The organism is Mycobacterium sp. MMS18-G62 (assembly GCF_053877835.1).
Genome location: NZ_CM132662.1, coordinates 3,287,573 through 3,342,401 on the forward strand (window position 1 = coordinate 3,287,573; position 54,829 = coordinate 3,342,401).

Annotated in this window: 63 protein-coding genes and 1 pseudogene (2 of these 64 cut by a window edge); 41 read left to right on the plus strand and 23 right to left on the minus strand. The window is 66.1% G+C overall.

The genetic code is table 11. From position 1 onward, the window contains the following. Both ACWW36_RS16375 and manA read left to right on the plus strand, forming a co-directional pair. Nucleotides 1-818, plus strand: the 3' portion of a protein-coding gene (locus ACWW36_RS16375) for a TobH protein (protein WP_456137056.1). Its footprint begins 277 nt before the window's first position; only the last 818 of its 1,095 coding nucleotides appear in the window; the start codon falls outside the window, past its left edge; its stop codon occupies nucleotides 816-818. Between the two features lie 3 nt (nucleotides 819-821). Further along, nucleotides 822-2,048: a mannose-6-phosphate isomerase, class I gene (gene manA / locus ACWW36_RS16380; protein ID WP_456137057.1), complete on the plus strand. Its 1,227-nt coding sequence runs from the start codon at nucleotides 822-824 to the stop codon at nucleotides 2,046-2,048. Here manA and ACWW36_RS16385 read toward each other — a convergent pair. Together ACWW36_RS16385 and ACWW36_RS16390 are read right to left on the minus strand one after the other, a co-directional pair. Beyond that, nucleotides 2,049-2,980: pseudogene (locus ACWW36_RS16385) on the minus strand (DUF808 domain-containing protein); the annotation flags it as partial. Between the two features lie 25 nt (nucleotides 2,981-3,005). Continuing rightward, the gene (locus ACWW36_RS16390; RefSeq protein ID WP_456137058.1) at nucleotides 3,006-3,320 is read right to left on the minus strand and encodes a hypothetical protein; all 315 of its coding nucleotides are present in this window, start codon (nucleotides 3,318-3,320) and stop codon (nucleotides 3,006-3,008) included. Nucleotides 3,321-3,392: 72 nt separating this feature from the next. Here ACWW36_RS16390 and ACWW36_RS16395 point away from each other — a divergent pair, with 72 nt between their 5' ends. Further along, nucleotides 3,393-4,508: a hypothetical protein gene (locus ACWW36_RS16395; protein WP_456137059.1), complete on the plus strand. Its 1,116-nt coding sequence runs from the start codon at nucleotides 3,393-3,395 to the stop codon at nucleotides 4,506-4,508. On the opposite strand, the gene ACWW36_RS16400 is transcribed toward ACWW36_RS16395, so the two are convergent. After that, on the minus strand, nucleotides 4,476-5,846 hold the full coding sequence (locus ACWW36_RS16400; RefSeq protein WP_456137060.1) for an FAD-dependent oxidoreductase: 1,371 nt from the start codon (nucleotides 5,844-5,846) through the stop codon (nucleotides 4,476-4,478). The two genes, ACWW36_RS16395 and ACWW36_RS16400, sit on opposite strands and share 33 nt — an antisense overlap. Nucleotides 5,847-5,891: 45 nt before the next feature. Between ACWW36_RS16400 and ACWW36_RS16405 the strand changes: the two genes are divergently transcribed. Then, nucleotides 5,892-7,370, plus strand: a complete 1,479-nt coding sequence (locus ACWW36_RS16405) for an amino acid permease (RefSeq protein ID WP_456137061.1) — start codon at nucleotides 5,892-5,894, stop codon at nucleotides 7,368-7,370. A 6-nt stretch (nucleotides 7,371-7,376) separates the two neighbouring features. Here ACWW36_RS16405 and ACWW36_RS16410 read toward each other — a convergent pair whose 3' ends face one another. Next, nucleotides 7,377-7,973, minus strand: coding sequence for a TetR/AcrR family transcriptional regulator (locus tag ACWW36_RS16410; protein WP_456137062.1), 597 nt, complete (start codon nucleotides 7,971-7,973; stop codon nucleotides 7,377-7,379). Between the two features lie 95 nt (nucleotides 7,974-8,068). On the opposite strand from ACWW36_RS16410, the gene ACWW36_RS16415 reads away from it, so the two are divergent. The 6 genes from ACWW36_RS16415 (at nucleotide 8,069) to ahcY (ending at nucleotide 12,234) form a co-directional block, all read left to right on the plus strand. Then, nucleotides 8,069-8,365: a hypothetical protein gene (locus tag ACWW36_RS16415; RefSeq protein WP_456137063.1), complete on the plus strand. Its 297-nt coding sequence runs from the start codon at nucleotides 8,069-8,071 to the stop codon at nucleotides 8,363-8,365. A gap of 175 nt (nucleotides 8,366-8,540) precedes the next feature. Further along, nucleotides 8,541-9,689 (plus strand): alkane 1-monooxygenase, encoded by a 1,149-nt coding sequence (locus ACWW36_RS16420; RefSeq protein WP_456142515.1) that lies wholly within the window; start codon nucleotides 8,541-8,543, stop codon nucleotides 9,687-9,689. Then, the gene (locus ACWW36_RS16425) at nucleotides 9,686-9,859 is read left to right on the plus strand and encodes a rubredoxin (RefSeq protein ID WP_456137064.1); all 174 of its coding nucleotides are present in this window, start codon (nucleotides 9,686-9,688) and stop codon (nucleotides 9,857-9,859) included. The genes ACWW36_RS16420 and ACWW36_RS16425 overlap by 4 nt, the downstream gene beginning before the upstream one ends. Further along, complete coding sequence (locus ACWW36_RS16430; RefSeq protein WP_456137065.1) at nucleotides 9,856-10,038, plus strand: rubredoxin; 183 nt, start codon at nucleotides 9,856-9,858, stop codon at nucleotides 10,036-10,038. The genes ACWW36_RS16425 and ACWW36_RS16430 overlap by 4 nt, the downstream gene beginning before the upstream one ends. A 17-nt stretch (nucleotides 10,039-10,055) precedes the next feature. Beyond that, a complete protein-coding gene (gene alkX, locus ACWW36_RS16435) occupies nucleotides 10,056-10,688 on the plus strand; it encodes a TetR family transcriptional regulator AlkX (protein WP_456137066.1) in 633 nt (210 codons plus the stop codon). A 67-nt stretch (nucleotides 10,689-10,755) separates the two neighbouring features. Continuing rightward, on the plus strand, nucleotides 10,756-12,234 hold the full coding sequence (gene ahcY, locus ACWW36_RS16440; RefSeq protein WP_456137067.1) for an adenosylhomocysteinase: 1,479 nt from the start codon (nucleotides 10,756-10,758) through the stop codon (nucleotides 12,232-12,234). A gap of 77 nt (nucleotides 12,235-12,311) precedes the next feature. On the opposite strand, the gene ACWW36_RS16445 is transcribed toward ahcY, so the two are convergent. After that, nucleotides 12,312-12,668, minus strand: coding sequence for a heme-binding protein (locus ACWW36_RS16445; protein ID WP_456137068.1), 357 nt, complete (start codon nucleotides 12,666-12,668; stop codon nucleotides 12,312-12,314). 96 nt (nucleotides 12,669-12,764) lie between these two features. Here ACWW36_RS16445 and ACWW36_RS16450 point away from each other — a divergent pair, with 96 nt between their 5' ends. The 8 genes from ACWW36_RS16450 to ACWW36_RS16485 all read left to right on the plus strand — a co-directional run bounded on the left by ACWW36_RS16450 (nucleotide 12,765) and on the right by ACWW36_RS16485 (nucleotide 19,634). Continuing rightward, nucleotides 12,765-13,394, plus strand: coding sequence for a dTMP kinase (locus tag ACWW36_RS16450; RefSeq protein ID WP_456137069.1), 630 nt, complete (start codon nucleotides 12,765-12,767; stop codon nucleotides 13,392-13,394). 48 nt (nucleotides 13,395-13,442) lie between these two features. Continuing rightward, the gene (mtrA, locus tag ACWW36_RS16455; protein WP_011895547.1) at nucleotides 13,443-14,129 is read left to right on the plus strand and encodes a two-component system response regulator MtrA; all 687 of its coding nucleotides are present in this window, start codon (nucleotides 13,443-13,445) and stop codon (nucleotides 14,127-14,129) included. After that, nucleotides 14,126-15,787: an MtrAB system histidine kinase MtrB gene (mtrB, locus tag ACWW36_RS16460; protein ID WP_456137070.1), complete on the plus strand. Its 1,662-nt coding sequence runs from the start codon at nucleotides 14,126-14,128 to the stop codon at nucleotides 15,785-15,787. The genes mtrA and mtrB overlap by 4 nt, the downstream gene beginning before the upstream one ends. Next, nucleotides 15,784-17,541, plus strand: coding sequence for an MtrAB system accessory lipoprotein LpqB (lpqB, locus tag ACWW36_RS16465; RefSeq protein ID WP_456137071.1), 1,758 nt, complete (start codon nucleotides 15,784-15,786; stop codon nucleotides 17,539-17,541). The genes mtrB and lpqB overlap by 4 nt, the downstream gene beginning before the upstream one ends. 101 nt (nucleotides 17,542-17,642) lie before the next feature. Next, complete coding sequence (locus tag ACWW36_RS16470) at nucleotides 17,643-18,305, plus strand: hypothetical protein (RefSeq protein WP_456137072.1); 663 nt, start codon at nucleotides 17,643-17,645, stop codon at nucleotides 18,303-18,305. Then, a complete protein-coding gene (locus ACWW36_RS16475) occupies nucleotides 18,298-18,873 on the plus strand; it encodes a DUF6529 family protein (RefSeq protein ID WP_456137073.1) in 576 nt (191 codons plus the stop codon). Before ACWW36_RS16470 ends, ACWW36_RS16475 begins: the two co-directional genes overlap by 8 nt. Before the next feature lie 14 nt (nucleotides 18,874-18,887). After that, the gene (locus tag ACWW36_RS16480; RefSeq protein WP_456137074.1) at nucleotides 18,888-19,343 is read left to right on the plus strand and encodes a QcrA and Rieske domain-containing protein; all 456 of its coding nucleotides are present in this window, start codon (nucleotides 18,888-18,890) and stop codon (nucleotides 19,341-19,343) included. 21 nt (nucleotides 19,344-19,364) lie between these two features. After that, nucleotides 19,365-19,634 carry a hypothetical protein gene (locus ACWW36_RS16485; protein ID WP_456137075.1) on the plus strand — a complete coding sequence of 90 codons (270 nt, stop codon included), beginning with the start codon at nucleotides 19,365-19,367 and terminating at the stop codon, nucleotides 19,632-19,634. 16 nt (nucleotides 19,635-19,650) lie between these two features. Here the strand turns inward: ACWW36_RS16485 and ACWW36_RS16490 are convergent, their stop codons facing one another. Beyond that, entirely contained in the window at nucleotides 19,651-21,141 is a 1,491-nt protein-coding gene (locus ACWW36_RS16490; RefSeq protein WP_456137076.1) for a diacylglycerol kinase family protein, read from the minus strand. Nucleotides 21,142-21,485: 344 nt separating this feature from the next. Here ACWW36_RS16490 and ACWW36_RS16495 point away from each other — a divergent pair, with 344 nt between their 5' ends. The 5 genes from ACWW36_RS16495 (at nucleotide 21,486) to secA (ending at nucleotide 27,060) form a co-directional block, all read left to right on the plus strand. Further along, nucleotides 21,486-21,911, plus strand: a complete 426-nt coding sequence (locus tag ACWW36_RS16495) for a hypothetical protein (protein ID WP_456137077.1) — start codon at nucleotides 21,486-21,488, stop codon at nucleotides 21,909-21,911. Nucleotides 21,912-21,916: 5 nt separating this feature from the next. Then, complete coding sequence (locus tag ACWW36_RS16500; RefSeq protein ID WP_456137078.1) at nucleotides 21,917-22,516, plus strand: HdeD family acid-resistance protein; 600 nt, start codon at nucleotides 21,917-21,919, stop codon at nucleotides 22,514-22,516. Nucleotides 22,517-22,561: 45 nt separating this feature from the next. Continuing rightward, a complete protein-coding gene (locus ACWW36_RS16505) occupies nucleotides 22,562-23,185 on the plus strand; it encodes a ComF family protein (RefSeq protein WP_456137079.1) in 624 nt (207 codons plus the stop codon). 331 nt (nucleotides 23,186-23,516) lie between these two features. Further along, the gene (hpf, locus tag ACWW36_RS16510) at nucleotides 23,517-24,161 is read left to right on the plus strand and encodes a ribosome hibernation-promoting factor, HPF/YfiA family (protein WP_456142516.1); all 645 of its coding nucleotides are present in this window, start codon (nucleotides 23,517-23,519) and stop codon (nucleotides 24,159-24,161) included. Nucleotides 24,162-24,237: 76 nt separating this feature from the next. After that, on the plus strand, nucleotides 24,238-27,060 hold the full coding sequence (secA, locus tag ACWW36_RS16515) for a preprotein translocase subunit SecA (RefSeq protein ID WP_456137080.1): 2,823 nt from the start codon (nucleotides 24,238-24,240) through the stop codon (nucleotides 27,058-27,060). A 1-nt stretch (nucleotide 27,061) separates the two neighbouring features. On the opposite strand, the gene ACWW36_RS16520 is transcribed toward secA, so the two are convergent. Beyond that, the gene (locus ACWW36_RS16520) at nucleotides 27,062-27,526 is read right to left on the minus strand and encodes an SRPBCC family protein (protein ID WP_456137081.1); all 465 of its coding nucleotides are present in this window, start codon (nucleotides 27,524-27,526) and stop codon (nucleotides 27,062-27,064) included. Between the two features lie 19 nt (nucleotides 27,527-27,545). Next, a complete protein-coding gene (locus tag ACWW36_RS16525) occupies nucleotides 27,546-28,028 on the minus strand; it encodes an Rv3235 family protein (RefSeq protein WP_456137082.1) in 483 nt (160 codons plus the stop codon). Nucleotides 28,029-28,210: 182 nt separating this feature from the next. Here ACWW36_RS16525 and ACWW36_RS16530 point away from each other — a divergent pair, with 182 nt between their 5' ends. The 4 genes from ACWW36_RS16530 to ACWW36_RS16545 all read left to right on the plus strand — a co-directional run bounded on the left by ACWW36_RS16530 (nucleotide 28,211) and on the right by ACWW36_RS16545 (nucleotide 32,649). Beyond that, nucleotides 28,211-29,620 carry a WS/DGAT/MGAT family O-acyltransferase gene (locus ACWW36_RS16530; protein WP_456137083.1) on the plus strand — a complete coding sequence of 470 codons (1,410 nt, stop codon included), beginning with the start codon at nucleotides 28,211-28,213 and terminating at the stop codon, nucleotides 29,618-29,620. Nucleotides 29,621-29,659: 39 nt separating this feature from the next. After that, nucleotides 29,660-30,157, plus strand: coding sequence for a DUF6912 family protein (locus ACWW36_RS16535; RefSeq protein WP_456137084.1), 498 nt, complete (start codon nucleotides 29,660-29,662; stop codon nucleotides 30,155-30,157). 41 nt (nucleotides 30,158-30,198) lie between these two features. Further along, a complete protein-coding gene (locus tag ACWW36_RS16540; protein ID WP_456137085.1) occupies nucleotides 30,199-31,335 on the plus strand; it encodes a ferredoxin reductase in 1,137 nt (378 codons plus the stop codon). A 69-nt stretch (nucleotides 31,336-31,404) separates the two neighbouring features. Beyond that, entirely contained in the window at nucleotides 31,405-32,649 is a 1,245-nt protein-coding gene (locus ACWW36_RS16545; protein ID WP_456137086.1) for a fatty acid desaturase family protein, read from the plus strand. A gap of 51 nt (nucleotides 32,650-32,700) precedes the next feature. On the opposite strand, the gene ACWW36_RS16550 is transcribed toward ACWW36_RS16545, so the two are convergent. Together ACWW36_RS16550 and ACWW36_RS16555 are read right to left on the minus strand one after the other, a co-directional pair. Beyond that, entirely contained in the window at nucleotides 32,701-33,345 is a 645-nt protein-coding gene (locus ACWW36_RS16550) for a class I SAM-dependent methyltransferase (RefSeq protein WP_456137087.1), read from the minus strand. Nucleotides 33,346-33,400: 55 nt separating this feature from the next. Continuing rightward, a complete protein-coding gene (locus ACWW36_RS16555; RefSeq protein WP_456137088.1) occupies nucleotides 33,401-34,249 on the minus strand; it encodes an aldo/keto reductase in 849 nt (282 codons plus the stop codon). A gap of 162 nt (nucleotides 34,250-34,411) precedes the next feature. On the opposite strand from ACWW36_RS16555, the gene ACWW36_RS16560 reads away from it, so the two are divergent. After that, nucleotides 34,412-34,660 (plus strand): hypothetical protein, encoded by a 249-nt coding sequence (locus ACWW36_RS16560; protein WP_456137089.1) that lies wholly within the window; start codon nucleotides 34,412-34,414, stop codon nucleotides 34,658-34,660. A gap of 46 nt (nucleotides 34,661-34,706) precedes the next feature. Here the strand turns inward: ACWW36_RS16560 and rsgA are convergent, their stop codons facing one another. Both rsgA and aroA read right to left on the minus strand, forming a co-directional pair. Continuing rightward, the gene (rsgA, locus tag ACWW36_RS16565; protein ID WP_456137090.1) at nucleotides 34,707-35,693 is read right to left on the minus strand and encodes a ribosome small subunit-dependent GTPase A; all 987 of its coding nucleotides are present in this window, start codon (nucleotides 35,691-35,693) and stop codon (nucleotides 34,707-34,709) included. Beyond that, nucleotides 35,690-36,973 (minus strand): 3-phosphoshikimate 1-carboxyvinyltransferase, encoded by a 1,284-nt coding sequence (gene aroA / locus ACWW36_RS16570; RefSeq protein ID WP_456137091.1) that lies wholly within the window; start codon nucleotides 36,971-36,973, stop codon nucleotides 35,690-35,692. Before aroA ends, rsgA begins: the two co-directional genes overlap by 4 nt. Before the next feature lie 45 nt (nucleotides 36,974-37,018). On the opposite strand from aroA, the gene ACWW36_RS16575 reads away from it, so the two are divergent. Genes ACWW36_RS16575 through ACWW36_RS16590 form a run of 4 tightly spaced genes read left to right on the plus strand, consistent with a single transcriptional unit; the run spans nucleotide 37,019 to nucleotide 39,150 of the window. Then, nucleotides 37,019-37,798 (plus strand): SOS response-associated peptidase, encoded by a 780-nt coding sequence (locus ACWW36_RS16575; RefSeq protein ID WP_456142517.1) that lies wholly within the window; start codon nucleotides 37,019-37,021, stop codon nucleotides 37,796-37,798. Nucleotides 37,799-37,853: 55 nt separating this feature from the next. Then, complete coding sequence (locus ACWW36_RS16580) at nucleotides 37,854-38,039, plus strand: hypothetical protein (RefSeq protein ID WP_456137092.1); 186 nt, start codon at nucleotides 37,854-37,856, stop codon at nucleotides 38,037-38,039. After that, entirely contained in the window at nucleotides 38,000-38,902 is a 903-nt protein-coding gene (locus ACWW36_RS16585; protein ID WP_456137093.1) for an oxygenase MpaB family protein, read from the plus strand. Before ACWW36_RS16580 ends, ACWW36_RS16585 begins: the two co-directional genes overlap by 40 nt. A 5-nt stretch (nucleotides 38,903-38,907) precedes the next feature. Next, nucleotides 38,908-39,150 (plus strand): hypothetical protein, encoded by a 243-nt coding sequence (locus tag ACWW36_RS16590; protein WP_456142518.1) that lies wholly within the window; start codon nucleotides 38,908-38,910, stop codon nucleotides 39,148-39,150. A 2-nt stretch (nucleotides 39,151-39,152) separates the two neighbouring features. On the opposite strand, the gene ACWW36_RS16595 is transcribed toward ACWW36_RS16590, so the two are convergent. Together ACWW36_RS16595 and ybaK are read right to left on the minus strand one after the other, a co-directional pair. Continuing rightward, nucleotides 39,153-40,001 carry an SDR family oxidoreductase gene (locus ACWW36_RS16595; protein WP_456137094.1) on the minus strand — a complete coding sequence of 283 codons (849 nt, stop codon included), beginning with the start codon at nucleotides 39,999-40,001 and terminating at the stop codon, nucleotides 39,153-39,155. Nucleotides 40,002-40,098: 97 nt separating this feature from the next. Then, the gene (ybaK, locus tag ACWW36_RS16600; protein WP_456137095.1) at nucleotides 40,099-40,587 is read right to left on the minus strand and encodes a Cys-tRNA(Pro) deacylase; all 489 of its coding nucleotides are present in this window, start codon (nucleotides 40,585-40,587) and stop codon (nucleotides 40,099-40,101) included. Nucleotides 40,588-40,786: 199 nt separating this feature from the next. Here ybaK and ACWW36_RS16605 point away from each other — a divergent pair, with 199 nt between their 5' ends. Further along, entirely contained in the window at nucleotides 40,787-41,452 is a 666-nt protein-coding gene (locus ACWW36_RS16605) for a sigma-70 family RNA polymerase sigma factor (protein ID WP_456142519.1), read from the plus strand. Next, complete coding sequence (gene rsrA / locus ACWW36_RS16610) at nucleotides 41,449-41,745, plus strand: mycothiol system anti-sigma-R factor (RefSeq protein ID WP_456137096.1); 297 nt, start codon at nucleotides 41,449-41,451, stop codon at nucleotides 41,743-41,745. The genes ACWW36_RS16605 and rsrA overlap by 4 nt, the downstream gene beginning before the upstream one ends. Here the strand turns inward: rsrA and ACWW36_RS16615 are convergent. After that, nucleotides 41,742-41,834: a 50S ribosomal protein bL37 gene (locus ACWW36_RS16615; protein WP_003882799.1), complete on the minus strand. Its 93-nt coding sequence runs from the start codon at nucleotides 41,832-41,834 to the stop codon at nucleotides 41,742-41,744. The two genes, rsrA and ACWW36_RS16615, sit on opposite strands and share 4 nt — an antisense overlap. Before the next feature lie 115 nt (nucleotides 41,835-41,949). On the opposite strand from ACWW36_RS16615, the gene ACWW36_RS16620 reads away from it, so the two are divergent. After that, nucleotides 41,950-42,165 carry a biotin/lipoyl-binding carrier protein gene (locus tag ACWW36_RS16620; protein ID WP_014208824.1) on the plus strand — a complete coding sequence of 72 codons (216 nt, stop codon included), beginning with the start codon at nucleotides 41,950-41,952 and terminating at the stop codon, nucleotides 42,163-42,165. A 36-nt stretch (nucleotides 42,166-42,201) separates the two neighbouring features. After that, entirely contained in the window at nucleotides 42,202-43,689 is a 1,488-nt protein-coding gene (locus ACWW36_RS16625) for a sensor histidine kinase (RefSeq protein WP_456137097.1), read from the plus strand. Between the two features lie 128 nt (nucleotides 43,690-43,817). Here ACWW36_RS16625 and whiB1 read toward each other — a convergent pair whose 3' ends face one another. Beyond that, nucleotides 43,818-44,072 carry a transcriptional regulator WhiB1 gene (gene whiB1, locus ACWW36_RS16630; protein WP_015305418.1) on the minus strand — a complete coding sequence of 85 codons (255 nt, stop codon included), beginning with the start codon at nucleotides 44,070-44,072 and terminating at the stop codon, nucleotides 43,818-43,820. A gap of 237 nt (nucleotides 44,073-44,309) precedes the next feature. Then, on the minus strand, nucleotides 44,310-45,275 hold the full coding sequence (locus ACWW36_RS16635; RefSeq protein WP_456137098.1) for a diacylglycerol/lipid kinase family protein: 966 nt from the start codon (nucleotides 45,273-45,275) through the stop codon (nucleotides 44,310-44,312). Nucleotides 45,276-45,465: 190 nt separating this feature from the next. On the opposite strand from ACWW36_RS16635, the gene ACWW36_RS16640 reads away from it, so the two are divergent. Then, complete coding sequence (locus ACWW36_RS16640; protein WP_456137099.1) at nucleotides 45,466-46,890, plus strand: RNA-guided endonuclease TnpB family protein; 1,425 nt, start codon at nucleotides 45,466-45,468, stop codon at nucleotides 46,888-46,890. 82 nt (nucleotides 46,891-46,972) lie between these two features. Beyond that, a complete protein-coding gene (locus ACWW36_RS16645; RefSeq protein WP_456137100.1) occupies nucleotides 46,973-47,404 on the plus strand; it encodes a hypothetical protein in 432 nt (143 codons plus the stop codon). On the opposite strand, the gene ACWW36_RS16650 is transcribed toward ACWW36_RS16645, so the two are convergent. From ACWW36_RS16650 to ACWW36_RS16660, 3 genes are read right to left on the minus strand one after another with little or no spacing between them, the layout of a single operon-like run. Then, a complete protein-coding gene (locus ACWW36_RS16650; RefSeq protein WP_456137101.1) occupies nucleotides 47,350-47,838 on the minus strand; it encodes an N-acetyltransferase family protein in 489 nt (162 codons plus the stop codon). The two genes, ACWW36_RS16645 and ACWW36_RS16650, sit on opposite strands and share 55 nt — an antisense overlap. Then, entirely contained in the window at nucleotides 47,835-48,944 is a 1,110-nt protein-coding gene (locus ACWW36_RS16655) for an isochorismate synthase (protein WP_456137102.1), read from the minus strand. Before ACWW36_RS16655 ends, ACWW36_RS16650 begins: the two co-directional genes overlap by 4 nt. After that, nucleotides 48,941-49,552: an acid phosphatase gene (locus tag ACWW36_RS16660; protein ID WP_456137103.1), complete on the minus strand. Its 612-nt coding sequence runs from the start codon at nucleotides 49,550-49,552 to the stop codon at nucleotides 48,941-48,943. The genes ACWW36_RS16655 and ACWW36_RS16660 overlap by 4 nt, the downstream gene beginning before the upstream one ends. A gap of 51 nt (nucleotides 49,553-49,603) precedes the next feature. Here ACWW36_RS16660 and ACWW36_RS16665 point away from each other — a divergent pair, with 51 nt between their 5' ends. Continuing rightward, nucleotides 49,604-50,407 (plus strand): ParA family protein, encoded by an 804-nt coding sequence (locus ACWW36_RS16665; protein WP_456137104.1) that lies wholly within the window; start codon nucleotides 49,604-49,606, stop codon nucleotides 50,405-50,407. Here the strand turns inward: ACWW36_RS16665 and ACWW36_RS16670 are convergent. Beyond that, nucleotides 50,404-51,072, minus strand: coding sequence for an MBL fold metallo-hydrolase (locus tag ACWW36_RS16670; RefSeq protein WP_456137105.1), 669 nt, complete (start codon nucleotides 51,070-51,072; stop codon nucleotides 50,404-50,406). The two genes, ACWW36_RS16665 and ACWW36_RS16670, sit on opposite strands and share 4 nt — an antisense overlap. A 302-nt stretch (nucleotides 51,073-51,374) precedes the next feature. Between ACWW36_RS16670 and ACWW36_RS16675 the strand changes: the two genes are divergently transcribed. Next, nucleotides 51,375-51,779, plus strand: coding sequence for a MerR family transcriptional regulator (locus tag ACWW36_RS16675; RefSeq protein WP_456137106.1), 405 nt, complete (start codon nucleotides 51,375-51,377; stop codon nucleotides 51,777-51,779). On the opposite strand, the gene ACWW36_RS16680 is transcribed toward ACWW36_RS16675, so the two are convergent. After that, a complete protein-coding gene (locus tag ACWW36_RS16680) occupies nucleotides 51,776-52,987 on the minus strand; it encodes an Rv3212 family protein (protein ID WP_456137107.1) in 1,212 nt (403 codons plus the stop codon). The two genes, ACWW36_RS16675 and ACWW36_RS16680, sit on opposite strands and share 4 nt — an antisense overlap. A gap of 14 nt (nucleotides 52,988-53,001) precedes the next feature. After that, nucleotides 53,002-54,468, minus strand: coding sequence for a DEAD/DEAH box helicase (locus ACWW36_RS16685; RefSeq protein ID WP_456137108.1), 1,467 nt, complete (start codon nucleotides 54,466-54,468; stop codon nucleotides 53,002-53,004). Nucleotides 54,469-54,681: 213 nt separating this feature from the next. On the opposite strand from ACWW36_RS16685, the gene ACWW36_RS16690 reads away from it, so the two are divergent. Beyond that, nucleotides 54,682-54,829, plus strand: partial view of a ferritin-like fold-containing protein gene (locus ACWW36_RS16690; protein ID WP_456137109.1) — the beginning only. 545 nt of this gene lie beyond the right edge of the window; only the first 148 of its 693 coding nucleotides appear in the window; its start codon is at nucleotides 54,682-54,684; its stop codon lies beyond the right edge, outside the window.

Here is a 54,829-nt window from a genome sequence, read left to right on the forward strand (position 1 = left end):
CGCCGCCGTGGATCGGCGCGCTGGACGTACTCGTCGTCGCCGGCGACGATCCCGGAGATCCGGCTCTGGTGGCGGCCGCCGCGACGGGTGTGCGCCGCGGGGCGCGTGTGGTCATCGTCGCGCCGTACGAAGGCCCGCTGCGCGACGCGACCGCCGGCCGGTCCGTCTCCCTCGCGCCGCGGGTATGGGTGCCCGACGACTACGGGCTGAGCCGGTATCTGGCGGCCGGCCTTGCCACCCTGGGTGCCGTGGATCCGGGGATGCGCGTGGACCTGGCCGCGCTGGCCGATGAACTCGACGCCGAGGCGTTTCGCAACAGCGCCCGCCACGAGCTATTCACCAACCCCGCCAAGACGCTGGCTGAACGCATGACAGGCCGCGACGTCGTGCTGGCTGCCGACAACGCTGCCACCCTCGCGCTGGCCCGCCACGGTGCGTCGGTGCTGCTGCGGGTGGCCCACCAGGCGGTGGCCGCGGTCGGACTTTCCGACGCCCTTGTGGCGCTGCGGGGCGGCATGGCCGGCGGATCGGGAGCCGATGCGCAGACTTCGGTATTCCATGACGAGCAGATCGACGGCCCGCTGCCCCGGCGGGTGCGGACTTTCGTGCTGACCACCGACGCCGAGCGCCAAGTCGTGCTCTCCCGAGTCGCCGGGCTCGACGACGTCGACGTGATCACCGCCGAGGATGTGCCGGAGGCATCCGAAACCCCCTCGGCCGCGGTGACATCCGCTGCCGGCCGTCCGGAACGACAACTGGCTATGCTCGCCGTCAGATTGGAAATGACCGCCACCTACCTGCGACTGGTTCGAGGTTAACGAGTGCACCTGCTACGCGGAGCGGTGCGAACCTATGCATGGGGTTCGCGGACCGCGATTGCCGATTTCACTGGACGGCCTTCTCCCACGGCGCATCCCGAGGCCGAGCTGTGGTTCGGTGCGCATCCAGGGGATCCGGCCTGGCTGGAGACCGACGAGGGTGAGGTGTCGCTGCTCGATACGCTGCGCGACGACCCGGAGGGTCAACTCGGCGCGGCCGTGCGCGGGCGATTCGGCGACACGCTGCCGTTCCTGCTGAAGGTATTGGCCGCCGATGAGCCGCTGTCGCTGCAGGCGCATCCGAGCGCGGAACAGGCGGTCGAGGGTTTCGCTCGTGAGGAGAAACTCGGGATTGGTGTCTTGGCACCGACGCGTAACTATCGCGACCGAAGCCACAAGCCCGAATTACTGGTCGCCCTAAGCCAATTCGAGGCATTGGCCGGTTTCCGGCCCGCGGCCAGCAGCGTCGAGTTGATGCGGGCGCTTGCGGTCAGCGATCTCGACCCGTTCGTCAACCTGCTGTCCGGACAGTCCGACGCCGACGGACTGCGGGCGCTGTTCACCACGTGGATCACGGCGCCGCAGCCCGACCTCGACGTGCTGGTGCCCGCCGTGATCGAGGGCGCGATCCAGTATCTGCGTTCGGGGAAGAAGAAATTCACGGCTGAGGCCAAGACGGTGCTGGAGCTCGGCGAGCGGTATCCGGGTGACGCCGGTGTGTTGGCCTCGCTGCTGCTGAACCGCATCAGCCTCAAGCCTGGCGAAGGCATCTATCTGCCAGCGGGCAACTTGCACGCGTACTTGCACGGGGTGGGCGTCGAAGTGATGGCCAACTCCGACAACGTGTTACGCGGCGGATTGACCCCCAAGCACGTCGATGTGCCGGAGCTGTTGCGAGTCCTTGACTTTCACCCCGCGACCGACGTGGTGATCCGTCCGGAAATCAGCAGGGAGGGGTCGGAACTCGTCTACAACACACCGGCCCCGGAGTTCGCGGTGTCGGTGCTGTGCGTCGACGGTGAGGCGCTCGGCCACGAGATCGACGCGCCGACGCGCCACGACGGACCCCAAATCCTGCTCTGCACAGAGGGTTCGACGGTGGTGCACGCGAAAACCACTGCGGTGACGCTGGAACGCGGAATGGCGGCATGGGTCGCTGCCGACGACGGCCCGATCCGGCTGGTCGCGCAGGATCCGACGAAGTTGTTCCGGGCTACCGTCGGCATCTAGTGATCGCGGCGGCCGAACGGCAGCACGTGCATGATCGCGACGACGACGGTTCCGACGACCAATCCGATCAACGCTGATGCCGCGGTGTTGACCAGCCAGGCCAGCAGCGCGCCGACGCCCTGGACGGCGTGATGGACGAAGTCTTCGGCGTGGTGCACGAGGCCGTACGGTGCATGCCAGCCGACCGTGTCTGTGCCGACGAGCAGTATGTGGCCGCCGACCCACAGCATCGCCACGGTGCCGATGGCCGACAGTGCCGCCAGCAGTTTGGGCATGCCGGCGACTAGGCCGCGGCCGACCCGCTGCGCGAATCGGGAGGTGCGTTGTGTGAGGCTCAGGCCGATGTCGTCCATCTTCACGATGGCTCCGACCACGCCGTATACCGCGATGGTGATGACCACGGCAACGATCGACAAAATGATGAGCCGCGGCCAGAACGACTGGTCGGCGACCTCGTTGAGGGCGATGACCATGATTTCCGCGGACAGGATGAAGTCGGTGCGGATCGCTCCCGCCGCCATCTGCTTCTCGGCGTCCTCGCCGATCGTCGCTGTGGGTGCGGCGTGGTCGGCGTGACCGAAAATTCGGCCCCAAACCTTCTCGGCGCCCTCGTAGCAGAGATAGGTGGCACCGAGCATCAGGATCGGCGTCAGCATCCACGGCGCGAACTGGCTGAGCAGCAACGCGGCGGGAAGGATGAACAGCAGCTTGTTGCGCAGCGACCCGATCGCGATCCGCTTGATGATCGGCAGCTCGCGTTCGGCGGCGATGCCGTGCACGTACTGCGGCGTCACCGCCGTGTCGTCGACGACGACTCCGGCCGCTTTGGCGGTCGCGCGTCCGGTGGCTGCGCCGATGTCGTCGACCGATGCGGCCGCAAGCCGGGCCAGCGCGGCAATGTCGTCGAGGAGTCCGAACAGACCGGCGCTCATCGCGTCGTCCCCATGGCACCGAAGGCTACCTGCAGGACGTCCGGTCGCGCATGAAGTGGATCAGGACATCCTCGGCCAGGCCGTATTGCATCGCGTCCACCCACAAGCGGTGGCGGACTGGCCCTTTCGCGCGCGCCCTCTGCCCGCCGGGGATCGCGGCATAGCCGCCGACGTCGGCTCTGGCCAATCGGTCCAGGACTTCGATGACCGCGTCGGGTTCGAGATCGGCAATCTGTGTCCACGTGTCGGCCCACACGCCGTTGTCCGTACCACCGGGCGCGAACCAGTATGCGATGTCGCGCGCCGCGACGTCTTCGATGGACCACATGGACGAGCTCATGGCAGCCTCCGCTCCCTGGCCAACATTATCTCGCGGCGAAATTGAGTTGGGGGTCCCTGGAAGACTGTGAATGTGACGGATCTCGACCTCAGAAACAAGGCGGGTGGGTGGCTGCGCACCGTCGCCGGTCCCCAGGACCGGCCGCGACCACGGGCCTCGCAGCGCGACAACGTCGTGATGACCGTGCTGTCGGGCTGGCTACTCGCCGGGTTGACGCTGGATGCGTGGGCGCACTCGAACCTCACCGACCTCGAAACGTTCTTCACCCCGTGGCACGCCGTCTTCTACAGCGGGTTCACCGCAACCGCGGCATGGGTGTGCGTGATGGTCCTGCGAAACGTCCGGCAGGGCCGTTCCGGCATCGCGGCGATTCCGATCGGCTACGGGTGGACTGTGATAGCCCTGGCGGTGTTCGGGTTGTCTGGCATCGCGGACGGTGTCTGGCACACGTTGTGGGGTATCGAAACGACGATCAATATCCTCTTCAGCCCGAGCCATCTTGGCCTCGGCGCTTCGATGGTGATCATCGTGACGTCACCGTTGCGCGCCATGTGGTCGGATCCCGATATCCCCGCCGCACCGACCTTGCGGCAGTTCTGGCCTGCAGCGCTGAGCATCGGGATGGCCGTCGCGCAGGTGCTTTTGTTTCTGGGCTACGGTGACGCGCTGAAGTATCGAGCCGAATGGATCGTGGATGGGTTCTCGGCGTCCCAGCAGTCCGCGGCCGTGCTGGCATCCCGGCTGATCATCTCCAACATCGTGCTGCTCGCCCCGGTTCTGTTCCTGGCGCGGCGTTGGCGGCTGCCGTTCTGGACGACGACTCTGGTGTGGCTGCCCGCCATTGCGCTTGCCGGTGCGGAGACAGAGGCACGTAACTCGAGCATATTGCTGACATTCGCGTTCACCGCGGTGCTCGTCGACCTGCTCGCGCGGTGGCTTAGGCCGGCCGCCGGCCGGCGCGGCGCGTTTTGGTTGTTCGGCGCGAGTGCCGCATTCGTCACGTGGGCCCTCTACCTCGCGGTTGCGTCCATCACCGTCGGCCGCACGCCCTCGGTGATCGAAATGTGGACGGGGGCACCGATTGTCGCAGGCTTGGCCGGCTGGCTGCTCGCCGTGCTGATGCTGCCGGACGCGCGCCAAGCCGTTTCGGATCCATCACAGCCGCGCAGCGGCACCGGCTTTCGCTGACTGGCCAGCGGCCTTTTTCTCGGCCAGCCACAGCCGCATGTTGTGGCGGATGGTGCGGCCAACCAGGCGGGCCGACGGGACCATGTACAGACTGTCGAGCAGGCTGAAGCGGCGCAGAAACCATTCTGCGAGAACGGGATCCGTCTCGGCCGCACCGAGAAATTGATCGAACAGGTGGCCGACGGGCCGGTACCACCACGGCATCGGGCCGCTGGCCCGGTGCAGCACGAGGTCGCCGATCGCGTTCATCGTCCACACCGGATATGTCGTCTTGGCAGTCGCGCGGTTGAACTCCGCGATCACGTCGCCGCTCTGCAGTGCCCGCTGTAGATGCCCGGCTTGTAGCGACGTCATCGTCATGCCCTGGCCGAAGGTCGGGTTGAAGCTCGCGACGGCGTCGCCGAACGGCAGGATGCCGGCGGGGAAGCGATCGAGTTTGTCGTAGCGGCGCCAGCGGCTGGTCGGGTATTTGTGGAACGCCACATCGCCGATGGGTTCGCCCTGCCGGATCGCGGCGGCAACATGGGCGGGAAGGATCTCATCGGCCAGCGCGCACATGCCTGCGAAGTCGTGCGGCGGCTCCACCTTGGCGACACCAAACGTCGTCAGTCCCCAGGTGCCGTCTTCGTAATAGAGCATGCCGAGTCCGAGCGGTTGCTCACGGCAGGCGCCGGCGACGATCACCTTCTCGGCGATCAAGCCTTCGGGTATGCGCAGTTGGTGCGTGGCGTAGCCGATTCCGACGTCGATGGTCTCTTCGTACGGTCGCTCAAAACCCCACTGCGCCAACCACACTGGAAGGCGCGTGCCGCGGCCCGCCGCATCGACGACGAGGTCGGTCGCGACGTCCTCACCGGTCTCGAGCAGAACACCCGTCACTGACTGCTTGCTGGGGTCGTAGCGGGGTTCGGCGACGGCGGTATGCACGATGTCGACGTTGTCGAGCGCAGCGACGCGGCGGCGGATCTGCCACTCCAGGTGCGGCCTGCTGGGCACATACGCGGTGAACTCGTCCTGCAACCGGTGATGGGTGCCCAAGACGTGGCCGGCGGCACCGAAGTGGATGCAGTCGGGGCGATTCTCCAGAATCGGCACACCGGCTTCCACCATGTCGTCGAGCAGACCCGGGAAGTGGCTTTCGAACTCCTGAGCGCCGCGCGCCATCAGCAGGTGCACGTGCCTGCCCTGTGGGACCGCGGACCGGTTCGCCGGACGGTCAGGCAGGTCGTCGCGCTCGAAGACCGTCACCCGGTCGTAGAAATCTGACAACACCCGTGCCGCGCACAAGCCCCCGAGGCTGGCCCCGATGACGACGGCGTGGTTTCCGCTCCGCCCCATGGGGGGACAGTACTAGGTACGTTCCCGCGGAGGGGAGGACCTTGAATGGCCAGCAGGTGGCGGACCAAGTCGGTGGAGCAGTCGATCGCCGACACCGACGAGCCCGAGACCCGACTGCGTAAAGATCTGAACTGGTGGGATCTCACCGTGTTCGGGGTGTCGGTGGTGATCGGGGCGGGCATCTTCACCATCACGGCCTCGACGGCCGGCAACATCACCGGGCCCGCCATCTCCATCTCGTTCGTCATCGCGGCGGTCGCCTGCGGTCTGGCCGCGCTCTGCTACGCGGAGTTCGCGTCGACGGTTCCGGTGGCCGGCAGCGCTTACACCTTTTCGTATGCGTCCTTCGGGGAGTTCATCGCCTGGGTCATCGGGTGGGACCTGATTCTGGAGTTCGCGGTTGCGGCGGCGGTGGTCGCCAAGGGCTGGTCCAGTTACCTCGGTGAAGTCTTCGGATTCGGCGGCGGCACAGCGAATTTCGGCGGCCTTCAATTGGATTGGGGGGCGCTGCTGATCATCGCGTTCGTCACCGCGATCCTGGCGTGGGGCACCAAGCTCTCGGCCGAGGTCAGCCTGGCCATCACGGTGGTCAAGGTGTCTGTGGTGCTGCTGGTGATCGTCGTCGGGGCGTTCTATATCAAGACGGCGAACTACTCACCGTTCGTCCCGCCCGCCGAAGCCGGCGAAGGCGGAAAGGGCGCCGAGCAATCAGTTTTCTCCTTGTTGACGGGTGGCGAAGGCAGCCACTACGGCTGGTACGGGGTGCTGGCGGGTGCGTCGATCGTGTTCTTCGCGTTCATCGGCTTCGACATCGTCGCGACCACGGCCGAGGAGACCAAGAATCCGCAGCGCGACGTGTCCCGCGGCATCCTCGCCTCGCTGGCCATCGTCACGGTGCTCTACGTCGCGGTCTCCGTAGTGCTGTCCGGCATGGTGCGCTATACCGAGCTGCGCAAGGCCGGGGACGACGCCAACCTCGCAACGGCGTTCTCCGTCAACGGCATTGACTGGGCCGCCAAGGTGATCTCGATCGGGGCGCTGGCCGGGCTGACGACTGTGGTGATCGTGCTGGTGCTGGGGCAGACCCGGGTGTTGTTCGCGATGTGCCGAGACGGGTTGCTGCCCCGTCCGCTGGCCAAGACGGGGAAGCACGGCACGCCGGTACGGATCACGGTTCTGGTCGGTGTGCTGGTGGCGATCACCGCGTCGGTGTTCCCGATGGACAAGCTGGAGGAGATGGTGAACATCGGCACGCTGTTCGCCTTCGTCCTGGTTTCTGCGGGTGTCATCGTGCTGCGACGCACCCGGCCCGACTTGGAGCGCGGCTTCAGGGCGCCGGGGGTACCGCTGTTGCCGATCGCGGCGATCGTGGCGTGCGTGTGGCTGATGCTCAACCTCACAGCACTGACGTGGATCAGATTCGTCGTCTGGATGGCCGTCGGCGTGGTCGTTTACTTCGCGTACGGCCGCCGGCATTCGGTGCTGGGCGGCAGGGAAGCAGCCGAGGCCGTCCCTTCGGCGTGATTTCGCCTAGCCGCGTTGGCTGGGGAATACGGCCTTGAGCCCCTTCCGGAGTGTGTCGAGGTCGACGTCGTCGAGGATTGCCCGTCGAAGAATTACCCCGTGCAGGGTCGACAGCAGGACGTCCGCGACCGCGTCTGCTGGAGCGCTCCGGTCGATATCGCCTCTTTCTTGATAGGCGACGACGAGCTCGGTGAACACCTCACGAACGCCCTGAAATATCGGGACGACCTTGGCGCTCAGCGTTGGCGAGCGCAGCGACTCGGCCCACACCTGCACAAGCAGCTTGGCGGATTCGCGTTGCGCGTCCATCGGTGCCCGGTGTGAGAACACCGCGGTCAATGCTGCATCCAACGGTGGCAGCTCTTGCTCACGCATCTGCTCGAAGGAGGCCGCGACTTCGGCGAGCGCCTGCTGTGAGATCGCCACGATCAGGTCTTCCTTGGAAGGGAAGTAGTTGTAAACCGCGCCGGCCGACAACTGCGCGGCGCTGAGGACATCGGTCATCGAAGTGGCCTGAAAGCCGTCATGCAGAAAACAGCGCCGCGCCGCGTCAAGGATTTGCTGACGTCGGGCGGACCGGCGTTCGGGAGTCAACCTGGGCACCTTCGCATAATAAAACGAACGATCCTTCTTGTTGTTGAGGACCCAGCGGGCTAGATTACAAAAAGAAGGAACGTTCGATTTAGGAGGTCATGATCATGGGCGTGATGGTTGTCAAGCAGCGCGTCGTCGACGTAGACCGCTGGGCGAAGTGGTTCTGGGAACCCGAACTCGACGCGGCGCGACGCGCTCATGGGCTGGTCGTCACGGGGACGTACCAAGCGGTCGACGAGCCGCACACCGTCGTCGTCGTGATGGACATGGACACCGCGGAATCCGCGAGGGCATATGAAGCTTCGGCGACGCTGGCCGACGCCCGCGAACGGTGCGGTGCGGTGGGATTTCCTGACGGAGTCTGGATAGCGCCGACGCCGATCGAGAATCCGTACCGCTAGGCCGCCGCAGGGATCGGTTTACAAAATAACCTTTGGTGTCTAGACAGACGACAAAATCACTCGTATAGTCAACCTGAGAACGTGATGGCACTCACTCAGGAGGCTTGCAGTGACAACGCAACTGTCCGACGCCGACATCGCCCAGTGGCGCGATCGCAAGCGGCATCTGTGGCTGATGGGACTGATCGCCCCGACGGCGCTGTTCGTGATGCTGCCGCTGGTGTGGGCGTTCAATCAGTGGGGATGGCATGTGGCGGCGCAGGTGCCGTTCTGGATCGGGCCGATCCTGTTGTACGTGCTGCTGCCTGCGCTGGACTTGCGCTTCGGGCCCGATGGCCAGAACCCGCCCGACGAGGTGATGGAGCGGCTGGAGAACGACAAGTACTACCGCTACTGCACCTATATCTACATCCCGTTCCAGTACGCCAGCGTGATCCTGGGCGCATACCTGTTCACCGCATCCGATCTGAGCTGGCTCGGCTTCGACGGCGGCCTGGGCTGGCCGGCCAAGATCGGGCTGGCGCTGTCGGTCGGTGTGCTCGGCGGCGTCGGTATCAACACCGCGCACGAAATGGGGCACAAGAAGGACGAACTCGAACGGTGGCTGTCGAAAGTCACGCTGGCGCAGACGTTTTACGGCCACTTCTACATCGAGCACAACCGCGGCCACCACGTGCGGGTGGCCACCCCGGAGGATCCGGCGTCGGCGCGCTTCGGCGAGACCTTCTGGGAGTTCCTGCTACGCAGCGTGTGGGGGAGCCTGCGCTCGGCGTGGAACCTCGAGGCGCAGCGGTTGCGTCGCCAGAACAAGAGCCCGTGGCACTGGTCCAACGACGTGCTCAACGCGTGGGCGATGTCGGTGGTGTTCTTCGGCATCCTGATCGCGGTCTTCGGTGTGGCACTTGTGCCGTACATCGTGATCTCCGCGGTGTTCGGCTTCACGCTGCTGGAGACGGTGAACTATCTCGAGCACTATGGGCTGCTGCGGCAGAAGCTCGACAGCGGTCGCTACGAACGGTGCGCGCCGGTACACAGCTGGAACTCCGACCACATCGTGACCAACCTGTTCCTCTATCACCTGCAACGGCACAGCGATCACCACGCCAACCCGACGCGGCGCTACCAGACGCTGCGCAGTATGGAAGGCGCGCCGAATCTGCCAAGCGGCTACGCGTCGATGATCGCGCTGACGTACTTCCCTCCGCTGTGGCGCAAGGTGATGGACCACCGGGTTCTTGACCACTACGACGGTGACATCACCCGCGTCAACGTGCATCCGCGCGTGCGCGACAAGATGTTGGCCCGCTACGGGGTGGCCGCATGACCGCCTTCCGCTGCCCCGGTTGTGACTACGTCTACGACGAAGCGAAAGGTGCTGCGCGGGAAGGGTTTCCACCGGGCACCTCCTGGGAGGACATCCCCGACGACTGGTGCTGCCCCGACTGTGCGGTGCGCGAAAAAGTCGACTTCGAAGAGATGGGAGTGAAGCAGTGACCGACTTCAAGCTGTTCGTCTGCGTGCAGTGCGGTTTCGAGTACGACGAGGCCAAGGGCTGGCCCGAGGACGGCATCGCGCCAGGCACTCGGTGGGACGACATCCCCGACGACTGGAGCTGCCCGGACTGCGGCGCGGCGAAGTCCGATTTCGAGATGGTGGAGGTCGCACGGTCGTGACCGCTACGGTTGCGCGTGTGAATAGCCCGCGCGACCCGCGAACCGCGCAGCGCATCCCGTACGCCGAGGCGTCGCGGGTGTTGCTGCGCGATTCGATTTTGGACGGCATGCGCGAGTTGCTACTCACCCGTGACTGGTCGTCGATCACGCTGTCGGACGTCGCGAAGGCCGCGGGCATCAGTCGCCAGACCATCTACAACGAATTCGGCTCGCGCCAGGGCCTCGCGCAGGGTTACGCGCTTCGGTTGGCCGACGGCCTCGTCGACCAGATCGAGGACGCGATCAACGGCAATGTCGGCGACGTGTATGCGGCGTTCCTGCAGGGGTTCCGTGACTTCTTCACCGAGTCGGCCGCCGATCCGCTGGTGATGTCGCTGCTCACCGGGACCACCAAGCCCGATCTGCTGCAGCTGATCACCACCGACAGCGCACCGATAATCATGCGGTGTTCGGCGCGTTTGACCGAGTCGTTCATGAATAGCTGGGTACGCGCCAGCGAGGAGGATGCGGGCGTGCTGGCCCGTGCCATCGTCAGGCTCGCGATGAGCTATGTTTCGATGCCGCCGGAGGCCGACCACGACGTCGCGCGGGACCTCGCTAGACTCATGACGCCGTTTGCCGAACGCTACGGTGTGATCGAGCAGAATTAGCGGCAACGCAGCCGGGCTGCGTAATCTGTAACAAAGCTAAGTAAATGCGACGCGCCCACGAGAAGGAATGCATATGACGACCACTGAGCAGCGGCTGACCGCCGATGTTCGCAACGGCATCGACTTCAAGGTGGCCGATCTGTCCCTTGCCGAATTCGGCCGCAAGGAGATCCGGCTGGCCGAACACGAGATGCCGGGGCTGATGGCGCTTCGCCGCGAATATGCGGACGTGCTACCGCTCAAGGGCGCCCGGGTCTCCGGCTCGCTGCACATGACGATCCAGACCGCGGTGCTGATCGAGACGCTCGTCTCGCTGGGCGCGGAGGTGCGCTGGGCGTCATGCAACATCTTCTCCACCCAGGACCACGCGGCCGCCGCCGTCGTCGTCGGGCCGCACGGCACCATCGAGGAGCCCAAGGGCGTGCCGGTGTTCGCGTGGAAGGGCGAGACGCTCGAGGAGTACTGGTGGGCCGCCGAGCAGATGCTGACGTGGCCTGGCGAGCCGGCGAACATGATCCTCGACGATGGCGGCGACGCCACCATGCTGGTGCTGCGTGGCGCGGAGTTCGAGAAGGCCGGCGTGGTGCCGCCCGGTGAGGACGACGACCCCGCCGAATGGAAGGTCTTCCTGAACCTGCTGCGCGAGCGGTTCGAGACCGACAAGACCAAGTGGACGACGATCGCCGAGTCGGTCAAGGGCGTCACCGAGGAAACCACGACCGGTGTGCTGCGGCTGTACCAGTTCGCCGCGGCGGGCACCCTGGCGTTCCCGGCGATCAACGTCAACGACTCGGTCACCAAGTCCAAGTTCGACAACAAGTACGGCACACGGCACTCGCTGATCGACGGCATCAACCGCGGCACCGACGTGCTGATCGGTGGCAAGAACGTGCTCATTTGCGGCTACGGAGACGTCGGCAAGGGCTGCGCGGAGTCGCTCAAGGGGCAGGGCGCACGCGTGACCGTCACCGAGATCGACCCGATCAACGCGCTGCAGGCGCTGATGGAGGGCTTCGACGTCAAGACCGTCGAGGAGGCCATCGGCGACGCCGACATCGTCATCACCGCGACGGGCAACAAGGACATCATCACGCTCGAGCACATGCGCGCGATGAAGGACAAGGCGATCCTGGGCAACATCGGCCACTTCGACGATGAGATTCAGATCGCCGCGCTGGAGCGTTCGGGCGCCAGGCGGATCAACATCAAGCCGCAGGTGGACGAGTGGGTGTTCTCCGATGACGGCAAGTCGATCATCGTGCTGTCCGAGGGCCGGTTGCTGAACCTGGGCAACGCAACCGGGCATCCGTCCTTCGTGATGAGCAACAGCTTCTCGAACCAGGTGATCGCTCAGATCGAGCTGTGGACGAAGAACAACGAGTACGACAACGAGGTCTACCGGCTGCCCAAGAAGCTCGACGAGAAGGTGGCCCGCATCCACGTCGAGGCGCTCGGCGGCCAGCTCACCAAGCTGACCAAGGAGCAGGCCGAGTACATCAACGTCGACGTCGACGGCCCGTACAAGCCCGAGCACTACCGCTACTGATTCTCTGCCGAGAAGACGCAAAAGGCCCCTGGCACACGGCGTGTCGGGGGCTTTTGCGTCTGTTCACGCGCCGAGTTCTAAGGACTCGGCGGCGCGCCGCAGCGGTCCTTGATGTCGACGAGCGGTTGGCGGATACCCGCCATGTCCGCCTGCTCGTCAGGGTGAGAAGCCATGTAGACCTTCACCTTCGCGACGACCTGCTGGCGGGACAGACCTTTGAGGCTCGTCATGTAGTCGTTCAGGTCCGGATGGGTGAACAGGTACGCCGATGTCGATGCATCGACGCCTGCCCGTACGCCTTCGAGATCGGCGGCGCTGCAGTTGGGCGGATTCGCGGCGGGATCCTGTTCGGCATGAGCCAGTGGGGCACCGATGAACACAGCACCGACGACCGCGCCGCCGCACACCGTGGTGACAAGCCGGGACAACGTCATGGTGGACAGTCTGCGGCCGGGCCGTCGTACGTGCGCCCCCTGCCAAGGTGTTCCACAGAAGACTCCGTGCGGGTTCACAGGGGCTACGCTCGCCGCGTGCTCATCGTCATCGAAGGAGTCGACGGCGCCGGCAAGCGGACGCTGACCAATGGTCTGCGCGCCGCGTTCGAAGCCGCGCACAAGTCCGTCGCCACCCTCGCCTTCCCGCGCTACGGGCATTCGGTGGAAGCCGACCTCGCCGCCGAGGCGCTGCACGGCGCGCATGGCGACCTGTCGGAGTCGGTGTACGCCATGGCGGTCCTGTTCGCCTTGGACCGGGCTGGCGCGCGGGAGGAGATCGGCCACCTCAACTCCGCGTATGACGTGGTGATCCTCGACCGCTATGTCGCCTCGAACGCCGCCTACAGCGCGGCGCGGCTGCACCAGGGCGCAGACGGCGACGTCGTCGAGTGGGTGCGCGAACTCGAATACGAGCGCATCAAGCTACCCAAACCGGATTGGCAGGTGCTGCTCGACGTGCCGGCCGAGCTCGCCGCGGAACGCGCGGAGCACCGCGCTGCCACCGAAGCCGACCGGGCCAAGGACTCCTATGAGCGCGACGACGGCCTTCAGCGACGCACCAAAGAGGTCTACGCCGGACTGGCGGACGCGGGGTGGTGCGGGCGCTGGCGTGTCTGCGGGTCCGCCGTCGACCCCGAGGCGCTGGCAGGGGAGCTGGGTCAATAGCCGACTCGCGGGTGTGCTACCGGCGTTTTGTCGCATTTTGGTGACACCATGGACTCCATGAGGCAAAGGATTCTGGTCGTCGATGACGACCCTTCGCTCGCCGAGATGCTGACCATCGTGCTGCGCGGGGAAGGTTTCGACACCGCGGTCATCGGCGACGGCACGCAGGCGCTCACCGCGGTCCGCGAGCTGCGGCCCGATCTGGTGTTGCTTGACCTGATGCTGCCCGGCATGAACGGCATCGACGTGTGTCGCGTGCTGCGCGCCGACTCCGGTGTGCCCATCGTGATGCTGACGGCCAAGACCGACACGGTCGACGTCGTGCTCGGCCTGGAGTCGGGTGCCGACGACTACGTGATGAAACCCTTCAAGCCCAAAGAACTGGTGGCGCGAGTTCGAGCTAGGTTGCGTCGCAATGAAGACGAGCCCGCGGAGATGCTGTCGATCGCCGATGTCGACATCGACGTACCCGCCCACAAGGTCACCCGGCAGGGCGAGCAGATTTCCCTGACACCGCTGGAGTTCGACCTGTTGGTGGCGTTGGCGCGCAAACCACGGCAGGTGTTTACTCGTGATGTGCTGCTCGAACAGGTGTGGGGATACCGGCACCCCGCCGACACCCGTTTGGTGAACGTGCATGTCCAACGTTTGCGGGCGAAGGTTGAGAAAGACCCGGAGAACCCGCAGGTGGTGCTTACCGTTCGAGGAGTGGGATACAAGGCCGGACCCCCGTGATCTGGAGCTCGAGGAGACGCATTCATCGGCGTTCGGCACCACTACTACGCGGATTGGGTGCGTTAAGTCGAGCGATGGGTCTTGCCTGGCGGCGCTCGCTACAGCTGCGGGTGGTGACGCTGACGCTTGGGCTCTCGCTTGCCGTCATCTTGGTGCTCGGCTTCGTGCTGACCAGCCAGATCACCGACCGGATCCTCGAAGTCAAGGTTCGCGCGGCCACCGAAGAGGTCGACCGCGCCCGCAACACCGTGTCCGGCATCGTCGGCGGTGAGGAAACCCGATCGCTCGACAGCAGCCTGCAATTGGCCCGCAACACCCTGATCGACCGTAAGGCCGACTCCGGCGCAGGGCTCGCGGGCGCGTTCGACGCGGTGTTGGTCGTCCCGGGCGACGGGCCGCGCGCCGCGACCGCGGCGGGCCCTGTGCAGCAGGTGCCCAAGGCGTTGCGCGACTTCGTCAAGGCAGGCCAGGTCAGTTACCAATACGCCACCGTGCACACCGATGGTTTCTCCGGGCCGGCGCTGATCATCGGCAGTCCGACGTCGTCGCCGGTGACGAATCTCGAGCTGTACCTGATCTTTCCGTTGAACAACGAGGAATCCACCATCGCGCTGGTGCGCGGCACCATGGCCACCGGCGGTGTGGTGCTGCTGGGTCTGCTCGCGGCGATCGCGCTGTTGGTGGCCCGCCAAATCGTGCTGCCCGTGCGGTCGGCCTCGCGGATCGCCGAGCGGTTCGCCGAAGGACACCTGTCCGAACGGATGCCGGTGCGCGGTGAGGACGACATGGCGCGGCTGGCGGTGTCGTTCAACGACATGGCCGAAAGCCTGCAGCGTCAGATCACCCAGCTGGAGGAGTTCGGCAACCTGCAGCGCCGGTTCACCTCCGACGTCAGCCACGAACTACGCACGCCGCTGACCACCGTGCGGATGGCCGCCGACTTGATCTACGACCACAGCGACGATCTCGACCCGGCGCTGCGACGGTCGACCGAGCTGATGGTCAGCGAGCTCGACCGGTTCGAGACGCTGCTCAACGATCTGCTGGAAATTTCGCGCCACGACGCCGGCGTCGCCGAGCTCTCGGTGGAGTCGGTCGATCTGCGGTCGACGGTGCAGAGCGCGCTGGACAACGTCGGGCACCTCGCGGGCGATGCCAGCGTGGAGCTGATCGTCGACATGCCAGTTGAGGGGGTCATCGCCGAGGTCGATCCGCGGCGGGTGGAACGCATTCTGCGCAACCTGATCGCCAACGCGATCGACCACGCCGAGCACAAACCTGTGCGAATCCGGATGGCCGCCGACGAAGACACCGTCGCAGTAACCGTCCGCGACTACGGTGTCGGGTTGCGTCCCGGCGAGGAGAAGCTGGTGTTCTCCCGGTTCTGGCGTTCGGACCCGTCGCGGGTGCGGCGCTCCGGCGGCACCGGGCTCGGGTTGGCGATCAGCATCGAAGACGCGCGGCTGCACCAGGGCCGGCTGGAGGCGTGGGGCGAACCCGGCAAGGGGGCCTGCTTCCGGCTGACGCTTCCTTTGGTGCGCGGGCACAAGGTGACGACGAGCCCCCTTCCCCTCAAACCCACCGGGCAACCCGTTGGGCGCGAACGCCCTCCGCGCCGTCCGGCCCGCGAACGCGAACCGGCCGAGGAGACCGTGTGAAACGGCTTCTGGTGGCCCTCTGGCTGCTGGTGTTCGCTCTCGCGGGGTGTGCCGGCGTGCCCAGCTCGTCGGCGCCACAGGCGATCGGCACCGTCGACCGGCCCGCGCCGCCGAGTCTGCCGAAACCGACCCCGGGCATGGATCCCGACGTGCTGCTGCGCGAATTCCTCAAGGCCACAGCCGATCCCGCCAATCGGCACCTGGCCGCACGGCAGTTCCTCACCGAATCCGCTTCGCGCGGTTGGGATGACGCCGGTAGCGCCTTGCTGATCGACAACGTGGTGTTCGTCGAAACCCGCGGGCCCGACCGGGTGTCGGTCAACATGCGCGCGGACATCCTCGGGTCGCTGTCGGATATGGGCGTGTTCGAGACGGGGGAGGGTGCGCTGCCCGACCCCGGGCCGATCGATTTGGTGAAGACGCCCGGAGGCTGGCGCATCGACCGGCTGCCCAACGGGGTTTTCCTTGACTGGCAACAGTTTCAGTCGACCTACAAACGCAACACGCTGTACTTCGCCGATCCGACGGGCAAGACGGTAGTCCCGGATCCGCGCTACGTCGCGGTGTCCGATCTGGATCAGTTGGCCACCGAATTGGTCAGCAAGCTGATCATCGGTCCGCGTCCGGAGATGGCCAACACCGTGCGCAACCTGCTCGGGCCGCCGTTGAAGCTGCGGGGTCCGGTCACGCGCGCCGATGGCGGCAAGACCGGCGTTGGCCGCGGCTACGGTGGCGCCCGCATCGACTTGGAGAACCTGGCAACGACAGATCCCCACAGCCGGCAATTGCTTGCAGCACAGATCATTTGGACGCTGTCGCGAGCGGGCCTCAACGGGCCGTACGTGATCAACGCCGACGGCGCCGCGCTGGACGACCGATTCGCCGACGGCTGGGAAACCTCGGACGTCGCCGCCACGGACCCCGGCGCCTTCGAGGGTGCCGCGGCCGGCTTACACGCGCTGGTGGGCGGCTCGCTGGTGTCGCTGGACGGTCAGCGGGCGCCCCGCGTCGCCGGATCGTTCGGTCAGACGCCCAACCAGACCGCGGCCACGGTGTCGCGCAGCGGCCAGGAGGTCGCGTCGATCGTGACGCTGCGGCCCGGCGCGCCGGATATGGCGTCGTCGCTGTGGGTCGGCCCGCTCGGCGGCAATGCCACGCAGGCGATGGAAGGCCGCACCTTGTCGCGGCCGAGCTGGTCGCTCGACGACGCGATCTGGGTGGTTGTCGACGGCATCAATGTCGTGCGGGCGATCCAGGACGCGTCGGGCCAGCCGGCCCGTATCCCCGTCGACTCGGCGGCGGTCTCGATGCGGTTCCCGGGAGTGATCGCAGAACTGCAACTCTCACGGGACGGCACGCGTGCGGCGATGGTGATCGAGGGACGCGTGATCCTGGCCAATGTCGAGCAGACCCCCGGCGGCGGCTATGTGTTGACCTACCCGCGACGTCTCGGCTTCGGCCTTGGCAATACGGCGGTGTCGTTGTCCTGGCGTACCGGCGACGACATCGTCGTCAGCCGGATGGACCCGCAGCACCCGGTGTCGTATGTGAACCTCGACGGCGTCAACTCCGACGGGCCGAGCCGCAATCTGCTGATGCCGGTGACGACGGTCGCGGCGAACCCGTCGACGGTGTACGTCGCCGACCAGCGCGGCGTGCTGCAGCTGTCGGGTTCGGCGGCGGAGAACGATCCGGCGTGGGCCGAGGTGCGGGCGTTGATGGTCGCCGGCGCGGTGCCCGTATTGCCCGGGTGAGGAAACCCGTCGGTGAACGCGTACTGAACCAACTCCCGGCATCGCCCGTTGTGCAGACAAACATCGCCTGACGGTGTTTGCTCAACAGCCAGGAGGGGATTATGAAGATCCGCGGTCCGTACGTCACTCTTGCCGCCGTCGCGGCGCTCGGAGCCGGCATCTTGCTCGTGAACATCTCCAAGGAGCCGGAGAAGCCGCCGCCGGAATATTCCACCGCGCAGTCGACCACGACCGCGCCGGCCACTGCGGCACCTGCGCCGCCCGCGCCGAGTACGCCGCCCCCGTCCGCGTTTCCAGCCAAGGCCGACTATGTCGGCAAGATTCCGACGGCCAACGGCACGATCACGTTAGAGATCGCCGTCGACGGTGAGAAGGCGATCGCCTACGCGTGCGACGGCAACACGATCGAATCGTGGCTGCGGGGCAACGCGACGAACGGCGCGGTCAGCCTTGCAAGCAAGGACAAGTCGGGCCGGCTCGATGGGCGGCTGCAGGGCAGCGCGGTCGTCGGGACGTTGTGGCTCGGCGAAAAGCAATGGAACTTCAGCGCTTCGGCGGCGCAGCCGCCGGCCGGGCTGTATGTCTACGACCAAGCCGGCGTTCGCAGCAGCTGGATCATCGACCAGAACGGCGGTGTGACCGGCGTGCAACGGCAACCCGACGGCACCACCACACCGGCGCCTGGGTTGTCCCTTGACCGCACCTCGGTGATCGACGGCCGCACGGTCGTCGCGAATCGCGTGGAGGGGGATAGCGATGTCTGACACTGACGCGCCGACGACGGCAACGCCGACGAGGTCCTCGAGTGGCGTGGCCGTACTGGTCGCTGTCCTGGTCGGCGCACTCGTGGCGGTCGGGCTCGGCGTGTTCGGCAAAGTACATGAGCCACAATACTTTTCCATCAACATCGCGGGGTTCTCCAGTGGACTCGCGGCGAAGTCCTGGCTCGCGACACTGGCCATCGTGCTGGCGCTGTTCCAGCTCGCATCGGCGTTCGCGATGTACCGGCTGATCCCCGGCGGAAAGGCACCGTCGTGGATCGGCACCGCGCACGTGTGGTCGGGGCGGCTTGCCGTGCTCGTCAGTGTGCCCGTCGCAGTGCACTGCCTGTACGCGCTCGGCTTCGAGTCGTACGACAACCGGGTGTTGTTCCACTCGCTGTTCGGCTGCTTCTTCTACGGCGCGTTCGTGACAAAGATGGTGCTGTTGACGCGCAAAGGTCTTCGGGGATGGGTGATTCCGGTCGTCGGGGGCTTGGTTTTCTTCGGGCTGGTGTATATCTGGCTGACCTCGGCGCTGTGGTTCTTCCAGACCAACGGAATTACGTTTTAGAGGAAGGGATTTCGATGGGCATTCAGGATCTGCGCATTCCCCGCCAGAAGGTGCTGCTGGGCGCTGGGCTGGGTTTGGTCGCCACCGTGGTCGCGGCGTGTTCGACGTACGGCAAGAAGCCCGAGGCGACGGGCGAATCGAGTACGGCATCCGCTACCGCGCCGGCGACAGGCGGACCGGCGGCGCCAGCTGCCAACGTCATCGCCAAGACGTCCGAGGTGCCTGTCGGATCGGGAGTGATCGTCGGCGAAACTGTCGTGACGCAGCCGTCGGCAGGCGTCTTCAAGGGCTTCTCCGCGATCTGCACGCATGCGGGCTGCACGGTCAACAAGGTGGCCGACGGGACGATCGACTGCCCGTGCCACGGCAGCCAGTACAACCTCGACGGCACGGTCGCCAAGGGCCCTGCGCAAAAGCCGCTCGCGGCCAAGAACGTCACCGTCCAAGGCGATTCGATCGTCTTGGGCTGACCGCGTAACGAAGGGATTCACATGACGGGCGCACGGGAGCACGTCCAGCAGAAACTTGCCGAGCGTATCGGGCGGATCGTCGGCGACCATCGCGAAATCGACGGCGGTTCCGGCATCGCCTGCAGTTGTGGTGCGCACGGCTTTTCCGACCACTCTCGCCACGTAGCCGACGAGATCGTCAGCCAGTTGGGCCTCATGCCGGACGTGGTCGACGAGGCCAAGAAGCGAATACGTTATGTGAGTGGTGTACTCGACTGGGAACTGACCAAACTCGAAGGCGCACAGTACTAGCGGACACCACCGGTGCTCAGCGCCGCGTCTTCTGGGTGTACACCCGCAGGGCCCGGTAGCGGGCGGTGAACGTCGCATGAGTGTGATGGCCGTCGACCTCGCCGTCCAGTGCGACGGAGACGGGTCGGTCGACGGCACTGAAGCTGAACTCGGGCACCTGATGCTCGTGATAGAGGCGGCTGCGTGGCAGGCGTCCCAAGACCAGGGCCGTCATGATGCGCAGACGGCTCAGCGGCCGGCCGACCTCCAGGATGCGCACATCGATCAGCCCACTGTCCATCCTGTTGCGCTGCACCGGCGCAAAACCCGACGGCACGTACGTCGAGTTGCCGAGAAACAGCAGCGATGTCTGCATCGTCATGTTGTCGTAACGGATGCGGACCGGCTGGTCCCGGCGCAAGGTACGAAGCATCGCATAGGCCGCGGCTGCCGGCTTGCCGACCTTGTGCTCGATGCGTTCTCGCCGCCGCACGAATTCTGGATACGCGCCGACGCTTGCCGTGTTGACGACGGCCTTGTCGCCGTTGAAGTAGACGAGGTCGACGTCTGAGACAGAGCCCATTTTGATCGCCCGAACGGTCTTGGCCACCCGGTCGCAGCCGATGTCCTTGGCGAAGTGGTTGAAGGTGCCGGCGGGGAAGACGGCGAGGGCGCGGCCGGCCTGTACCGCCACGCCCGCTGCGCACGCCACGGTTCCGTCGCCGCCGGCGATGCCGAGCACGTCGGCTCGCTCAGCGGCCGCCCGCAGGACGTTCTCGACGTCGTCATTCCGGCTCAATTCGACGATCTCGGCCCGCGGCAGCGCCCGGCGTACCTCGTCGAGGACGCGGGCGCCCGTCCCGCTGCCCGACGCGGGATTGACGACCAGGACCACGCCCTCGCCGTCGGGGCGGGGTTCCGTGTCGAGGTGCAGCGGTTCTGCGGCTGGAAGGTGGTGCTCCACGACCGGTGGGACCAACCGCCCACCCGCCACACCGATCGCCGCGCCGATGCCGAAGCCCGCCAAGACATCGCCGGGGTAGTGGGCGCCCGTCGCCACTCGGGACAATCCGACCAGGCCGGCAAGGAGCGCCATGACCAGCCCGAGCATCGGGCTTTCCAGACCGACGCCGACTGCGAACGCCGCAGCGCTTGCCGAGTGACCGGATGGCATCGAATGCGACACCGGATATCGGTGCAGGCGCCGCAAGAACGGGACGCGCGCGTATACGGGACGCTTGCGCCGCCATACGCGCTTAGCCACCTGATTGGTGACGAGGCTTGTCACCGCGAGGGTGCCCACCCCCCGGCCCGCGGCGTGCCGACTGGACCGGTCACCCCACTTCGCCATGGCCGCAGCGATCGCGAGCCACAGCTTGGAGTGATCCGCGGCGCGCGAGAGCGCCGGCATTGTCTTGTCAAGCAGCGGACTTGGCGAATCGGCAATCGCCTCGAATACCTCGGCGTCGAGCGCGCCCAGCCCTTGGGCGATCTGTCGGACCCCCTTCGACGCATGCGCCTGTGTCATTGAATCGTCAAGACCTGCAGCCATATTCGCCCCCAACAATGCCCGAGTATCCGCCATGATTTCGGCATCTGGACTCGGCCAGTAGAGTCCTAGGTCATCATGTGTCGCGGGCAATCTTATTGCTATCGAAATTATCGAATTCGTTTATGGTGACCGGCGACCCGTGAATAAGTGACGAGTCCTCAATTGTGAGGATTTTCCAGACTTGTACTCGAAATTATTTGGCGCCCTATGTATTTCGCGTAGTGGTTCTCTTGCGGTCGTGACTTTATGCCCTATGACAAACCGCCGCATCGGCGAAGAGTTGGGGTGTCCGCAAAGTCTCTAAAAGGAGGGGCGAAACAATGAAATTATCTGATTCTCTGCTGGATCTGGCTGATCGCGTGAAAAAGGTTGAGGACTCGGCCGCGGCGGTGGTGGCAAGCAACGAAGCTGCGCTGCAAGCCCGTCGCCGCGAACTCGAGGCAGCTATCGAACGAGAAGCCACCGAGTTCGACAAGGCCACGACCGAGGCGGTCGGCGCAGTGCGCAGCTGGTGGTCGGACATCAGGGGTTCGATCGACAAGCAGATCGCCGAAATGCGATCCGACTTCGAGAAGTGGCAAACCGAAGTCAAGGAAAAGAACGCCGAGCGCGACGCCGAGGCGGCCGAGGACGATGCCGTCGCGGCGGTCAACCTCGCGGGTTATTGCCTGGATGCCGCCGAATGGGCGGTCGTACGCGCCGAACTGGCTCGTGGCGAGGCCGAACAACTAGCTGGAAAGAGCTGATCCGCATGACTACCAACCAACGTCCGACGCTGTTTCACCACCTATGGAAATCAATGCTGGGCATGGGCGTGGTCTCGCTCCTTCTTGGCATTGTGATTCTCGTGTGGCCCGGAATATCGATCAGCGTCGCGGGCGCCCTATTCGGCGCCTACCTGTTGTTGTCGGGTATCGCCCAAGTGATATTCGCGTTCAGCCTCGATGTGTCCGGTGGCGAACGGCTATTGCTATTCGTCAGCGGGGGGCTGTCACTTGTGCTGGGCGTCTTGGCATTCCGCCACCTCGGGCAGGGCTACGCGATCCTCTTGCTGGCCATCTGGGTCGGCGTCGGCTTCATGTTCCAGGGGGTCGCCGAGACCGCGTTGGCGATCAGCTACCCGGCGTTGCCTGGCCGGGGCTGGCACATATTCCTGGGGATCACCAGCGTCATCGCCGGCCTGGTGGTGTTGGCGTGGCCGTTCGATTCCATCGTCGTGCTCGCCGTCGTGGCTGGGGCATGGCTGGTGGCCCTCGGAGTATTCCAGATCGCCTGGTCGCTTCAGGCCCGCAAGGGCGTCAGCGACTTGGAGAAAGGGGTTGGCCGGCGGGCCCCGCTGGCCACGGCGTGACGCCGAGTCACGTCGGCTGTCACACCCCACAGCGACACTGCCAATGTGCTCGACCTTGTCCTGCCACTGGAGTGCGGCGGATGCGGCGCGCCGTCGACCCGATGGTGTGAGGCCTGCGCCAAAGAGCTGTCGGTCAAACCCGACGAGCCGCGCCTCGTCACCCCACGCATCGATCCCGGCGTACCGGTGCTGTCGCTCGGCCGGTACGCCGGGGCCCGCCGCGACGCCATCGTTGCCGTCAAGGAGCACGGCCGCGCCGACCTGATCGCACCGCTCGCTACAGCCGTGAGTGCAGGACTTGAGCGGTTGCTCACGTGGGGCCTGCTCGACACGCCGCTGACCCTCGTGCCGGCACCGACCCGCCGATCTGCCGCGCGGCGGCGCGGCGGCGACCCTGTCACCCGCATCGCCCTGGCCGCCGCCGCCGAAGGCGTCACGGTCACCAAGGCGCTGGGGGTGAAGACGTTCACCCGCGACTCCGTCGGCCTGTCCGGCGCGGAGCGTCAGCGCAACATCACGGGCCGGGTCAGGCTCACCAGGCCCGTAACCGGCGACGTCCTGCTCGTCGACGACATCGTCACCACGGGTGCCACTGCCAGCGAATCAGTCAAAGTCCTCGGTGCCGCGGGTGCTCGCGTGGTCGCGGTGCTTGCGATCGCAAACGCGTGACGGTTTAGGCAATTTCTGTCAGATCAACCCAATGTGAAGAACTCAAAACGGGTCCGCGAATTTACTGGCACGACTGGGTGAACACGGACTACCGTCGGCACCAACCACCCGTGAATCACTCACGGCGGCGCTCAGCCAGAAGCGCCGGCATCGCCACAAGCGGTAGGAGGTGAGTAGTCGACACCTTGCACCGGCGGGCGGTGCGACATGTGCGACATGCAGGCCCGCCGGCGCGTATCCACCACACAGCCGGGCACGCCCAAGCGTGCGACTCCGCGAGAGAAACGAGTTGCCAAGCATGTCAAGCCAATCCGTGGACACAGACCGCACGATGGTGGTCGAGGACGAGACGCCCGAACCCGCGCCGAACGCAGAGGTCGTCGTCAAGGGCCGCAACGTCGAGATTCCCGACCACTTCCGCATCTACGTCTCAGAAAAACTGTCACGCCTGGAACGATTCGACCGCACCATCTACCTCTTCGACGTCGAACTGGACCACGAACGCAACCGGCGTCAACGGAAGAACTGTCAGCACGTAGAGATCACCGCGCGTGGTCGCGGCCCGGTGGTGCGCGGCGAGGCCTGCGCGGACAGCTTCTACGCCGCCCTGGAGTCGGCGGTGTGCAAACTCGAGAGCCGGCTGCGGCGCCACAAGGACCGGCGCAAGATCCACTACGGCGATAAGACGCCCGTCTCGCTCGCCGAGGCCACAGCTATCGCCCCCGAGGCATTCGAGCCGCCGCAGGCGCGGGCCGACGACAGCCAGGTGAACGGCGTTGCGGTCGACGAGCATGAGCCTGGCCGCGTCGTGCGCACCAAGGAGCATCCGGCCACGCCGATGACCGTCGACGACGCGCTTTCGCAGATGGAGCTCGTCGGCCACGACTTCTTCCTGTTCCACGACAAGGAGACCGACAAGCCCTGCGTGGTGTATCGCCGCCATGCGTACGACTACGGATTGATTCGCCTGGCCTGACGCCGTTGGGCCGGGGGTACCGGTAAGTCACCTAACATGGGATGGAGCTCAAGAATCCAACCCATAGGGGAAAAGCGTGCTGTCGAAGTTGCTCCGTCTCGGTGAAGGCCGCATGGTCAAGCGCCTCAAGGGGGTGGCTGACTATGTCAACACCCTGTCCGACGACGTCGAGAAGCTCTCCGACGCCGAGCTGCGGGCCAAGACCGAGGAGTTCAAGAAGCGGGTCGAGGACGGCGCCGACCTCGACGACTTGTTGCCCGAAGCGTTCGCCGTCGCCCGCGAGGCGGCCTGGCGGGTGCTCGACCAGCGGCACTTCGACGTCCAGGTGATGGGCGGGGCGGCGCTGCACTTCGGCAACGTCGCGGAGATGAAGACCGGTGAGGGTAAGACGCTGACGGCGGTGCTGCCCGCCTACCTCAACGCGTTGAGCGGCAAGGGTGTGCACGTCGTCACGGTCAACGACTACCTGGCCAAGCGCGACGCCGAATGGATGGGCCGCGTGCACCGCTTCCTCGGCCTCGACGTCGGCGTCATCCTGGCGCAGATGACGCCGGACCAGCGGCGGGCGGCGTATGCCGCCGACATCACCTACGGCACCAACAACGAATTCGGGTTCGACTACCTGCGCGACAACATGGCGCATTCCCTCGACGACTTGGTCCAGCGCGGCCACAACTTCGGCATCGTCGACGAGGTCGACTCCATCCTCATCGACGAGGCCCGCACGCCGCTGATCATCTCCGGCCCTGCTGATGGCGCGTCGAACTGGTACACCGAGTTCGCCCGCCTGGCCCCGCTGATGGAAAAGGACACCCACTACGAGGTCGACCTGCGCAAGCGCCAGGTCGGCGTGCACGAGCTCGGCGTCGAGTTCGTCGAGGACCAGCTCGGCATCGACAACCTCTACGAGGCCGCCAACTCACCGCTGGTCAGCTACCTCAACAACGCGCTGAAGGCCAAGGAGCTGTTCCAGCGCGACAAGGACTACATCGTCCGCGACGGTGAGGTGCTGATCGTCGACGAGTTCACGGGCCGCGTGCTGATCGGCCGCCGCTACAACGAGGGCATGCACCAGGCCATCGAGGCGAAGGAGCACGTCGAGATCAAGGCCGAGAACCAGACGCTGGCCACGATCACGCTGCAGAACTACTTCCGGCTCTACGACAAGCTGTCCGGCATGACGGGCACCGCCCAGACCGAGGCGGCCGAGCTGCACGAGATCTACGGCCTTGGTGTGGTCAGCATCCCGACCAACAAGCCGATGGTCCGCGCCGATCAATCCGACCTCATCTACAAGACCGAAGAGGCCAAGTACATCGCGGTGGTCGACGACGTCAGCGAGCGCTACGAGAAGGGCCAGCCGGTGCTGATCGGCACCACCAGCGTGGAGCGCTCCGAGTACCTGTCGCGCCAGTTCACCAAGCGCCGCATCCCGCACAACGTGCTGAACGCGAAGTACCACGAGCAGGAGGCGGGCATCATCGCCGAGGCCGGACGCCTCGGCGCGATCACGGTCGCCACCAACATGGCCGGCCGCGGTACCGACATCGTGCTCGGCGGCAACGTCGACTTCCTCGCGGACAAGCGGCTGCGCGACCAGGGCCTCGACCCGGTCGAGACGCCCGACGAGTACGAGGCCGCCTGGCACAAGGTGGTTCCGCAGGTCAAGGCCGAGGCGGCGGAGGAGGCCGACGACGTCATCGCGGCGGGCGGCCTGTACGTGCTGGGCACCGAACGCCATGAGTCGCGGCGCATCGACAACCAGCTGCGCGGCCGCTCGGGCCGCCAGGGCGACCCCGGCGAGTCGCGGTTCTACCTGTCTCTCGGTGACGAGCTGATGCGCCGGTTCAACGGCGCGACGCTGGAAGCGATGCTCAATCGGCTCAATCTGCCCGACGACGTGCCGATCGAGGCGAAGATGGTCAGCCGCGCGATCAAGAGCGCGCAGACCCAGGTCGAGCAGCAGAACTTCGAGGCCCGCAAGTACGTCCTCAAGTACGACGAGGTGATGAACCAGCAGCGCAAGGTCATCTACGCCGAGCGCCGCCGCATTCTGGAGGGCGAAGACCTTGCCGAGCAGGCGCACCGGATGCTTGTCGACGTCGTCACCGCATACGTCGATGGCGCCACCGCCGAAGGCTATTCGGAGGACTGGGATTTCAACGCGCTATGGACAGCGCTCAAGCAGCTGTACCCGGTCGGCATCGACTACCACGACCTGATCGACACCGACGCCATCGGTGAGCCCGGCGAGCTGACCCGCCAGGAGCTGCTCGACGCATTGATCGCCGACGCCGAGCGGGCATACGCCGACCGTGAGAAGCAGCTCGAGGAGATCGCCGGCGAGGGCGCGATGCGTCAGCTCGAGCGCAACGTGCTGCTCAATGTCCTCGACCGCAAGTGGCGCGAGCATCTGTACGAGATGGACTACCTCAAGGAGGGCATCGGTCTTCGGCAGATGGCGCAGCGCGACCCGGTCGTCGAATACCAGCGCGAGGGCTACGACATGTTCGTCGGCATGCTCGAAGGGCTGAAGGAAGAGTCGGTGGCGTTCCTGTTCAACGTCACGGTCGAGGCGGCACCGGCGCCCGCGGTCGCACCCGTCGCCGCCCCGCCCGGTCTGGCCCAGTTCGCCGCCGACGCCGCGGCCGCCGCCCAGGCGCAGGAGGGTGGCGTCGCGACCAAGGAGCGCCCGGCTCAGCCAGCACCGGCCTTGCGCGCCAAGGGAATTGACGATGAGGCGCCACCGCTCACCTACACCGGCCCGTCGGAGGACGGGTCTGCCCAGGTGCAGCGGTCCAGTGGCGCGCCCAAGCACGCTGCGCCGAGCGGCGGCGGCACCCGCCGTGAGCGCCGCGAGGCCGCGCGTCGGGCGGCCAAGGCCACAAAGCGGCGCTAGCTCACGGCTCCAGGAGCGCCGCGATTCGCTGCAGCGTGGCGCGCATGCCGTCCTCGGCCTGCTTGGGACCGGAATTCATCTTGAGTAGTAGCCGTTGCCGGTCCTGGGACAAGTCCCATGTCTCGCGCACCAGGGTGCCACCGTCTTGCGGTTCGAGTTCGTAACGCCAGATGCGCCCGCCGACAAGCCCGCCCGCGATGGTGGTCTTCCACGCGATGCGGCGATCGGGCTCGTATTCGATGACGGTGTTGGTGGTGCGGTAGGGGAGGAACAAGGATTCTGGCCGGCCGCGCATCGACATGCCGAACTTCGAGCCCAGTTCCAACGGCTGGGAATTTTGCGCCGAGTGGTCGAGCGTCCCGGATCCGTCGAACGCCGGATGCTTTCCGGCATCGGCGATCAACGCGAAGATCTCGGCGGCCGGGGCATTGATGACGCGTTCCACGCTGAGGGTGTTTCCTTGCACGGGGATGACGCTAACCGCCTCAGCCGATCTGCAGGCCGACTATGCGCCAGCGTTCGTTGATCAGGTCGACGCGGGCGGCGATGGCGCGCAGACGTTGTCCGCGGGTGTAGGTCGCGAACACCTCTGCGGCTTCGTCGTTGACCATGCGCAACCGGACGCGCCGAAGTGTGGCCGCCGCAGTGTGCGGCGTTCGCGCCAGTGCGATGACCGTGTCGATGAGTATGGGCGTCACCAGAGGCCGCAGTTGCGCGATGGGCCGTCTGCGATCGACGACCTCGAGCACCCGCCGCAGCGCCGCGTCGGCGAAGACCAGCGCTTCATGCGATGGGGTCGGCTCGCGCACCGGATGCGCCGCCACCGACCGAATGGGCCGTGGGGTCCTACGGTGCAGCGCGGCCGGGGAGGGCGGCGGGCATGCCGTGACGCCAACGGGCGCCGGTTCGTAGTCGACGACCGGCCTGGTGAAGGACGTCGGTTCGGGCGAAACAGGGGATGCGGTCATTGGAGCTCTCCAGCGGTCGGCGCGGACGGAAACGGCATCTGCTGGAGAGTCACAGACCTTTTCATGATCGCACGTTCGCCAGACACCGCATGCACCCGTGATGCGGGTATATCGAACCGGCCGATAATCTCTGCGGGGGGTTCATTGAAAGCGACAAAAAATCAGGGGAGGGTGGCGCCGCGATGGTGACCAGGTTGTCGGCATCGGACGCGGCGTTCTATCACCTGGAAAACAGCTCGACCCCGATGTACGTCGGTTCGCTGTCGATCTTGCGCAAACCCCGCAACGGGCTGAGCTACGAAACGCTGCTGGCCACCGTCGAACAACGACTGCCGCAGATTCCGCGCTACCGCCAGAAGGTGCGCGAGGTGGCGCTCGGGCTGGCCAGGCCGGTGTGGGTCGACGACCCTGACTTCGACATCACCTACCACATCCGGCGCTCTGCGCTGCCGTCGCCGGGAAGCGATGCGCAGTTGCACGAACTGATCGCACGGCTTGGTTCCCGGCCGCTGGACAAGTCGCGGCCGCTGTGGGAGATGTACCTGATCGAGGGGCTTGGCCGGAACCGCATCGCGATCTACACCAAATCGCATCAGGCCTTGGTGAACGGGATGACGGCGCTGGAGATCGGACACGTCATCGCCGACCGCACCCAGAAGCCGCCGGAGTTCGGCGAGGACATCTGGATCCCGGCTCGTGAACCCAGCGACCGTCGACTCCTGCTTGGGGCCGTCGGTGAATGGATCACCCGTCCCGCCGATCAGATGGCAGCTGTGCGCACGGCGGTGACCGAAGTGGCCACCAACGCCGGGCAGCTGGCCGATGTCGGGCGGCGGTTCGTCGACGTGGCGCGCACGGTGGCCCGCGGTACCGCGCCGAACAGCCCGTTGAACAAGACCGTCTCACGCAACCGGCGATTTACCGTCGCCAGCCACCGGCTGGACGACTACCGCATGGTGCGGGCTCGGTACGACTGCGACGTCAACGACGTTGTGCTGGCGGTGGTCGCGGGCGCGCTGCGCAACTGGCTGCTCTCGCGCGGTGAGCCGGTCACATCCTCGACGACCGTTCGCGCGATGGCGCCGATGTCGGTTTATCCCGACGCCGACCTCGACACGACCGGACCGGGCCAGGCGATCAGCGAGGTATCACCGTTCCTCGTCGACCTTCCCGTCGGCGAAGGAAACGCGGTGGTGCGGCTCTCGCAGATCGCACACACCACCGAATCGCATCCGACCGCGGCCAGCCTTGTCGACGCGCGCACCATCGTCACGCTGTCGGGGTTCGCGCCACCGACGTTGCACGCCATGGGAATTCGGGTCGCGACGAGTTTCTCGGCGCGGCAGTTCAACCTGCTGATCACCAACGTGCCCGGTGCGCAGAAACAGATGTACGTCGCGGGCACCAAGCTGCTGGAGACATATGCGGTGCCGCCGCTGCTGAGCAATCAGGTCCTCGCGATCGGTGTCACGTCCTACAACGGCATGCTCTACTTCGGCATCAACGCCGACCGCGACGCGATGAGCGACGTCGACGTGCTGCCGTCGCTGCTGGCCGAATCGGTCGACGAACTACTGGAGGCCGCGCAGTAGATCGCGTCTGGGCGATCGGCTTACGGCTAGTGTCGCCTCGTGCGCGTCTACGTTCCGGCGACCCTCGCCATGTTGCAGCAACTCGTCGCCGACCGATCGATACGCGCCCTCAGCGGCACCGCGTTCGCCGTCACGCCGATGCTGCGAGAGTCCTACGCGGAAGGCAACGACGACGAGCTCGCCGAGGTGGCGCTGCGCGACGCGGCGCTGGCCTCGCTGCGGCTGCTCGCCGGTGAAGGCACCTCAGGCCTGCCGCCGCGGCGCGCCGTGGTGGTCGCCGAGGTCGAGGATGCGACGGCCCGTCCGGATCTCGACGACGCGGTGGTGCGGCTCGCGGGGCCGATCGCCTACGACGACGTGATCGCCGTCTATGTGGACAACGCCGACGCCGAGACCGCCGTGGTGCAGGCGATAGAGGCCGTCGACGCCGCGGACCTTGGCGATGAGGATGCGGAATTCATCGTCGGCGACGCTCAGGACCACGATCTGGCGTGGTATGCGCCGCAAGAGCTGCCCTTCTTGCTGGAGTTGCTCTGACGACTGGATACGGGAGCGTAAGTTACGGTACCGTAGGTTCCATGGCCAAGAACACCATCAAGGTCTCGGCCAACGTCGCCGATACCGTGCGCCCGAAGGTGGCCGGGGCGAAACAACGGCCTGGTTGGCACGCGCTACGCGCGATCGCCGGGCGCATCACGACGCCACTACTGCCCGACGACTACCTCAAGCTCGCCAACCCGCTGTGGTCGGCGCGCGAACTGCGCGGCCGGGTCGTCGAGGTGCGCCGCGAAACCGTCGACTCCGCGACCCTGGTGATCAAGCCCGGCTGGGGTTTCACGTTCAACTACCAGCCCGGCCAGTACATCGGCATCGGCCTGCAGGTCGACGGACGCTGGCGCTGGCGGTCGTACTCGTTGACGTCCAGTCCGTTGAGGGGCTCGCGCACCATCACCATCACGGTCAAGGCCATGCCCGAGGGGTTCCTGTCGACGCACCTGGTTGGCGGCGTGGCACCTGGCACGATCGTCAGGCTGGCCGCGCCGCAGGGCAACTTCGTGATGCCAGATCCGGCGCCGGCCTCCGTGCTGTTTCTCACGGGTGGCTCCGGCATCACGCCGGTGATGTCGATGCTGCGCACGCTGGCCCGTCGCGACCAAATCACCGATATCGTCCATTTGCATTCGGCCCCAACGGAATCCGACGTTATGTTCGGTGCGGAGCTGGCCGAGCTGGAGCGTGCGCACGAGGGTTACCGGCTGCGGAAGCGGGCGACCCGCACAGACGGGCGGCTTGATCTGGCCAGGCTCGACGACGAACTGCCCGACTGGCGGGAACGCGAGACGTGGGCCTGCGGCCCCGAGGGCATGCTTAACGCCGCGGAGCGGGTGTGGTCGGCGGCGGGAATCGGTGAGCGCCTGCATCTGGAGCGGTTCGCGGTGTCCAAGGCGGCTGTACACGGCCAAGGCGGCACCGTCGAATTCGCCCGCAGCGGCAAGAAGCTGACGGTGGACGCCGCGACGCCGTTGATGGACGCCGGCGAGCAGGTCGGCATCCGGATGCCGTTCGGGTGCCGGATGGGCATCTGTCAGTCGTGTGTGGTCGGCCTCCTCGAGGGGCACGTCCGTGACTTGCGGACCGGCGCCGAAAAGGAGCCGGGCAGCCGCGTGCAGACGTGCATTTCGGCCGCATCTGGCGATTGTGTGCTGGACGTTTAAGCTTTACTGACTGGTAACCTACGGAAGCGTAGGTTACGGTAGCGTAGAAGAAGAGAGGGGAGGCTGACCATGGCTATTACGGACGTTCCGGCGTTTACACATCTGACCGACGCCGACATCGAAAATCTGGCTTACGAGCTGGACGCAATCCGACAGGACATCGAAGACTCCCGCGGGGAGCGCGACGCGCGCTATATCCGTCGCACCATTGCCGCCCAGCGCGCCCTGGAGGTGGCGGGCCGCCTGATGCTGGCCGCCAGCTCGCGGCGCTCGGCATGGTGGGCCGGCACGGTGACCCTGGGTGTCTCCAAGATCATCGAGAACATGGAGATCGGCCACAACGTCATGCACGGCCAGTGGGATTGGATGAACGATCCCGAGATTCACTCCTCGACGTGGGAGTGGGACATGAGCGGGGCGTCCAAGCACTGGCGGTTCACCCACAACTTCATGCACCACAAGTACACCAACATCCTCGGCATGGATGACGATGTGGGCTACGGCGTCCTGCGCGTTACCCGCGACACGAAGTGGAAGCCGTTCAACCTGTTGAACCTGTTCTTCAACACCCTGCTCTCGACCCTATTCGAGTGGGGCGTGGGTCTTCAGCACTTGGAGCTCGGCAAGATCTTCAAGGGCCGCGACGACCGCAACGCGACGCTGGTCCGGGTGCGTGAGTTCGGAGTGAAGGCCGGGCATCAGGTCATCAAGGACTACGTCGCATGGCCGGCGGTGACCTCACTGTCGCCCGGCGCGACCTACAAGTCGACGCTGAAGGCCAACGCGGTGGCCAACATCATTCGCAACGTGTGGGCCAACGCGGTGATCTTCTGCGGCCACTTCCCTGACGGCGCAGAGAAATTCACCAAGACCGACATGGTTGGCGAAACCAAGGGCGAGTGGTACCTGCGGCAGATGCTGGGCAGCGCGAACTTCGAGAACGGTCCAGCGCTTCGCTTCATGAGTGGCAACCTGTGCCACCAGATCGAGCATCACCTGTACCCGGATCTACCGAGCAACCGGCTCTACGAAATCTCGTTGCGGGTGCGTGAGGTGTGCGACAAGTACGACCTGCCGTACACGACGGGCTCGTTCCTGATGCAGTACGGCAAGACGTGGCGGACCATCGCCAAACTGTCGCTGCCGGACAGGTACCTACGCGACACCGCCGACGATGCACCCGAAACCCGCAGCGAGCGGATGTTCGCCGAGCTCGAGCCGGCCCAGCGCCGCGGGCTCAAGTCGTCCATCGCCGCAGTGCGGGCACGCCGCCGCGAGAAGCGCACGCACAAGCGGTTGGCGGACGCAGCCTGACGTCGAACGTGAAGCTATGTGCGACATTTCAGAGAGATGTCGCACACTAGCTCACGTTCGGTGGGCGAACAGATACGCGTGCGGTGTCGATTCGAAGCCGTCGTCGTTTGGTTCACGCACCAAACCCGCGTACGGGTTCAGGCCTGCTTCGTCCAATAGCACCGCGACGGCATCGGGCTGGCGCCGGTAGAAGGTCAACGACACCTCCTCGCCGAACGCCTGCTTGAACTCGCGGGGCTGCTCGCCCACCTGGAATGCCACCAAAAGCCATCCGCCGGGACGCAGCACGCGATGGAATTCCGAAAAGACATGCGGCAGTTGCTCATCGGGTATGTGAATCACCGAATACCATGCACACACCCCATCGAAGTGGCCGTCGTCGAAGTCGAGCTCCGTCATCGACCCGACCTGGAAGCGCAGCCCCGGGTTGAGGCGTCGTGCCTCGGCGATCATGTTGGGGGACAAGTCGATACCGACGACCTTCGGACCGAAGTCTGCCAGCATGCGCGACGTCGCACCTGTACCGCAGCCGACGTCGGCGATGACGCCGTCGCGGTCGACCAACTCGGCGAACCCGGTCAGCACCGCGCGGTCGAGCGGCTTGTCGTGCAGGTGGTTGTGGAACCGTTCGGCATACACCGATGCGGTGCGGTCGTAGCCGTCGCGCGTACGTTCCAGGAAGGCCGGTTCGGTCACGCACGCACTCTACGGGCGCTCACCGGCCGCGACGGTGCAGGCACGCGGGCCGAAGTTAGGTCCCGATGTTGTCGAAACGGTCGGGATGGGGACCTGTGCGGCCGGCCTCACCTCTGTCCAGCGCGGACAGTGCGTCGATATCGGCGTCACCTAGCTCAAAGTCGAAGAGCGCGAAGTTCTCTCTGATTCGACGCGGTGTGACCGACTTGGGGAAGACGATGTCGCCACGCTGGATGTGCCAGCGCAACACCACCTGGGCCGGTGATCTGCCCACCGCGTCTGCGATGCGGGCCACCACCGGATCGTCCAGCGCCTTTCCCCGCGCGATCGGCGCCCATGCCTCGGTGGCGATGCCGTGTTCCATGCCGTAGGCCCGCACCGCGTTGTTGGCGAAGTATGGGTGCGCCTCGATCTGATTCACCGCCGGCGTGGTGTGCGTCTCGCGAGCCAGCCGCTGCAGATGCCCGATCTCGAAGTTCGACACCCCGATGCTGCGGGCCCGCCCGTCACTGTTGAACTCCTCGAGCGTGCGCCACGTCGAGACGAAATCCCCGTCGTAGCGCGTCGGCAGCGGCCAGTGGATCAGGAACAAGTCGACATCGTCGGAGCCCAGCGCGATAAGCGTGTTGTCGAAGGCGCGGCGGGCATCGTCGGGCTTGTGGAAGCCGTTGTCGAGCTTGCTCGTGATGAAGACGTCCGAGCGGTCGATGCCCGCGTCGCGAACGGCCTGCCCAACTGCCTGTTCGTTTCCGTACATCTGAGCGGTGTCGATGTGCCGGTAGCCGACGTCCAGCGCCGCCTTGACCGCATCGACCGTCCGGTCGGGATCGATCTTGTAGACGCCGAACCCGAGCGCAGGGATGGACGCGCCGTCGTTGAGCTGTAGCGCCGGTACGTGGCTCACGGACGCGAGCCTAGTTCCCCCGATCGGGGGACAGCTGATTCATCCGGTCGACTGTCCGATCGCCGGACATACAACGCGGCTCGATCCCGGCATTCTTAAGTCATCGCCGGAGAACACCGGCGCAGAAGCCGAAAAGCTAACTCACACAGGAGGACTCAAGAAATGAACACCAACACCACCCGCAAGTTCGCCCGCTACTTCGCCCTGCCGCTCGTCTCGGCCGGAATCATCGGCGGCGCAGCGCTTGGCTTGGCCGGCATGGCCAACGCGGCGACGATGGCCGATCCCCACTCGGGCAATATGGCCACGCCGAGCGTGAAGGCCCAGCCCGCGCCCGAGGCGCAGCCGGGCTGGCACGGCCACCACGGCGTCTGGCACATCCAGAACCTGGACCCCGGATACCACCGCTGATCAGCGGACTGAAGAGGCCCTCCCCGAAATGGGGAGGGCTTCGTCGTCAGTAGCGTGCCTCCGACAGCGCCGCCAGTAGTCGCCGTGCCGCCGCCACGCGGCCCGCGGCAGGCCCGGTCAGCGTGTCCAGTGCGCACTCCGGGTCTGCGGGCGGACCCATGTGCCCGCAGCCGCGCGGGCAGTCCTTGATCGCCTCGGCCAAATCGGAGAACGCCTGCATCACGTCGTCGGGCTCTATGTGGGCCAGGCCGAACGAGCGGATACCCGGCGTGTCGACCACCCACCCGCCGAAGCTCAGCGGCAGCGCGACCGACTGCGTCGACGTATGCCGTCCCCGGCCGATATCGGTCACCTCGCCGATCGCCCTGTCAGCATCCGGCACAAGGCGATTCACCAACGTCGACTTGCCGACCCCGGAATGCCCCAGCAGCACCGTGACCTTGTCCGTCAGCAGAGGCGCTACGGCGTCGAGCGGGTCGTCACGGCCCGCGATCGTGATCGTGAGATCCAGGTCTGCGAATTGCGCCGCAAACGGTTCTGGCGGGGCCAGGTCCGTCTTGGTCAAACATAGAATCGGTTCGAGCCCGCCGGCGTACGCGGCGATCAGCGTCCGTTCGACCAAACCCGTGCGCGGCGGGGGATCGGCGAGAGCGACGACGATCAGCAGCTGATCGGCATTGGCGACGACGATGCGTTCGGTGGGATCGGTGTCATCGGCAGTGCGCCGCAACACCGTTCGCCGTTCACCGCGGCGCACGATGCGTGCAAGCGTGTCGGGCCGACCCGACATGTCCCCGACGATGTCGACGTCGTCGCCGACGACGATCGGGGTGCGGCCCAGTTCCCTGGCCCGCATGGCCGTGACGACACGGTCGGGGTCGCGGCCGAGCGCGCATCCCCACCGGCCGCGGTCGACGGTCACGACCATGGCTTCTTGCGCGTCGGCGTGTTCGGGGCGGGTCTTCGTTCGCGGCCGCGAGCCCCGGCCGGGGCGGACCCGGACATCGGACTCGTCGTACTCGCGAGGGCTCAATCGATCGTCTGGCCTTCGAGCATGTCGGCCCACAGCTGCGGGAACTCCGGCAGCGTCTTGGCCGTGGTGCCGATGTCTTCGACCTCGACGCCCGGTACTCGCAGCCCGACGATCGCGCCGGCCGTCGCCATCCGATGGTCGGCATACGACCGCCACACGCCGCCGTGCAACGGCCGCGCGGTGATGACGAGCCCGTCGGGCGTCTGATCGCATTGGCCGCCAAGGCCGTTGATCTCGGCGCTCAGCGCCGCCAAGCGGTCGGTTTCGTGTCCGCGTAGATGCGCGACTCCGCTGAGCTGGGACACCGAACCGTCGGATGCCAACGCCGCCAATGCCGCGACAGCGGGCGTCAGCTCGCCGACGTCGTGCAGATCGACCTCGAAGCCACCGAAGGTCGCGGTGCCCTGCACCTCCAGGTACGAACTGCCATGGTGCACAACCGAACCGAGCTTCTCGAGGATGCCGAAGATGTCTCCGGCGGGCTGAATGCTCACCTGTGGCCAGCCGGTGATCCGGACGATGCCGCCGCTGACGACCGCTGCCGCCAGAAATGGCACGGCGTTGGACAGGTCGGGCTCAATGTCCCAGTGCCGCGCCGCAATCGGGCCGGGGGAGACCCGCCATCTGTTGGCCTCGCTGTCGTCGACGTCCACGCCCGCGTCGCGCAGCATCGACACCGTCATCGCGATGTGCGGCGCCGACGGCAGCGACTCGCCGGTGTGTACGATCGTCAGCCCATCGCTGAACGCGGCCCCAGACAACAGCAGGCCCGACACGAACTGGGACGACGCCGACGCATCGATGTGCACCGTTCCGCCAGCGACGGAGCCGCCGCCACGCACCGCGAACGGCAGCCCGTCACCGTCGATGTCCACGCCGAGACCGCGCAATGCATCGAGCAGCGGCGCGATGGGTCGGACACGGGCCTGTTCGTCGCCGTCGAAGGTGACGGTCTCGGTACCGAGCGCCGCCGCCGGTGGGACGAACCGCAGCACGGTTCCCGCGAGCCCACAGTCGATGCGGGCGCCGGCTTGTGGGGAGATGGCGCCGCTGATGGTCAACTCGCTGCCCGCGCCGTCGACGCCGACGCCCAACGTCTGCAGTGCTCCGATCATCAAATCGGTGTCGCGGCTGCGCAGCGCCCCGCTGATCGTCGACGTGCCTTGAGGAGTAGCCAATGCAGCAAGCACCAGCGCTCGGTTGGTTTGGGACTTCGAGCCGGGCACTGTCACGGTGGCATGCACGGGGATCTGCGTGGACGGTGCATGCCAGTTGCTCACGATCTCTATCCTGCCCTGTCCGATTGGCGTGCCACCATGGGATATATGTGTGGGCGATTCGCGGTGACCACCGATCCGGCTCTGTTGGCGGAGAAGATCCAGGCGATCGACGAAAGCACAGCCGCTGCCAAGGACGCGAACACCGGGCCGAACTACAACGTCGCGCCGACCACCACGATCAGCACCGTTGTCAAGCGCCACACCGAACCCGAGGACGAGTCGACGCGGCGAGTCAGGTCGATGCGATGGGGGCTGGTGCCGCCGTGGGCGAAGACCGCCGACGACGGTGGGCCCGACACCAAGAAGGGGCCGCTGCTGATCAATGCCCGCGCGGACAAGGTGACGAGCTCGCCCGCATTCCGCAGTTCTGCGAAGAGCAAGCGGTGTCTGGTGCCGATGGACGGCTGGTACGAGTGGCGGCCCAACGGCGAACTGGCGTCGGGCAAGAAGGCGCCCAAGACGCCGTTCTACATGTACGGCGCCGACGGCGAGCCGTTGTTCATGGCGGGATTGTGGTCGACGTGGCGGCCCCGCGAAAAGGCCGGAGCGCCGTCCTCAGAATCGCCGTTGCTGAGCTGCACGATCATCACGACCGACGCGGCGGGTCCGCTGGCCGAGATCCACGACCGGATGCCGCTGACGATCAGCAAGGCCGACTGGGACCGCTGGCTCGACCCCGACGCGCCCATCGACGAAGGACTGCTCCGTGGCCACGGCGACCTCGACCGCATCGAGATTCGCGAGGTGTCGCGACTGGTCAATAGCATCCGCAACAACGGCCCTGAGCTGATCGAGCCGGCCAAACCCGAGCCGACGCTGTTGTAGAGCGTGAGCACGCAATTCAGGCCCGGGCGGCGCGAATCGCCATTAACATAATGGCATGCTCAGCGGACTCAGAAGCGTCTTGAGCTTTGAAATGACGATCGCCGAGTGGATCGGTACGGCCGCCATGCTCGCAGCGCCTTACCTGGTCATCGGGTTGTTTTGGTCGCTCGCCCACAACTGGGACATCGGCGCCATCGTGTGGTGGCCGGTGTTGTTGGTTTCGACGGTGTGCACGGCGTGACGCTCGCCGAGGGCCGCATCGCCATTCGCCGTCGCACCGCTCGATGGGATCCGGAGGCCGACGTCACCGCGGCTGAGGCCATGGACTTCTGGGCCTTCGCGGCCGGCGCGGCCAATGTGGTCATGCAGTTGTCGTGGCCGCAGGTGGGCTACGGCGTCGTCGAGAGCAAGGTCGATTCCGGCAATCTGCTCAAGCATCCGTGGAAACGGGCACGGACGACGTTTCAATACCTGGCTGTGGCGGTCCTCGGACGCGCCGAGGACCGCGCCGCGTTCAGGGAAGCCGTCAACGGCTCCCATCGCCACGTCAAGTCCACTGCCGACAGCCCCGTGCGTTACAACGCATTCGACAAAGAACTCCAGATGTGGGTTGCGGCATGCCTTTTCGTCGGGCTGGAGGACACGTACCAGCTGCTGCGCGGCGAGATGACCCCCGATCAGTCCGAGCAGTTCTACCGATCGGCGTGGTCGTTGGGCACCACGCTGCAAGTCACCGAGGACCAATGGCCGCCCACCCGCGCCGGTTTCGACGACTACTGGGCCCAGGCGTGTCAGCGCGTCACTATCAGCGACGAGGTCCGTCGCTATCTGAATGATCTGCTGGATCTTCGGATGGTCAACCCGGTCCTCGCGTTGCCGTTCCGGCCGCTGCTGAGATTCCTCACCGTCGGCTTTCTGGCTCCGGTGTTTCGCGACGCAATGGGCTTGTGCTGGAACGAATTCCGCCAGCGCCAGTTCGAACGACTGTTCCTGCTGGTCGCTTTCGTCAACCGGTTCCTGCCGGTCTTCATCCGCCAGGGAAGCAGCTACATTCTGCTGGCCGACGTGCGCCGTCGCGTTCGCACTCAGCGAGCGCTGGTGTGACAGCGATGCTCCGCCGATGGTTGAGCCGCCGGGTAAGCGTCGAGGCGATGATCGAGTTGGCGATGTGGTTGTCGATCCCCTACATCCTCGTCGGGCTGGTGTTCGCGTTCTTTCAAGTCGAACAAGTGCAGCTGATCGAGACGCAGTTGCAGACTCGTCTACCCGCGGGGTCGGAGCTGGTTGCGTTTCTCGTGACGGCGCTGTTATGGCCGGCCACACTCGTCGGCGTAGATGTCTGTGTGGCCTAGCCTCACGGCCCTTGATAGCCGGGCGGATTGGGCGTATCGACCCACAGGTCGACGCCGAGCTCGGAGCCTGGAACGCAGTCGTAGACGGACAGGTCCGAGACACCCGACTCCAGCAGCACGTCCTCGCAGAGCAGGCTCTTGCCGGTGTATTCGCGGGCAGGCTTGTTCAGGATGGCGTAGGCCGCGTCGGCATACACCTCGGGTTTGCGCGCACGCCCCATCGCCTCGTCGCCGCCGAGCAGGTTCTGTACCGCTGCGGTGGCCACCAGCGTGCGCGGCCACAGCGTGTTGGACGCGACGCCGTCCTCGCGCAGCTCCTCGGCTATCGCCAAGGCGCACAACGTCATTCCAAACTTCGCCATCATGTATGCAGTCGGCTTGAGCCACTTGGACTCCAACCGAATCGGTGGCGACAGCGTCAAGATGTGCGGGTTGTCCCGGCCGATCATGTGGGGGATGCACGCCTGCGACACCGTGTAGGTTCCGCGCACCTGGATGCCGTTCATCAGATCGAAGCGCTTGAGCGGAACCTCTTTGATCGAGCCGAGATTGATCGCCGATGCGTTGTTCACACAGATGTCGATGCCGCCGAACTGCTCGACCGTCTGGGCCACCGCCGATGCGACCGATTGCTCGTCGCGGATGTCGCCGACGATCGGGAGCGCCTGGCCGCCGGCCTCCTCGAGCTCCTTGGCCGCGGTGTACACCGTGCCAGGAAGCTTGGGATGCGGCTCCGCGGTCTTGGCGATCAGTGCGATGTTGGCGCCGTCGGCGGCCGCACGCTTGGCGATCGCCAGCCCGATACCTCGGCTCGCGCCGGAGATGAACATGGTCTTCTGAGAAAGCGACATGGGGTCACCCTATGCCGCCCGACTACAGCGGCGAGTGTGGACTTTTGTCACGCCTTCGTGCCGTCGAGCGTGACGGTAACCCACGTTCGGCGAATGTTCAGGCGCGGATGTCGGCGGTGACCGCGTTGGTCAGCCTGATCAGGTCCTGAGGGTGCACCGCGACGTCCCAGCCGCGCTTGCCGGCGCTGCACAGCACGCGGTCCCAGTGCAGCGCCGAAGCGTCGACGACCGTGGGCAGCGGCTTGCGCTGTCCGAACGGCGAAATGCCGCCGATGACGTAGCCGGTCGAGCGTTCCGCGGCGGCCCGGTCGGCCATCGCCGCCTTGGGCGCGCCGAGCGCCGCAGCGGCCGCCTTCAGCGACAGCTTCGATGGCACGGGGATGACGGCGACGGCCAGACCCTTCGGCAGGGCGACGACGAGCGTCTTGAACACCTGCTGTGGATCGACGCCCTCGACCTGCGCCAGCTCTTCGACGGCCTCGTCGCCGTACGACTCGGCACGGGGGTCGTGCTTGTACTGCAGCACTTCGTGCGGAACCTCGGCAGCCAACAGGGCTGCGATCGCAGGGGTTGCTGCACGCGCCACCGGCACAGACTAATGCGGGAACAACAGCCCCCATCTGTGCTGTTGTTCGATGCAGTCGGCCCGCGAAAGGGGCCTTGTCGGTTACAACCTCTAGGATCGAAGGAAGGGGTCTTTGGTGCCTGCCATTTGCCTGGACCGTCCGGTGGACATATCGGGTCTGTTTGGAGGCGCCGCTACAGAAGGGACGGTGTTCCCCACGATGACCGACAGCGACGGGTCGGCGCCTGATACGGCGCCAGAGACGTCGGCTCCCGACAGGGCGACCGAGAGCGACGCCGAGCTGACGGCGCGCTTCGAGCGCGACGCGATTCCACTGCTCGACCAACTCTACGGCGGCGCGCTGCGCATGACGCGCAATCCAGCCGACGCCGAGGACTTGCTGCAGGAAACCATGGTGAAGGCCTACGCCGGCTTCCGCTCGTTCCGCGAGGGAACCAATCTCAAGGCCTGGCTGTACCGGATCCTGACGAACACCTACATCAACAGCTACCGCAAGAAGCAGCGGCAGCCGTCGGAGTATCCGACCGAGGAGATCACCGACTGGCAGCTGGCCGCCAACGCCGAGCACTCCTCGACCGGCTTGCGCTCGGCGGAGGTCGAGGCGCTCGAGTCGCTTCCGGACAGCGAGATCAAGGAAGCCCTGCAAGCACTGCCAGAGGATTTCCGGATGGCGGTGTACTACGCCGACGTAGAAGGCTTCCCCTACAAGGAGATCGCCGAGATCATGGATACGCCGATTGGGACGGTCATGTCCCGGTTGCACCGGGGCCGACGCCAGTTGCGCACGCTGTTGGCCGATGTCGCTCGCGACCGCGGGTTCCTTCGCGGTGAACAGCTCGACACGCCCGAGGAGGTGTCCTCATGAGTGATGACGAGCGCTGGGTCCCACCCGTTGGACCCGTCGACCCAGAGCATCCCGAGTGTGCCGCGGTGATCGCGGAGGTGTGGACGCTGCTCGACGGTGAATGCACGGCTGAGACGCGCGACAAGCTCAAGCATCACCTCGAGGAATGCCCGGCCTGCCTGCGCCACTACGGCGTCGAGGAGCGGGTCAAGAATCTGATCGCCAAGAAGTGCAGCGGTGACAAGGCGCCTGATCGGCTGCGCGAGCGGCTGCGGATCGAGATCAGCCGCACCACCATCATCCGTCGCGGTTAGCGCACCGACTTCGAACCGGCGTTTGGCCGCTTTCCGTGGTTGGCCTTTGAGTGTTTGCGGTCGCGCTTCTTGCGGCCACGCTTGGCCATGATGATTCCTCCGTGTTGTTGTACTTGCGTCCATTGTCGCATGGCCCGGCGACAGCACCGGCCACGCGTCGTTGTGGTTCGATAGAGCCGCATGCAGCAGCAGGAAGGGGTGAAGATGGCCGAGGATGTTCGCGCCGAGATCGTCGCCAGTGTGCTCGAGGTCGTGGTCAACGAGGGCGATCAGATCGGCGAGGGCGACACCCTGGTGCTGCTGGAGTCCATGAAGATGGAGATCCCGGTGCTCGCCGAGGTGGCGGGGACTGTCAGCAAGGTGAGCGTGTCCGTTGGCGACGTCATCCAAGCCGGCGATCTCATCGCAGTGATCTCCTGACGGCCCCTCTTGAGGCCCACTCGAAAGTAGTGCCCGATGTCCACCCTCGGTGATCTGCTCGCCGAGCACACCGTCCTGCCGGGCAACGCCGTCGACCATCTGCACGCTGTGGTGGGTGAATGGCAGCTGCTGGCCGACCTGTCGTTCGCGGACTTTCTGATGTGGGTACGCCGCGACGACGGCGTGCTGGTGTGCGTGGCGCAGGTTCGGCCGAACACCGCGCCCACGGTTTTGTTGGCCGACGCCGTCGGCACGGTCGCCGAACCCGGCGAGATGCCGCTGGTGACCGAGGCGTTCAAGTCGGGCACGATTGGCAGGCAAAGCCCAGCGGGACAACAGGATTCACAGGGCCTCAACGTGGAGGCTGTTCCTGTGCGATACAACAACGAAGCCGTGGCCGTGCTGACGCACCAGACAGCGCTGGCCGCCAGGAAGGCAAGCCCGCTGGAAAGCGCCTACCTCGACTGCGCAGGCGACCTGTTGCTGATGCTGTCCGAAGGCACCTTTCCCAACGTCGGTGACCTCGCGATGTCACGCTCGAGCCCGCGCGTCGGCGACGGCTTCATCCGTCTCGACGAGTCCGGTGGCGTCGTGTTCGCCAGTCCCAACGCCATTTCGGCCTATCACCGGATGGGGCTGCCGTCGGAGCTGGAGGGTCACAACCTGGTTGCCGTGACCCGCCCGCTGATCTCGGATCCGTTCGAGGCTCAGGAACTGGCCAACCACGTTCGCGATTCACTGGCCGGCGGATCGAGCATGCGCATGGAGGTCGACGCCGGCGGCGCGGCCGTGCTGCTGCGCACCCTGCCATTGGTGGTGCACGGCAAGGCCGTTGGCGCCGCGGTGCTGATCCGTGACGTCACCGAGGTCAAACGCCGAGACCGTGCGCTGCTATCCAAGGATGCGACCATCCGCGAGATCCACCACCGGGTCAAGAACAACCTGCAGACCGTCGCGGCGCTGCTGCGCCTTCAGGCCCGGCGCACCAACAACGCCGAGGGCCGCGAAGCGTTGATCGAATCGGTGCGACGGGTGTCGTCCATCGCCCTGGTGCACGACGCGCTGTCGATGTCGGTGGACGAGGAGGTCAACCTCGACGAGGTGGTGGACCGGATCCTGCCGATCATGAATGACGTTGCGACAGTGGACACTCCGATCCGGATCAACCGCGTCGGCGAGCTCGGGGTGCTGGACGCCGATCGCGCCACCGCTTTGATCATGGTGATCACCGAGTTGGTGCAGAACGCCATCGAGCACGCCTTCGACACCAAGACTTCGCAAGGCTGCGTGACCATTCGTGCCGAGCGATCCGCACGCTGGCTCGACGTCGTCGTGCACGACGATGGCCGCGGACTGCCCGACGGCTTCAGCCTGGAAAAATCCGACCGGCTCGGGCTTCAGATCGTGCGCACACTCGTGTCGGCCGAACTCGACGGCTCCCTGGGCATGCACGATGTGCCAACCGGCGGCACCGACGTGGTGCTGCGAGTGCCGATCGGACGTAAGGCGCGCCTGCCGCAGTAGTCGCACGTGTGACCTATTGCACAAATTCACTTCGGTGACGCAATTCATACAAATTGCATTTGCACAGAGTTACGGCCCCGGCAAAATTTGCCGGGGCCGTAGCCAAATTCTCTAACGCTGGGTTGCGGTCAGACTCCGCTGCGAGCCTTGGTGCGGGCGTTGCGACGCTTGAGCGCGCGGCGCTCGTCCTCGCTCATTCCACCCCACACGCCGGCATCCTGGCCAGAATCCAAAGCCCAGGTGAGGCACTCCGTGGTCACCGGGCAGCGGTTACAGACAAGCTTCGCGTCAGCGATCTGTGCGAGCGCCGGGCCGCTGTTCCCCACGGGGAAGAACAGCTCCGGATCCTCGTCACGACAGACCGCCTTGTGGCGCCAATCCATAGATCTAATCTCCTCACTATGTGCGCAGCAGGGCGCACGAGCTTTTCTTCGGCTGTTAACGCGTGCATGCAAAATGTTTCTGCACTGTTGCTTCCGATGCTTTCACAGGCTGAACAGATGTCAATACTCGCGAGTTAACAAGTGGGTAATCTCACTAACGAGGGTCGTTAGCAGAACCCTTACTCGTTTGTACTACACTCAACCCACCTGCGCCCTGAATTGCTGCTGTGAATGCCATCACTGCACGTCGGGCGCATTTTTTGGCGGCGGTGCCACCACGCCGAGAGCATCGGGGACCGCGGTGAACGTCATCGCCTTGCGCGTACCGAGGAAGTCGCCGTCGATCTGACAGGCCACCGGCGTGTCGCTCGTCACCCGCAACCACGGCAGATCGTCCTCTCGGATCAGATGCTTGGCTCTGATATCGCGTTTCTTTGACAACATCCTTCGCACCAGCCCCAGGTTGGACCACACGTTCATGCTGGTCGTCGCGAACACGCCCAGGCCCGTTTCGAACGTCGTCGTCGGATTCGTCCACACCGGACGGGCATTGGCGTACGTCCACGGGCTCGAGTTCGACACGAACGCGAAGTGCACGCCAGGCACCGGGTCGCGGTCCGGCATCTCCAGCGTCAGCGCCGGCTCTTTGCGGGCGCTGGCCAGCACTTCCCGGATCGCGACGCGGATGTAGCGCGACGCGGTGACCTTGCGGCCCTTGTCACGCTGCGCCTCGACGGCCGCCACCACTTCGCCGTCCACTCCCATTCCCGCGGTGAACACGCACCAGCGTTCGCCGCAGTCCATCAGGCCGATGCGCCGCCACGCCTTGCGGCGGCGGTAGTCGCCGAGCAGGTCGACGAGCTGGTTGGTCGCCTCGATCGGGTCAGGGCTGATGCCAAGGGCGCGGGCGAACACGTTGGCTGAGCCACCGGGGACCACCCCGACGGCGGGCGCTGCCGCGCTTGGGCCGCCCTCATGGAGGATTCCGTTGACCACCTCGTTCACCGTGCCGTCGCCGCCGTGCACGATCACCACGTCGATGCCGTCGCGGACGGCGTCGCGGGCGATCTCGATGGCGTGACCGCGATGGTCGGTGTGCGCGACGGTGAGCTTGACCCGGCTCTCCAGAGCATGGGCGAGCAGATCGCGCCCGGCCGGAGTGGTCGACGTCGCATTCGGGTTCACGATCAGCACGGCGCGCACGAGGGTTGAGCCTAAGGTGTGTCGGTTGACGGGCGCAGGCGGTGTCGGAGGAGTCTGAGTCGTAGCGCCGTCGGCGCCCGGCGCGGTGAGTTCAGGTCATATGACATCCAATCGTGATCACGCCGACCGACTCATCGGTCGCATCACGGTTGGCCGATTCTGTCGGTGGGCTGTGGAATGGTCACGAGTGATGTCGCGGCACACCACGTTTCGCTTCTGCCTCGATCCCACGGTCGAGCAGTGCGAGGTGCTGGCCCGGCACGCCGGGGCGTCGCGGTTCGCGTTCAACCAGTGCTTACGCATGGTGAAAGTCGCGCTGAGCCAACGCATGATCGATCCGGGCACGGAGGCGCCGTGGACGGCTTTCGATCTGATCAACACATTCAATGCGTGGAAGAAAACGGAGGACGCCGGCCGGATCATCGCCGTCGACATGACGGGAGAAGCCGAGATCGTGGTGACTGGCCTGCCATGGCGGCACGAGCTGTGTCAGCAGGTGTTCGAGGAAGCCGCGGTTGATGTGGGCAAAGGGCTCAAAGCGTGGTCGGATTCGCGCTCTGGCAAGCGCAATGGCAAGCGTGTGGGCTTTCCCCGGTTCAAAAAGAAAACCGGTGCTCTCCGGTCGTTTCGGCTACGCAACAAACACCGCAAGGGCCGCCCGCCGGCGATCCGTGTCGGCGAGAACAACCGGCACCGCTCGATCACACTGCCCGGCATCGGCCAGATCGCAGTGCATGACGACACCCGGCGGTTGCGGCGGATGCTTGCCAAGGACCGCGCAAAGATCCTCTTTGCGACCGTCAGCCACCACGGCGGCCGCTGGTGGGCGTCCCTGAACGTCGAGGCTGCCGAACTGCACACCGCCCACCAACACCCCTTTCACGGGCCGGGAGACGACGGCTGGGTCGGCCTCGACCGCGGCTTGTCGGCGTTCGTGGTGGCCGCCCGCGCGGACGGAACTGAGGTTGCCCGCGTCACCGATGCGCCCAAAGCACTGGCCGCCGGAATGAATCGGCAACGGCGGCTGGCGAAATCGTTGTCGCGCAAGCAGAAAGGATCGGCCAACCGCCGTGACGCCGCCGCCAGGCTGGGGCGTCACCACTATCACGTCGCCAACGTGCGTCGGCATTTCCTGCACCAAGTCTCGGGCGCGCTAGTCAAGACCCACGACCGGCTCGTCATCGAAAATCTGAACGTGTCCGGAATGCTGACCAACCGTCGCCTCGCCAAAGCAATCTCGGATGCGGGCTGGGGCGAGTTCGCCCGAATGCTGGCCTACAAACAGGCTTGGCGTGGCGGCCAGCTCATCGTGGCCGACCGATGGTTTCCCTCTAGCCGGCTCTGCCCGGTTTGCGGGGCGACCCACCGCGATCTGACACTCGCGGATCGGGTCTTCATCTGTGGGTGCGGACATTCGGCCGACCGCGACGCCAACGCCGCGAGCAACCTCGCGCACTGGGGCCAACAGCATCACCTCGATCCCCGGACCCCCAAGCACGGAGGCCGGGCCACCAACGCCCGTCGACGGGACGGCACTGACCAGCACCCTTCGTGTGCCGGTGAAACCGATCCGAATGACGCGGGAACCGACGTTCACACCGCACCGGCGGCCTGAACCGACGATCGCCCGAGAAGGGCGGTGCCGAGCACTCACCCGAATTGTTCGACACGCTTCAACGACCTTTACGCTCGTGGTCGTGAGCGTTCCCTCGCCGGCAACCGTGCGTCAGGCCGCTGTTCTCGTGGCGCTCGAAGGCGCCGCGGGTTTGGTGGCGGCGGTGGTGTACGTGGTGAGCGGCCTTGCCGGCCGCGACGAGCCGGGGCTGAACAAGTTCGGCACGGCCGCGTGGTTCGCGATCATCAGCGCCGGCGTGCTCGCGGCGGCATGGGCGCTGTGGACGGGCCGGCGGTGGGGTCGCGGCATCGCGGTGTTCGCGCAGCTGCTGCTGTTACCGGTGAGCTGGTACATCGCGGTCGGGTCGCATCAGTGGCTCTACGGGATCCCGGTCGCGGCCGTCGCGCTGATCACGGTGGGGCTGCTGTTCAGCCCGTCTGCGTTGCAGTGGCTGGGGGCTCAGGATTCTCGGGATTCGGCTAATGCGGACAACTCGGGGCCGGACACCCGGTAGGTGATCCACTCGGTCTGCGGGCGCCCGCCGACCGCGTCATAGAGCGCAATCGCGTTGACATTCCAGTCCAGCACGGCCCACGACAGCCGGGTGTATCCGCCTTCGACACATTCGCGGGCCAGCGTGGCCAGCATCTTGCGGGCCAGGCCGCGGCGGCGGAACTGCGGGCGGACGTAGAGGTCCTCCAGGTAGATTCCCGCGACGCCGTCCCACGTCGAGAAGTTGCGGAACCACAGCGCACCCGCGGCGGCCGCGCCGTCGACTTCGGCGATGTGCCCGTGCACCGTCGGATGATCGCCGAAAAGCGCTTCGCGCAACTGGCTTTCGGTCACCGTGCAGTCATCGCTGGCATGCTCGAACTCCGCCAGCTCGTGGATCATCGCGGTCAGTTCGGCTTCGTCGCCGGGCTTGGCGATGCGGATGACTTCACTCATGCCTCGACTCCCGGCTCGACTCCCAGTGCCGACAGGATCGTATTGAATTTCGTTGTGGTTTCCGCGACTTCATCGTCCGGATCGGACTCGGCGACGATGCCGCCGCCGGAACGCGCGTCTGCGGTACGGCGGTCGGCAGACAACTGCGCACACCGGATCGACACCACCCAGCGCCCGTCGCCGCGCTGATCGCACCAGCCGACGGCCCCGGCGTAGAAGCCGCGGTCGCCTTCCAACTCGTTGATCAGCTCGGCGGCGGCCGCCGCCGGCACGCCGCCCACCGCAGGCGTTGGATGCAGCGCGATTGCCAAATCCAGTGCAGTAGTGGATCTTTCACGAAGTCGCCCACTGATCGGCGTGTAGAGATGCCATACCGCCGCGGTTCTGGATAGCTGTGGTTCGGGGGCGATCTGCAGCTCGGTGCACAGCGGGTCGAGCGCGTCACGCATCGCGTCGACCACCAGTTGGTGCTCGTGGCGGTTCTTGGCCGACTCGGCCAAGGCGGCGCCACTGGCCTCGTCGGCCTCGGGGTCCGGCATCCGGGGTGCCGATCCGGCGAACGGCCGGCAGGTCACCTGATCGCCGCGGCGGGCCACCAGAAGTTCCGGGCTGGCGCCGACGAGTGCGCAACCGGAGTAACCGCCGCCCGCCGCCGTCAGGTCGACAAGGTAGGCGTTGGCCGCAGAGTCGTTGGCGATCAACCGGTATAGGACGGTACCGGCGTCCAGCGGGCCGTCGGAAACCAAGCGCAACGCCCTGGCCAGCACCACCTTGTGCAGGCCGCTCGCCGGGTCCTGCAGCCGTCGCAGTGCGGCGTCGATGCGTGCGCGATGTTCGGCGGGATCGGGCATCATCTGCGCAACACGCACCGGCGGCAGGTGGCGCAACGGCCACTCCGGCAGCGTCTCGAGAAACTGCACGGACTGCGGGCGGATCAAGGCTGCCGGTTTGCTCATGTCGAAAGGCAAGGCGCCCATGACAATTGGGGTGCTGTGGGAGGCGAGCGCGGCGCGTGCGTCGGCGAGGCGTGGAAACGCGGTGTGCACGCCGTCGGCCACCACGACGCCGTTGCGTCCAGCGAGTACGAAGACCGGTTCGCGAGTCACCGTGGTTTACACGGATCCTGGTGGCCGGTCAGCCCCTGCGCGATGATCTGCCGGACTGCATGCTCGAAGCCGAGCACCGCAATCGACGCGGGCGCCATCGCGAATCGGATTCCGTTGGGCACCGGCAACTCGACCCAGCGGGCGATGACCGAGCGGGAAAAGTGGGCGTGACCGACGAAGACCACGTCGCGCGACACCATATGCCTCAGCGCCAACTCGACGGCGCCGTCAGCGCGCTCGGTGACCGTCGCGACGCTTTCGCCACCCTCGGCGCCGTGCGTCCAGATCAACCAGTCCGGCACGGTCTGACGGATCTCAGGAGTCGTCAGGCCCTCGTAATTGCCGTAGTCCCACTCCTGCAGGATCGGTGAGACCTCGTCGACGGCAAGGCCTGCCAGCTCGGCGGTCTGCAGCGCGCGTCGCATCGGACTGCTGATCACCAGCGGGTCGTCGAGTTCCAACTGGGCGAGCGCCTCGGCGGCCAGTTTGGCCCGCTCGCGGCCCAGGTCGGTGAGCTCGAGATCGGTGTGGCTGGTATGCCGGCCCGATCGAGACCATTCCGTCTCTCCGTGCCGGAGAAGTAGCAGCCGATGCTGCAAGACACCCACGCCGACCGATTCTGCCGCACGTCCCGTCCGGGCGTGGGTACACGTGCCAGGATGAACACTGTGACGCGCGTATTAGCTGTCGCCAATCAAAAGGGTGGGGTCGCCAAAACGACGACGGTGGCGTCGTTGGGTGCGGCGATGGAGGAAAAAGGCAAACGGGTACTGCTCGTCGATCTGGATCCCCAAGGCTGTTTGACGTTTTCGCTGGGGCAGGATCCTGACAAGTTGCCCGTGTCGATCCACGAGGTGCTGCTCGGCGACGTGGAGCCGGACGCCGCCCTGGTCGACACGTCGGAGGGGATGGCGCTGCTGCCTGCCAACATCGACCTGGCCGGGGCCGAGGCGATGCTGCTGATGCGGGCGGGCCGTGAATACGCGCTCAAACGCGCGCTCGCCAAGATCGGCGGCGAGTACGACGTGGTGATCATCGACTGCCCGCCGTCGCTGGGCGTGCTCACCCTCAACGGGCTGACCGCCGCCGACGACGTGATCGTGCCACTGCAGTGCGAGACGTTGGCGCACCGCGGTGTCGGACAGTTCCTGCGCACGATCACCGACGTCCAACAGATCACCAACAGCGACCTGACGCTGCTGGGTGCGCTGCCGACGCTGTACGACTCCCGCACCACCCACAGCCGCGACGTGCTGCTCGACGTGGCCGACCGCTACAACCTGCCGGTGCTCGCCCCGCCGATCCCGCGCACCGTGCGCTTCGCCGAAGCCAGCGCGTCAGGCGCTTCGGTGCTGGCGAGCCGCAAGAACAAGGGCGCGGTGGCGTACCGCGAACTGGCCAGCGCCCTGCTCAAGCACTGGAAGAACGGCAAGGCGCTGGCGACGTTCACGCCGGAGATCTAACACGCTTTGTAGGCGTCGGGATCATGCGTCGGTACCACCGTCACGCGGTCCTTGACGGCGTGCAGCCGGTGGAGGGTCAAGAACGCCTCCGTGCGGTCTTCGTCCGCGAGTCCTCCTGGATAGCTCGATTTCTGGCGGATGTCTTCGATTTGATACGTGTGCCATGCGGCGTCGCCTGCGAGCAGGGCGTAACCGGCCGAGGTGTGCAGCAAGACGCCGACACTACCTGGGGTGTGGCCGGCGAGATCGACGAGGACGACCGACCCGTCGCCGAAGAGGTCGTGGCTGCGCTTGAAGGTCAATACCGGGGGACCGTCGAGCTCGTAGTCGACGGTCGTGCGGCCTTGTAGTGATTCGCGGACCCCACCGACAGGTGCGACGGATCCCGTTGCGACCCAATCATGTTCGGTTCGATGCAAATACACCGGCAGTCCCGGCAGATCGAGAAGTCCGCACACGTGGTCCCAGTGCGCGTGCGTCGGCAACGCGAAATCGATGTCGGCGGCGACGTGTCCCCGCTCCGCGAGCGCCGACACCGTCGGGACGACGTCGGCTGCCGGCCGCACCGCCGCCCTCAAAAAGGCAGGAAGTTGCGCGACGGCACGCGCTCCCACATCGACGCAGACACCCGGATCCACGATGAAACTCGCCGTGGGATGTGTCACCAGGAAGGACGCGAGTGAGTTCTCGATCCTTCGTGGCCGCCTTCGACCCTCCACGATCAATGCCGTTGGGACAGAACGCGATACCTGCCGCAACGGGTAGACGGACACCGTCGCCGTCGATTTCGGTAGTCCGGCGTCATCCAATGATGCAAGGAAACGTCTGTCCGGTCGGCGTGGCCGGACAAGGCCCGCGCCGAGACCGATGAGGGCGCCGCAGCAGGCGGCGAGGGTTGGAGATCGCACGTCACTAGACATGTGTGGCAGGCTAAAACTTCAGGTCGACCTGAAGTAAAGGGGAGAACGTGACCCAGAATGGGCATCGGATCGGTGACGCGGCGGCCACGCTCGCGGTCGCTCCACACGTCCTGCGCCACTGGGAGGATGTCGGGTTGCTGAGGCCCAAGCGGCTCTCGTCGGGGCACCGGGCCTACGACGACCAGACGATCGGCCAGGCCCGAATGATCCAAATCTGCCAGCGGGCAGGCCTATCGCTCGCCGAGATCAAAGAGCTCGCGGCCCGCGACCGGCGCGACAGGGTGGCGCTCATCGAGATCAGACGCGCGCAGATCGCCCAGCAGGTGTCCAATCTTCGGCTTGCTGACAAGTTCCTTGCGCACATCGCCCACTGCGAGCACCCCGTGATCTCCGAATGCCCTGAGTGCTCGGCGATCACCGGCGGTAAGCGGTATCGGCGCAAACAGGTCTAGCCCAGGGCCACCAGTTCGTCGCCACGCTGCTCGAGCAGCTGCGAACCCGCCACCGCCGGGACCACCGCGGCCGGGCCGGGCGGCCGGTGCAGCACGATGTGTTGTTGACCGGCGCCGCTGGCCGGGTCGAACACGTCGTATCCGTCGGTGACGGGGACCAGTAACCGCCCTGCCATCATCGTCGCGGGCCCGAGCGGGATGTTGGCGCCCGACGGGCTGACGGTGTAGCGGTAGCGAAGTCCGTTGGCGGCGAACACCATTACGGAATCACCGGTCCACCACGTGATCATGTCGCCTGCCCGTGACATCGTCGCGTTCGGTGACACCGGCTTCGGTAGGAGTGTGCTGGAGATCGTCGCGCCGGTCTCGTCGACGATGTTCACCGTCGGCTTCGGAGTGGGCACGTATACCGCCGTCGTCGTTTCGGATACCGCCACTACGCGGGCGCCGGAGTCATCGGCGATGCCGGGCTGCGGCACGAATTTCACGTCGGGGGTGTCCTCTTCGCTGGCCGGCCGCAACAGCGTCAGGCGCAGGTCGGCCTGGTTCGGGCACGCCTCCAGCACCGAGACCGCGGCAGAGCTGGCCGCCGACGAAACCAGCCGGCAGAGCGGCGAAGCGGGCGTGCCGGGCTTGATCCTCGCGTCCAGCGCGCCGTAGGAGAGCATGCGGACCATGTCGGAGCGCCACATCTCGAGCCGGCTGTCACCGGCCGACAACACCGTGGTGCCATCGGATGAAAGCGTCACTTCGGAATCGGCGTATGCGGTTCTGCTCGCGCCACGCTCGCCGGTCTTGGCGTCGATGGTGCTGACTTGCCCGCAGCCGCGGACATCGGGATACACCGCGACCGCATACGTGTACACCCAGGTGACACCGCACAGGTCGAGGTCGCGGGCGTAGCTCCACAGCGGATTGCCGGTCGCCGGGTCACGGCCGGTGACCTCGCGGCCGTCGCCGGTGACAATCGCACCGCCGATCACCAGCGGCATCGTCGTTTTCGGACTATGCGCGGTCCACAGCTGCCGCAGCGAGGCGGGGACCGCCTTGGCGGGCGTCAGGTTGGGCACGGGCGTCGCGGCAGGCCGGCTGATCGTCGCCCGCGCGTCGCTGGTCCACCAGATGACTGCGGCGACGACGGCGACCACCACCGCGATCACCACGGCCGCCACCACGTCGGTCCGGGTGCGGCGTTCGGGTTTGACCATCCGTCGGGCGGGACCTAGCCGGTGGTAGCCGCCGCGGCCTTACGCGGGCGACGGCGACGACGGCGTGGGCCGGAACGCGACGCCTCGGCGCCGTCGGCGGTCTCGCCGTCCTCGGCGGGCGCACTCTGCTCGGTCGCTTCGGGATGCCCCGCGGCTGCCTCGCCGCCGCGGGTGCGCCTGCGGTTGCGGGTGCGGTTGCGCGCGGGCCGTTCGGCGGACTTCTCCGCCGGCGCGCGCTTGGCCTGTGTCTTGCGCGGGTCGCCGACGGTGCCCTTGGCGTCGGTCGGGATGTCCAGTTCTTCGTAGATGTGCGGCGAGCTGGAGTACGTCTCGGCGGGATCGGGACAATTCAGCCCCAGCGCCTTGTCGATCATTTCCCAGCGGGCCAGCTCGTCCCAGTCGACCAGCGTGACCGCGATGCCGGTCTTGCCTGCGCGGCCGGTGCGGCCGATGCGGTGCACGTAGGCCTGCTCGTCCTCGGGGATCTGGTAGTTGATGACGTGGGTGATGTCGTCGATGTCGATGCCTCGGGCGGCCACATCGGTAGCGACCAGAACGTCGACGTCGCCGGTGCGGAAAGCCTTGAGCGCCTTCTCGCGGGCGCCCTGGCCGAGGTCGCCGTGCACGGCGCCGACCTTGAAGCCGCGCTCGGCCAGCTCGTCGGAGACCTTCTGCGCGGTGCGCTTGGTGCGGGTGAAGATCATCGTCGCGCCGCGGCCGCGCGCCTGAAGCACCCGGCTGACCAGTTCCACCTTGTCCAGCGCGTGGGCACGGTAGGCGAACTGCTCGGTGGTGTCGTGGGTGGCCGCCGAATGCGGCGCCTCCGCCCGGATGTGGGTGGGCTGGTTCATGAACGTCCGGGCCAGCGTGATGATCGGGTCCGGCATGGTGGCCGAGAACAGCATCGCCTGCCGTTCCGCGGGGATCTGGCGCAGGATGCGCTCGATGTCCGGCAGGAAGCCGAGGTCGAGCATTTCGTCGGCCTCATCGAGCACCAGCATCGACAGCCCGCCGAGCTGCAGGTGTCCCTGCTGGGCGAGGTCGAGCAGTCGGCCGGGCGTGCCGACGACGACGTCGACACCTTTTTGCAGCGCGTCGATCTGCGGCTCGTAGGGCCGGCCACCGTAGATCGATGTGACGGTCAGTTTGCGGTTGCCGGCCTTCAGGTACTTGGCCGCCGACGCCAGGTCGCCCGACACCTGCAGGCACAGCTCGCGAGTGGGGACCACGACCAGCGCCCTGGGGATGCCCGACAGCTCCCGCTCGGGGTCGCTGGTGATGCGCTGCAACAGCGGTACCCCGAAGGCAAGGGTCTTGCCCATGCCGGTGCGGGCCTGGCCGATCAGATCGTCGCCGGCCAGCGCCATCGGCATGGTCAGCTCTTGAATAGCAAAGGGATGTTCCTTGCCGTCTTCGGCGAGCGCGCGCACTATTTCGTCGCGTACTCCGAGTTCAGCAAATGTTGGATTGAGGTGCGTCATACGGGTAGACGAAGCCTTTCGATTGTCATTCCTCATGGCGTCCACGCGCGCACGAGTTAGACAAAGCTGCGTTCCGAGGCCCTGCGCTGAGGTAGGCGAGCCATCTGCGTGCACGCACATTTCTTAGGTGGTGAAGAGCACCGCCTATGCCCATGATAGCTGGCGCCCTTTGCCCGGCGGTCGACGCGCCGCTTGACGTCTAGAGTTGGCCACATGAATTCGACGCAGCCCGCGGCCTCCCCCGAGCAGACCACCTTGGGCGTGTCGACCGACCATCCCGGGGTCAATGAGCTGTTCGCGCTGCTGGCCTACGGCGAGGTCGCGGCGTTCTACCGGCTGACCGACGAGGCGCGGATGGCGC

Coding starts and splice junctions, on each gene's coding strand:
- ACWW36_RS16595 (WP_456137094.1), bottom strand. CDS start 40,001: ATGTCGCTTTCTCAGAAGACCATGTTCATCTCCGGCGCGAGCCGAGGT.
- ACWW36_RS16580 (WP_456137092.1), top strand. CDS start 37,854: ATGCTCAGCGGACTCAGAAGCGTCTTGAGCTTTGAAATGACGATCGCC.
- ACWW36_RS16640 (WP_456137099.1), top strand. CDS start 45,466: ATGTCGCGGCACACCACGTTTCGCTTCTGCCTCGATCCCACGGTCGAG.
- ACWW36_RS16575 (WP_456142517.1), top strand. CDS start 37,019: ATGTGTGGGCGATTCGCGGTGACCACCGATCCGGCTCTGTTGGCGGAG.
- ACWW36_RS16390 (WP_456137058.1), bottom strand. CDS start 3,320: ATGAGCTCGTCCATGTGGTCCATCGAAGACGTCGCGGCGCGCGACATC.
- ACWW36_RS16485 (WP_456137075.1), top strand. CDS start 19,365: ATGACGGGCGCACGGGAGCACGTCCAGCAGAAACTTGCCGAGCGTATC.
- ACWW36_RS16475 (WP_456137073.1), top strand. CDS start 18,298: ATGTCTGACACTGACGCGCCGACGACGGCAACGCCGACGAGGTCCTCG.
- ACWW36_RS16490 (WP_456137076.1), bottom strand. CDS start 21,141: ATGACACAGGCGCATGCGTCGAAGGGGGTCCGACAGATCGCCCAAGGG.
- hpf (WP_456142516.1), top strand. CDS start 23,517: ATGGTGGTCGAGGACGAGACGCCCGAACCCGCGCCGAACGCAGAGGTC.
- whiB1 (WP_015305418.1), bottom strand. CDS start 44,072: ATGGATTGGCGCCACAAGGCGGTCTGTCGTGACGAGGATCCGGAGCTG.
- mtrA (WP_011895547.1), top strand. CDS start 13,443: ATGGACTCCATGAGGCAAAGGATTCTGGTCGTCGATGACGACCCTTCG.
- ACWW36_RS16620 (WP_014208824.1), top strand. CDS start 41,950: ATGGCCGAGGATGTTCGCGCCGAGATCGTCGCCAGTGTGCTCGAGGTC.
- ACWW36_RS16685 (WP_456137108.1), bottom strand. CDS start 54,468: ATGACGCACCTCAATCCAACATTTGCTGAACTCGGAGTACGCGACGAA.
- ACWW36_RS16530 (WP_456137083.1), top strand. CDS start 28,211: ATGGTGACCAGGTTGTCGGCATCGGACGCGGCGTTCTATCACCTGGAA.
- ACWW36_RS16545 (WP_456137086.1), top strand. CDS start 31,405: ATGGCTATTACGGACGTTCCGGCGTTTACACATCTGACCGACGCCGAC.
- ACWW36_RS16665 (WP_456137104.1), top strand. CDS start 49,604: ATGAACACTGTGACGCGCGTATTAGCTGTCGCCAATCAAAAGGGTGGG.
- ACWW36_RS16415 (WP_456137063.1), top strand. CDS start 8,069: ATGGGCGTGATGGTTGTCAAGCAGCGCGTCGTCGACGTAGACCGCTGG.
- ACWW36_RS16680 (WP_456137107.1), bottom strand. CDS start 52,987: ATGGTCAAACCCGAACGCCGCACCCGGACCGACGTGGTGGCGGCCGTG.
- ACWW36_RS16625 (WP_456137097.1), top strand. CDS start 42,202: ATGTCCACCCTCGGTGATCTGCTCGCCGAGCACACCGTCCTGCCGGGC.
- ACWW36_RS16495 (WP_456137077.1), top strand. CDS start 21,486: ATGAAATTATCTGATTCTCTGCTGGATCTGGCTGATCGCGTGAAAAAG.
- ACWW36_RS16650 (WP_456137101.1), bottom strand. CDS start 47,838: ATGAGTGAAGTCATCCGCATCGCCAAGCCCGGCGACGAAGCCGAACTG.
- ACWW36_RS16560 (WP_456137089.1), top strand. CDS start 34,412: ATGAACACCAACACCACCCGCAAGTTCGCCCGCTACTTCGCCCTGCCG.
- ACWW36_RS16590 (WP_456142518.1), top strand. CDS start 38,908: ATGCTCCGCCGATGGTTGAGCCGCCGGGTAAGCGTCGAGGCGATGATC.
- ACWW36_RS16500 (WP_456137078.1), top strand. CDS start 21,917: ATGACTACCAACCAACGTCCGACGCTGTTTCACCACCTATGGAAATCA.
- ACWW36_RS16420 (WP_456142515.1), top strand. CDS start 8,541: ATGGGACTGATCGCCCCGACGGCGCTGTTCGTGATGCTGCCGCTGGTG.
- ACWW36_RS16405 (WP_456137061.1), top strand. CDS start 5,892: ATGGCCAGCAGGTGGCGGACCAAGTCGGTGGAGCAGTCGATCGCCGAC.
- ahcY (WP_456137067.1), top strand. CDS start 10,756: ATGCATATGACGACCACTGAGCAGCGGCTGACCGCCGATGTTCGCAAC.
- rsrA (WP_456137096.1), top strand. CDS start 41,449: ATGAGTGATGACGAGCGCTGGGTCCCACCCGTTGGACCCGTCGACCCA.
- ACWW36_RS16445 (WP_456137068.1), bottom strand. CDS start 12,668: ATGACGTTGTCCCGGCTTGTCACCACGGTGTGCGGCGGCGCGGTCGTC.
- ACWW36_RS16525 (WP_456137082.1), bottom strand. CDS start 28,028: ATGACCGCATCCCCTGTTTCGCCCGAACCGACGTCCTTCACCAGGCCG.
- ACWW36_RS16400 (WP_456137060.1), bottom strand. CDS start 5,846: ATGGGGCGGAGCGGAAACCACGCCGTCGTCATCGGGGCCAGCCTCGGG.
- ACWW36_RS16605 (WP_456142519.1), top strand. CDS start 40,787: ATGACCGACAGCGACGGGTCGGCGCCTGATACGGCGCCAGAGACGTCG.
- ACWW36_RS16615 (WP_003882799.1), bottom strand. CDS start 41,834: ATGGCCAAGCGTGGCCGCAAGAAGCGCGACCGCAAACACTCAAAGGCC.
- ACWW36_RS16425 (WP_456137064.1), top strand. CDS start 9,686: ATGACCGCCTTCCGCTGCCCCGGTTGTGACTACGTCTACGACGAAGCG.
- ACWW36_RS16470 (WP_456137072.1), top strand. CDS start 17,643: ATGAAGATCCGCGGTCCGTACGTCACTCTTGCCGCCGTCGCGGCGCTC.
- ACWW36_RS16480 (WP_456137074.1), top strand. CDS start 18,888: ATGGGCATTCAGGATCTGCGCATTCCCCGCCAGAAGGTGCTGCTGGGC.
- ACWW36_RS16540 (WP_456137085.1), top strand. CDS start 30,199: ATGGCCAAGAACACCATCAAGGTCTCGGCCAACGTCGCCGATACCGTG.